The sequence below is a fragment of the Corynebacterium sp. CCUG 69979 genome (assembly GCF_024454095.1).
GTDB classification, from domain to species: domain Bacteria; phylum Actinomycetota; class Actinomycetes; order Mycobacteriales; family Mycobacteriaceae; genus Corynebacterium; species Corynebacterium genitalium.
The window spans coordinates 56,542-114,212 of sequence record NZ_JAGPZA010000005.1; the positions used below are offsets into that span (position 1 = coordinate 56,542).

General features: G+C 62.0%; 49 protein-coding genes (2 of these 49 only partly in view). 20 read left to right on the forward strand and 29 right to left on the reverse strand.

Going from position 1 to position 57,671, the window contains the following annotated elements:
- Positions 1 to 881, forward strand: partial view of a recombinase RecA gene (recA, locus tag KBX18_RS04715; protein ID WP_255995017.1) — the 3' portion only. The gene continues 241 nt to the left of window position 1, outside the view; 881 of the gene's 1,122 nt are visible here — the last part of the coding sequence; the start codon falls outside the window, past its left edge; its stop codon occupies positions 879 to 881.
- A complete protein-coding gene (locus KBX18_RS04720) occupies positions 881 to 1,492 on the forward strand; it encodes a regulatory protein RecX (protein WP_255995018.1) in 612 nt (203 codons plus the stop codon). The genes recA and KBX18_RS04720 overlap by 1 nt, the downstream gene beginning before the upstream one ends.
- Before the next feature lie 21 nt (positions 1,493 to 1,513).
- Here the strand turns inward: KBX18_RS04720 and KBX18_RS04725 are convergent, their stop codons facing one another.
- On the reverse strand, positions 1,514 to 2,368 hold the full coding sequence (locus tag KBX18_RS04725) for a glutamate ABC transporter substrate-binding protein (protein ID WP_255995019.1): 855 nt from the start codon (positions 2,366 to 2,368) through the stop codon (positions 1,514 to 1,516).
- A gap of 32 nt (positions 2,369 to 2,400) precedes the next feature.
- Between KBX18_RS04725 and miaB the strand changes: the two genes are divergently transcribed.
- Both miaB and KBX18_RS04735 read left to right on the forward strand, forming a co-directional pair.
- Positions 2,401 to 3,987 carry a tRNA (N6-isopentenyl adenosine(37)-C2)-methylthiotransferase MiaB gene (miaB, locus tag KBX18_RS04730; RefSeq protein ID WP_370687013.1) on the forward strand — a complete coding sequence of 529 codons (1,587 nt, stop codon included), beginning with the start codon at positions 2,401 to 2,403 and terminating at the stop codon, positions 3,985 to 3,987.
- A gap of 7 nt (positions 3,988 to 3,994) precedes the next feature.
- The gene (locus KBX18_RS04735; RefSeq protein WP_255995021.1) at positions 3,995 to 4,633 is read left to right on the forward strand and encodes a hypothetical protein; all 639 of its coding nucleotides are present in this window, start codon (positions 3,995 to 3,997) and stop codon (positions 4,631 to 4,633) included.
- Between the two features lie 58 nt (positions 4,634 to 4,691).
- On the opposite strand, the gene KBX18_RS04740 is transcribed toward KBX18_RS04735, so the two are convergent.
- From KBX18_RS04740 to KBX18_RS04755, 4 genes are all read right to left on the reverse strand, one after another.
- On the reverse strand, positions 4,692 to 7,379 hold the full coding sequence (locus tag KBX18_RS04740; protein ID WP_255995022.1) for a DEAD/DEAH box helicase: 2,688 nt from the start codon (positions 7,377 to 7,379) through the stop codon (positions 4,692 to 4,694).
- The gene (locus KBX18_RS04745) at positions 7,379 to 9,544 is read right to left on the reverse strand and encodes a site-specific DNA-methyltransferase (protein WP_255995023.1); all 2,166 of its coding nucleotides are present in this window, start codon (positions 9,542 to 9,544) and stop codon (positions 7,379 to 7,381) included. Before KBX18_RS04745 ends, KBX18_RS04740 begins: the two co-directional genes overlap by 1 nt.
- 16 nt (positions 9,545 to 9,560) lie before the next feature.
- A complete protein-coding gene (locus tag KBX18_RS11860) occupies positions 9,561 to 12,767 on the reverse strand; it encodes a Z1 domain-containing protein (RefSeq protein WP_255995024.1) in 3,207 nt (1,068 codons plus the stop codon).
- 64 nt (positions 12,768 to 12,831) lie between these two features.
- On the reverse strand, positions 12,832 to 14,352 hold the full coding sequence (locus KBX18_RS04755; protein WP_255995025.1) for an ATP-binding protein: 1,521 nt from the start codon (positions 14,350 to 14,352) through the stop codon (positions 12,832 to 12,834).
- A 125-nt stretch (positions 14,353 to 14,477) separates the two neighbouring features.
- Between KBX18_RS04755 and KBX18_RS04760 the strand changes: the two genes are divergently transcribed.
- Positions 14,478 to 15,542, forward strand: a complete 1,065-nt coding sequence (locus KBX18_RS04760; protein ID WP_255995026.1) for a DUF3039 domain-containing protein — start codon at positions 14,478 to 14,480, stop codon at positions 15,540 to 15,542.
- 30 nt (positions 15,543 to 15,572) lie between these two features.
- On the opposite strand, the gene KBX18_RS04765 is transcribed toward KBX18_RS04760, so the two are convergent.
- The 4 genes from KBX18_RS04765 to KBX18_RS04780 form a co-directional block, all read right to left on the reverse strand.
- Positions 15,573 to 15,998, reverse strand: coding sequence for a helix-turn-helix domain-containing protein (locus KBX18_RS04765; RefSeq protein ID WP_255995027.1), 426 nt, complete (start codon positions 15,996 to 15,998; stop codon positions 15,573 to 15,575).
- A 163-nt stretch (positions 15,999 to 16,161) separates the two neighbouring features.
- Positions 16,162 to 17,736 carry an FMN-binding glutamate synthase family protein gene (locus KBX18_RS04770; protein WP_255995028.1) on the reverse strand — a complete coding sequence of 525 codons (1,575 nt, stop codon included), beginning with the start codon at positions 17,734 to 17,736 and terminating at the stop codon, positions 16,162 to 16,164.
- Positions 17,737 to 17,923: 187 nt separating this feature from the next.
- Positions 17,924 to 18,997 (reverse strand): GNAT family N-acetyltransferase, encoded by a 1,074-nt coding sequence (locus KBX18_RS04775; protein WP_255995029.1) that lies wholly within the window; start codon positions 18,995 to 18,997, stop codon positions 17,924 to 17,926.
- 1 nt (position 18,998) lies between these two features.
- Entirely contained in the window at positions 18,999 to 20,321 is a 1,323-nt protein-coding gene (locus tag KBX18_RS04780; RefSeq protein ID WP_255995066.1) for a DUF349 domain-containing protein, read from the reverse strand.
- A 183-nt stretch (positions 20,322 to 20,504) separates the two neighbouring features.
- Here KBX18_RS04780 and KBX18_RS04785 point away from each other — a divergent pair, with 183 nt between their 5' ends.
- The 3 genes from KBX18_RS04785 to dapF are packed head-to-tail and all read left to right on the forward strand — an operon-like array spanning position 20,505 to position 22,935.
- Entirely contained in the window at positions 20,505 to 21,080 is a 576-nt protein-coding gene (locus KBX18_RS04785; protein ID WP_255995030.1) for a hypothetical protein, read from the forward strand.
- Positions 21,077 to 21,994 (forward strand): tRNA (adenosine(37)-N6)-dimethylallyltransferase MiaA, encoded by a 918-nt coding sequence (miaA, locus tag KBX18_RS04790; protein ID WP_255995031.1) that lies wholly within the window; start codon positions 21,077 to 21,079, stop codon positions 21,992 to 21,994. The genes KBX18_RS04785 and miaA overlap by 4 nt, the downstream gene beginning before the upstream one ends.
- Complete coding sequence (dapF, locus tag KBX18_RS04795; protein ID WP_255995032.1) at positions 21,991 to 22,935, forward strand: diaminopimelate epimerase; 945 nt, start codon at positions 21,991 to 21,993, stop codon at positions 22,933 to 22,935. The genes miaA and dapF overlap by 4 nt, the downstream gene beginning before the upstream one ends.
- On the opposite strand, the gene KBX18_RS04800 is transcribed toward dapF, so the two are convergent.
- Genes KBX18_RS04800 through KBX18_RS04820 form a run of 5 tightly spaced genes read right to left on the reverse strand, consistent with a single transcriptional unit; the run spans position 22,936 to position 28,045 of the window.
- On the reverse strand, positions 22,936 to 23,988 hold the full coding sequence (locus tag KBX18_RS04800) for an ABC transporter substrate-binding protein (RefSeq protein WP_255995033.1): 1,053 nt from the start codon (positions 23,986 to 23,988) through the stop codon (positions 22,936 to 22,938).
- Complete coding sequence (locus tag KBX18_RS04805) at positions 23,985 to 25,073, reverse strand: ABC transporter ATP-binding protein (RefSeq protein ID WP_255995034.1); 1,089 nt, start codon at positions 25,071 to 25,073, stop codon at positions 23,985 to 23,987. The genes KBX18_RS04800 and KBX18_RS04805 overlap by 4 nt, the downstream gene beginning before the upstream one ends.
- Positions 25,074 to 25,076: 3 nt before the next feature.
- The gene (locus KBX18_RS04810) at positions 25,077 to 26,684 is read right to left on the reverse strand and encodes an iron ABC transporter permease (protein WP_255995035.1); all 1,608 of its coding nucleotides are present in this window, start codon (positions 26,682 to 26,684) and stop codon (positions 25,077 to 25,079) included.
- A gap of 51 nt (positions 26,685 to 26,735) precedes the next feature.
- Positions 26,736 to 27,260 carry a DUF2892 domain-containing protein gene (locus KBX18_RS04815; RefSeq protein ID WP_255995036.1) on the reverse strand — a complete coding sequence of 175 codons (525 nt, stop codon included), beginning with the start codon at positions 27,258 to 27,260 and terminating at the stop codon, positions 26,736 to 26,738.
- A 35-nt stretch (positions 27,261 to 27,295) separates the two neighbouring features.
- On the reverse strand, positions 27,296 to 28,045 hold the full coding sequence (locus tag KBX18_RS04820) for a hypothetical protein (RefSeq protein WP_255995067.1): 750 nt from the start codon (positions 28,043 to 28,045) through the stop codon (positions 27,296 to 27,298).
- A gap of 118 nt (positions 28,046 to 28,163) precedes the next feature.
- On the opposite strand from KBX18_RS04820, the gene hflX reads away from it, so the two are divergent.
- Positions 28,164 to 29,681 carry a GTPase HflX gene (gene hflX, locus KBX18_RS04825; RefSeq protein ID WP_255995037.1) on the forward strand — a complete coding sequence of 506 codons (1,518 nt, stop codon included), beginning with the start codon at positions 28,164 to 28,166 and terminating at the stop codon, positions 29,679 to 29,681.
- A gap of 7 nt (positions 29,682 to 29,688) precedes the next feature.
- On the opposite strand, the gene KBX18_RS04830 is transcribed toward hflX, so the two are convergent.
- Together KBX18_RS04830 and lexA are read right to left on the reverse strand one after the other, a co-directional pair.
- Positions 29,689 to 30,342 carry a DeoR/GlpR family DNA-binding transcription regulator gene (locus tag KBX18_RS04830; protein ID WP_255995038.1) on the reverse strand — a complete coding sequence of 218 codons (654 nt, stop codon included), beginning with the start codon at positions 30,340 to 30,342 and terminating at the stop codon, positions 29,689 to 29,691.
- Positions 30,343 to 30,375: 33 nt separating this feature from the next.
- Positions 30,376 to 31,047: a transcriptional repressor LexA gene (lexA, locus tag KBX18_RS04835; protein WP_255995039.1), complete on the reverse strand. Its 672-nt coding sequence runs from the start codon at positions 31,045 to 31,047 to the stop codon at positions 30,376 to 30,378.
- Between the two features lie 452 nt (positions 31,048 to 31,499).
- Between lexA and KBX18_RS04840 the strand changes: the two genes are divergently transcribed.
- Both KBX18_RS04840 and nrdR read left to right on the forward strand, forming a co-directional pair.
- On the forward strand, positions 31,500 to 31,736 hold the full coding sequence (locus tag KBX18_RS04840) for a hypothetical protein (RefSeq protein ID WP_255995040.1): 237 nt from the start codon (positions 31,500 to 31,502) through the stop codon (positions 31,734 to 31,736).
- A gap of 31 nt (positions 31,737 to 31,767) precedes the next feature.
- Positions 31,768 to 32,232, forward strand: coding sequence for a transcriptional regulator NrdR (nrdR, locus tag KBX18_RS04845; protein WP_255995041.1), 465 nt, complete (start codon positions 31,768 to 31,770; stop codon positions 32,230 to 32,232).
- Here nrdR and hrpA read toward each other — a convergent pair.
- The 4 genes from hrpA to KBX18_RS04865 all read right to left on the reverse strand — a co-directional run bounded on the left by hrpA (position 32,229) and on the right by KBX18_RS04865 (position 40,881).
- Complete coding sequence (gene hrpA / locus KBX18_RS04850; protein ID WP_255995042.1) at positions 32,229 to 36,170, reverse strand: ATP-dependent RNA helicase HrpA; 3,942 nt, start codon at positions 36,168 to 36,170, stop codon at positions 32,229 to 32,231. The genes nrdR and hrpA overlap by 4 nt on opposite strands.
- 75 nt (positions 36,171 to 36,245) lie before the next feature.
- Positions 36,246 to 37,205, reverse strand: coding sequence for a hydrogen peroxide-inducible genes activator (locus KBX18_RS04855; RefSeq protein ID WP_255995043.1), 960 nt, complete (start codon positions 37,203 to 37,205; stop codon positions 36,246 to 36,248).
- A gap of 90 nt (positions 37,206 to 37,295) precedes the next feature.
- Entirely contained in the window at positions 37,296 to 39,851 is a 2,556-nt protein-coding gene (locus KBX18_RS04860; RefSeq protein ID WP_255995044.1) for an RNA helicase, read from the reverse strand.
- Complete coding sequence (locus KBX18_RS04865; RefSeq protein ID WP_255995045.1) at positions 39,844 to 40,881, reverse strand: PAC2 family protein; 1,038 nt, start codon at positions 40,879 to 40,881, stop codon at positions 39,844 to 39,846. The genes KBX18_RS04860 and KBX18_RS04865 overlap by 8 nt, the downstream gene beginning before the upstream one ends.
- Before the next feature lie 244 nt (positions 40,882 to 41,125).
- Between KBX18_RS04865 and KBX18_RS04870 the strand changes: the two genes are divergently transcribed.
- Positions 41,126 to 42,271, forward strand: coding sequence for a DUF4192 domain-containing protein (locus KBX18_RS04870; RefSeq protein WP_255995046.1), 1,146 nt, complete (start codon positions 41,126 to 41,128; stop codon positions 42,269 to 42,271).
- Here KBX18_RS04870 and galE read toward each other — a convergent pair.
- The 6 genes from galE to KBX18_RS04900 all read right to left on the reverse strand — a co-directional run bounded on the left by galE (position 42,268) and on the right by KBX18_RS04900 (position 47,633).
- Positions 42,268 to 43,239 (reverse strand): UDP-glucose 4-epimerase GalE, encoded by a 972-nt coding sequence (gene galE / locus KBX18_RS04875; protein WP_255995047.1) that lies wholly within the window; start codon positions 43,237 to 43,239, stop codon positions 42,268 to 42,270. The two genes, KBX18_RS04870 and galE, sit on opposite strands and share 4 nt — an antisense overlap.
- Before the next feature lie 3 nt (positions 43,240 to 43,242).
- Positions 43,243 to 43,935, reverse strand: coding sequence for a metal-dependent transcriptional regulator (locus tag KBX18_RS04880; RefSeq protein WP_255995049.1), 693 nt, complete (start codon positions 43,933 to 43,935; stop codon positions 43,243 to 43,245).
- Between the two features lie 115 nt (positions 43,936 to 44,050).
- A complete protein-coding gene (locus KBX18_RS04885) occupies positions 44,051 to 45,043 on the reverse strand; it encodes a sigma-70 family RNA polymerase sigma factor (protein WP_005289850.1) in 993 nt (330 codons plus the stop codon).
- A gap of 170 nt (positions 45,044 to 45,213) precedes the next feature.
- Positions 45,214 to 45,648, reverse strand: a complete 435-nt coding sequence (gene dtd, locus KBX18_RS04890) for a D-aminoacyl-tRNA deacylase (protein ID WP_255995050.1) — start codon at positions 45,646 to 45,648, stop codon at positions 45,214 to 45,216.
- Complete coding sequence (locus KBX18_RS04895) at positions 45,645 to 47,162, reverse strand: class I SAM-dependent methyltransferase (RefSeq protein ID WP_255995051.1); 1,518 nt, start codon at positions 47,160 to 47,162, stop codon at positions 45,645 to 45,647. Before KBX18_RS04895 ends, dtd begins: the two co-directional genes overlap by 4 nt.
- 18 nt (positions 47,163 to 47,180) lie before the next feature.
- The gene (locus KBX18_RS04900) at positions 47,181 to 47,633 is read right to left on the reverse strand and encodes a DUF3099 domain-containing protein (protein WP_255995052.1); all 453 of its coding nucleotides are present in this window, start codon (positions 47,631 to 47,633) and stop codon (positions 47,181 to 47,183) included.
- A gap of 50 nt (positions 47,634 to 47,683) precedes the next feature.
- On the opposite strand from KBX18_RS04900, the gene KBX18_RS04905 reads away from it, so the two are divergent.
- The 3 genes from KBX18_RS04905 (at position 47,684) to KBX18_RS04915 (ending at position 50,312) form a co-directional block, all read left to right on the forward strand.
- Positions 47,684 to 47,944, forward strand: a complete 261-nt coding sequence (locus KBX18_RS04905) for a DUF3039 domain-containing protein (RefSeq protein ID WP_370687024.1) — start codon at positions 47,684 to 47,686, stop codon at positions 47,942 to 47,944.
- A complete protein-coding gene (locus KBX18_RS04910; protein ID WP_255995053.1) occupies positions 47,941 to 49,701 on the forward strand; it encodes a DEAD/DEAH box helicase in 1,761 nt (586 codons plus the stop codon). The genes KBX18_RS04905 and KBX18_RS04910 overlap by 4 nt, the downstream gene beginning before the upstream one ends.
- Before the next feature lie 77 nt (positions 49,702 to 49,778).
- Positions 49,779 to 50,312: a DUF4190 domain-containing protein gene (locus KBX18_RS04915; RefSeq protein ID WP_005289860.1), complete on the forward strand. Its 534-nt coding sequence runs from the start codon at positions 49,779 to 49,781 to the stop codon at positions 50,310 to 50,312.
- Between the two features lie 60 nt (positions 50,313 to 50,372).
- Here KBX18_RS04915 and KBX18_RS04920 read toward each other — a convergent pair whose 3' ends face one another.
- Positions 50,373 to 51,965 (reverse strand): RNA polymerase sigma factor, encoded by a 1,593-nt coding sequence (locus KBX18_RS04920; RefSeq protein ID WP_255995054.1) that lies wholly within the window; start codon positions 51,963 to 51,965, stop codon positions 50,373 to 50,375.
- Between the two features lie 253 nt (positions 51,966 to 52,218).
- Positions 52,219 to 52,983 (reverse strand): polyphosphate--glucose phosphotransferase, encoded by a 765-nt coding sequence (ppgK, locus tag KBX18_RS04925; protein WP_255995055.1) that lies wholly within the window; start codon positions 52,981 to 52,983, stop codon positions 52,219 to 52,221.
- Between the two features lie 67 nt (positions 52,984 to 53,050).
- On the opposite strand from ppgK, the gene KBX18_RS04930 reads away from it, so the two are divergent.
- Positions 53,051 to 53,920, forward strand: coding sequence for an inositol monophosphatase family protein (locus tag KBX18_RS04930; protein WP_255995056.1), 870 nt, complete (start codon positions 53,051 to 53,053; stop codon positions 53,918 to 53,920).
- Positions 53,921 to 54,057: 137 nt separating this feature from the next.
- Positions 54,058 to 54,351: a DUF4193 domain-containing protein gene (locus KBX18_RS04935; protein ID WP_005289868.1), complete on the forward strand. Its 294-nt coding sequence runs from the start codon at positions 54,058 to 54,060 to the stop codon at positions 54,349 to 54,351.
- An 18-nt stretch (positions 54,352 to 54,369) separates the two neighbouring features.
- Here KBX18_RS04935 and KBX18_RS04940 read toward each other — a convergent pair whose 3' ends face one another.
- Positions 54,370 to 54,933, reverse strand: a complete 564-nt coding sequence (locus KBX18_RS04940; RefSeq protein WP_255995070.1) for a DUF3093 domain-containing protein — start codon at positions 54,931 to 54,933, stop codon at positions 54,370 to 54,372.
- Positions 54,934 to 55,017: 84 nt separating this feature from the next.
- Between KBX18_RS04940 and dut the strand changes: the two genes are divergently transcribed.
- The 3 genes in view from dut to KBX18_RS04955 are tightly spaced (at most 40 nt apart) and all read left to right on the forward strand, a layout consistent with a single transcriptional unit that may run on beyond the window.
- Positions 55,018 to 55,476 carry a dUTP diphosphatase gene (gene dut / locus KBX18_RS04945; RefSeq protein ID WP_255995057.1) on the forward strand — a complete coding sequence of 153 codons (459 nt, stop codon included), beginning with the start codon at positions 55,018 to 55,020 and terminating at the stop codon, positions 55,474 to 55,476.
- A 40-nt stretch (positions 55,477 to 55,516) separates the two neighbouring features.
- Positions 55,517 to 56,440 carry a DUF3710 domain-containing protein gene (locus tag KBX18_RS04950; protein WP_005289874.1) on the forward strand — a complete coding sequence of 308 codons (924 nt, stop codon included), beginning with the start codon at positions 55,517 to 55,519 and terminating at the stop codon, positions 56,438 to 56,440.
- A gap of 1 nt (position 56,441) precedes the next feature.
- Positions 56,442 to 57,671, forward strand: partial view of a class I SAM-dependent RNA methyltransferase gene (locus KBX18_RS04955; protein ID WP_255995058.1) — the 5' portion only. The gene runs 21 nt beyond the window's last position; the window shows 1,230 of its 1,251 coding nt (coding positions 1-1,230); it begins with the start codon at positions 56,442 to 56,444; the stop codon falls past the right edge of the window.

Consider the following 57,671-nt stretch of genomic DNA (forward strand, 5'->3'; position numbering starts at 1 on the left):
CCACGGTGGCGCTGCACGCGATCGCAGAGGCGCAGCGCGCGGGCGGCATCGCAGCGTTCATCGACGCGGAGCACGCGCTGGACCCGGAGTACGCTAAGAAGCTCGGCGTGGACACCGACAACTTGCTGGTTTCCCAGCCGGACACCGGTGAGCAGGCGCTGGAGATTGCGGACATGCTGGTGCGTTCCGGCGCGATCGACATGATCGTCATCGACTCCGTCGCCGCCCTGACCCCGAAGGCTGAGATCGAAGGCGAAATGGGCGACAGCCACGTCGGCCTTCAGGCCCGCTTGATGTCCCAGGCGCTGCGCAAGATGGCGGGTGCGCTGTACAACTCTGGCACCACCGCCATCTTCATTAACCAGCTGCGTGAGAAGATTGGCGTCATGTTCGGCTCGCCGGAGACCACCACCGGTGGTAAGGCCCTGAAGTTCTACGCGTCCGTGCGGTGCGATGTCCGCCGCATCCAGACGCTCAAGGACGGCCAGGACTCGATCGGTAACCGCACGCGCCTGAAGATCGTGAAGAACAAGGTTTCCCCGCCGTTCAAGGTCGCCGAGTTCGACATCATGTACGGCGAAGGCATCTCGCGCGAGTCGTCGATCATCGACATGGGTGTGGACAACGGGATCATCAAGAAGTCCGGTTCGTGGTTCACCTACGAGGGCGATCAGCTGGGCCAGGGCAAGGAAAAGGCCCGCATTTTCTTGAAGGAGAATCCGGAGCTGGCGAATGAGTTGGAGCGCAAGATCTTCGAGAAGCTCGGGGTGGGCGAGTTCGCTGGTCAGGACCAGCTGTCCGACGACCCGGTGGACATGGTGCCCAACATCGACTTCGACGACAATGAAGCCGACGAGCTCGCCGGCGCCGCTCAAGAGTAGTGCCGGACTATCCCGCGCCTGACCCGGAGAAGCTGCGCAAGCTGCAGGAAGCGCTCGACGAGTATGCGGCGGGCCAACACGCCCCGCTTATCGACGAAGCCCACGAGAAGGAAACCTCGCGCATCCGCGAGAAAGCACTGCGGTTGTTGGACCAGCGCTCCCGGTCGCGCCACGAGCTGCGCGAGCGGCTGGTGGGCACGGGGCCAGAGCCGCAGTTCGAGCCGGACCTCATCGACGAAGTACTCGACGCCTTAGAGTCGAGCGGGCTTATCGACGACGCATCCTTCGCCCACGAATGGGTCCGCCAGCGCGCTACTGCCCGGGGCAAATCCGCCCGCGCCTTAGACCTCGAGCTGCGGAACAAGGGTGTTGCCGAGCCGGTGCGTGCCGAAGCGCTTGCGCAGATCACGGCCGAGGATGAGGAAGCTCAGGCGCGGGTCGTCGCGGAAAAGAAAGTCCGCGAAGTGAAGGTGCCGCCGGAAGACCGCGCCGAGTACGACAAGGTGCTCCGCCGCGTCGTCGGCGTGCTGGCTCGTCGTGGGTATAACTCGGAGCTGACCATGCGCGTTGCGCGGGAAACGCTCGACGCGCGCATCGCTGAGGTGGGCTGAGCCCGGGCGACGTCGGCAGCGCTAGTTCAGGAAGGACATGTCGCCCGGGGTGTCCGCCTGCACGGCGGCGTCGGAGGCGAGGTGCTCGTCGACGAAGCGGTCGAAGGAACCGTCTTCGTGCATTTTCTCCAGCGCCTCATTGACGGCTGAGACGCTGGCATCATTGTCGCGGGGGAGGCCGAGGCCGTAGTGCTCGTCGTTAAGCGGTGCGCCATTGCGCTCCAACGGGACGAGCTGGAACACCCCTGGCTCGTGCGCGGAGAACCCGGAGAGAATCGCCGCGTCTGTGGACAGGGCGTCGACCGTGCCGGCGCGCAGAGCGTCGAGGCACGCGGTGTAGCTGTCGTATTCGGCAAGGACCACGCCCGGAATGTCCTCGCGCAGTGTTTTCGCGGCCGTCGTGCCGGTGACAAAGCACAGGTTCTTGCCGTCGAGCGACTCCAGCCCCGTGATGTCGGACCCGTCCACCGTGAGTAGCGCCTGGTGGGTCAGCAGGTACGGCCCGGCGAAGGAGACCTCCTCAGCGCGCTTGGCGTCGATGGAATAGTTCGAGGCGACCATGTCGACGTACCCGTTGTCCAGCAGTGACGCACGTTGGCCGGGCGGGGTTTCGCGCCATTCGATCTCGGGGTGGCCCCACCCGTTGTCGTCGGCGATCGAGTTGATCACGTAGGTGGCGATGTCGATGTCGAGGCCGGCAGGGGAGCCGTCGTCACGCATCATGCTCAAACCTGGATTTGTGAACGCGGAGCCCACAACGACGCGGCCGGATTCGATCTGGGACAGAAGATCCTGATCATCCGGCGAACCGCACGCACTGAGTCCACTGACTCCGAGAACCGAGACGAGCGCGGCAGCAAGGTGGATCGAGCGCATGAGACCAACGTTACGCGGTTAGGACTCTCTCGGTGCGCGGAATACACTGTGTCACCGTGACACTAGCGACGAGCACCGTAAACGGAACCAGCCAGCACCCCCGCACCTACGAGGTGCGCACGTTCGGCTGCCAGATGAACGTGCACGATTCCGAACGGCTGTCTGGCCTGCTGGAAGACGCTGGATACGTCGCGGCGACTGACGACAACGCCGACCTGATCGTCTTCAACACCTGCGCCGTCCGCGAAAACGCTGACAAGCGCCTTTACGGCACGCTGGGTGCGCTGCGCGACAAGAAGCGGCACCACCCGGGCATGCAAATCGCCGTCGGTGGCTGTCTTGCGCAGAAGGACCGCGACACGGTGGTGGAGAAAGCGCCCTGGGTCGACGCGGTCTTTGGCACGCACAACATGTCGGCCCTGCCGGCACTGCTTGACCGCGCCCGGGTTGAGGAGGAGGCGCAAGTCGAGGTCGTCGAATCCCTCGAAGTCTTCCCCTCGGTGCTGCCCGCAAAGCGAGAGTCCTCCTACGCCGGCTGGGTATCGGTGTCGGTAGGGTGCAACAACACGTGCACGTTCTGCATCGTGCCGTCGTTGCGCGGCAAGGAGCAGGACCGCCGCCCGGGCGACATCCTCGCTGAAGTGCAGGCGCTCGTTGACCAGGGCGTGTCCGAGGTGACTCTCCTGGGCCAGAACGTCAACGCGTACGGCGTGAACTTCGTCGACCCGGACATGCCGCGCGACCGCTCGGCGTTTTCGAAGCTCCTGCGCGCGTGCGGCGAGATCGAGGGCCTGGAGCGGCTGCGGTTCACCTCCCCGCACCCGGCGGAATTCACCTCCGATGTCATCGACGCAATGGCCGAGACGCCGAACATCTGCCCGCAGCTGCACATGCCGCTGCAATCCGGCTCCGACAAGGTGCTCAAGGATATGCGCCGGTCGTACCGTTCTGCGAAATTCCTGCGCATTTTGGACGAAGTTCGCGCGAAGCTGCCGCACGCGTCCATCACCACGGACATCATCGTGGGTTTCCCGGGTGAGACGGAGGAGGATTTCCAAGCGACGCTCGACGTTGTCGAAAAGGCACGGTTCACCTCGGCGTACACCTTCCAGTACTCGCCGCGCCCCGGCACGCCCGCCGCGGAAATGGACGGCCAGGTTCCCAAAGAGGTCGTTCAGGAGCGTTTCGAGCGCCTGCTCGCCCTGCAGGAGCGGATCAGTTACGAAGAGAACCTCAAGCTCATCGGCACATCCCAAGAGTTGCTCGTCCAGGAGACGAACGAGAAGAAGGCGGACCGCGCGCAGAGCACGCGACTGTCCGGGCGCGCACGCGACGGACGGTTGGTGCACTTCGACGCCGGTTCGCTTATCGACGCCGTCCGCCCCGGCGACATCGTCCACACCACCATCACTGACGCCCGTCCCTTCTATCTGATCGCGGACTCCCGCGTGACGGCGCACCGCCGCACGCTGGCCGGCGACAACTCTGAGGCCGGCCAGGTGCCCACGACCGCGCCTGTCGGCGTGGGGTTAGGCATGCCGAAGATCGGTGCGCCGGTGGCTGCGCCCGCTGCAGCTGGCGCGGCCGGCGCGGGCGGGGCATGCGGGAGCTGCGGATAGGAGGATCATGAGCAACCCGACGCAGACCGAACTCGCCCAGCAGGAGAAGCACTCCGCTGACACGCTCGACCTAGGCTGGCACCGCTGGCTGCTGGTCGGTGCGATCGTTGTTTACGTGGTGTCTCTGTTCCTACCCTTCGCTGGCGACACCACGGGCCTGCAGATGCTCACGTTCACCGAGGCGGACGGCATGTCGATCGCGGTCACGGAGCGGCTATTCACCATGTTATCGTTCCTCTGCTTGATCGTCTTCACGCTGCTGACGGTGATCCTGCGGCGCACGTCGTTAGCCTTGCTGGCGTGGATGGCCGGTTGCGTCGCGTTAGTCATGGCGCTGCTGGGCTTGTGGCTGCGCCAGACCAGCTCGGCAGCCGCCGCGGGGGTGACATCTGGGGCCGGTATTTACGTGGCAATCCTCGCGGTCATCGTGGCTATTCCGGTGCTGTCGGTCGCCTGGATGCGCCGCACCCCCGAGCAAAAACGCCTGGAGGAGCAGCGGCGCGAGCAGACGGAGTTCAACCCCGTCGCTGATCTGCAGACGGATGCGGCGACGCAGGCCGTGCGGCGCACAGACGGCGCGGGCTCCATTGTCGACGACCGCCGCCAGCGGGCAGCCCAGCGCCACCCGCAAGCGGGGGAGCGCTAACCTTTCCCGCGCGGACCGCTGGCGAATGGATCAGGGCTTTCGCCTGCGAGCTCGTGCGCTAGAGGTAAGCGTTGGAGACGGCTGAGTTCCGGAACACCTCCTCCGCGTCGTCGGCCTGGCGGATCGCCTCGCGCACTGCGGCGTCGTTAATGTTGAGCACACGGAAGTCCTTGTCGACCTTGGCCACCGCTTCGACCCGGTGGTATTCACCCGGGTAGGCTTCCACGAACCGGCAGAGGCCGACCAGCTTCGGTTTCGCGTCCGCGAGGTGGTAGCTGTGGGGGTCGACGATGGAACCGCGGACCTCGCCGTCGACTTCTTCGAAGAAAATGAAGTCGGGGCGGAGGCGGCCCCATTGGGCGTCGGACTCTGCATCTTCGGGAAGCGGGTAGGCGATGTTGAGCGAGGAGTCCGCCGAACCGGCGTTGCGGAACCACCGCAGGAAGTTTGGGCGATCAAACTCGACGCCGAGCACGTGCTGCTCCCATGCGTTGAGCACCGCGGGGAACTTCTTGTCCACGGGCCAAACCATCATGTGCTTTTCGTAGCGGTCGATGGGTTTGGTCTCGGTGATCTCACCGGCGACGTTTTCCATGCCGATCCTGGTGGGGACCTGCCAGTTGGCCGGCCGCATCATCGGGACTCGGGTCGGGGAGTCAGAGTGTTCGAAGATGGCTCGGTAGACGGCGGCGCGGGCGTCGCCACGCGAGAGTGCCTCAACGCGGTGCTGATCCCGCAGCTCTGTGCTCAGCTGGATAGCCCTGCTGACCACACGATCGACCGCTTGTGGCACGCGGGCGAGCGCCGCGGTGCGTACACGTGCGACGCGCAAGGCCTCGAAGACGACGTGCATCTCGGCATCGGACAAGTCCTGCTTGTCCGCCTGCCAGCGCACGTAACCGCGTGCAAGGCTGGGGCCGAAAGTCCGCTCCGCGTCGCGCATAGCCACCTGAATGGAGCGTTCCGATGCGGCAACGTGAATGCCATCGAGCTCAGTCGTCTGGCCTGAATGCATGTCGGTGCGCAGTTCACGGAGATTGACGTTCTCCACGTCGACGATGGCGGCCTCGAAGTCCTCGCTGTACTCGACGGCTGCTGCGTCCATAGAGCGGAACATGGCCTCGTCAGTCTTGCGGATCGCGTTGGGGTAGATGAGGTCGCGCGAGAGTTCCGCGGCCAAGTCGGCGAGCTGCTTGATGGGGTCCGTCACTCCGGACGGCACTGTTTCATTAGGTAGAGACTCGAAGCACTCCCACAGCTGCTCCTCGATGCTGCCTTCTTCACTCTTGATGGGCAGGACCAGCTCAGGATCGAAGACCACTCGGCGCAGTTCTTTGCCGCCGCCGTCGGTGTCGTCGGTGCCGCCGCGGGAGATACGCTCGGCAACCATCTTGGCCACGTTGCGGTCGAACTTGGGCAGGATGCAGGTCACTGAACTCAACACATCGTTGGCTTGAACGCGCCGTGCCAGGGGAGTGCGAACCATGCGGCCCATTAACTGCGTGACGTGCGTGTGGTCGCGCGCCGCGCGGAAGGACACGAGCACCTCCGCGCGCGGGCAGTCCCATCCCGTAGAGATCGCTTCTTTGGCAAAGAGGACGCGGATGCTGCGCATGTCCTGGACGCGCTCCGCCGGAACCTTGTCGATCACTGTGCCTGCAGCCAGGATCGGTTTGTCGTCGCCGAAGACGTGGGCGAAGGCGTTAATTCCGAGGGAGGGGTCGGTGCTTTGGATGGTGGTCACGTAGTCGCCGATAAGTTCGTCCGATGCTTTGTCCGGAACTTGCACCACCATGAGCGGAACCACCGGCTCCGGGAGCTTTTCTTGGCGCGCGTACTGTGCCCATGCGCCGGTCATTTCGTCGAGCTTTCTTGTGCCTTGAGCGAGCAGCTCGTGGTCGTAATCGCCCTCCTCGTTGGGGATGTACAGGACGATGGTGTCTTTGAGCAGGCCTGATTCCTGTACCTGCTCCGGGTCGACCGTGATTTCTCTTTCGAAATGCAGTCCGCTCGCAGCGGAGACGAAGTCTTTGAAGCGCTCCGGCGTCGCCGAGATTCCCCACACCACAGGCACGGGCGGGACGTCGCCGCTGCCTTGGATGACGCGCTGGATGATGGTGGAGCGGTCCGCCTCCGTGCGTGAGGTGCGGCGTTTCATGCCGCGGTGAGCCTCGTCGATGATGAGGTACAGCGTGATGTTCTCGTCTTCCAGCGTGCGCTTGAGCGTCTGGAAGAAGTCGTAGTCGCCCGCGTCTGGCACAGGAAGGTCGAGCGCTGGCTGTGTGCCGGCGAGCTCGAGATCGAGTTGCTCGTCGTACAGGTAATGGCGCCGCGCGATGGTGGAGGTGCGTGTCAGTTTCTGCACGTTGATGAAGTACAGCGAACCGGGGGAGAGTTTCCGTTCACGGAAGTCGCTTTCCACGGTCACCGTGGGGATGCTCGAACCCGGTCCGAGAGCTGCTTCGATTCGGTGCTTGGACTGCTTGTTCAGGTCGGGGGAGTCAGACACCCAGAGGAAGACGGCGGTGGGGTCTGCGGGGATCGTCGCAGTGCCCTTGAGCACCGTTTCAATTGTCGCTGCGGCCATGACCGTTTTACCCGCGCCCGTGACTGCGGCGAGGGACACGGCGCTGCGTGTGGGGTGGCCGACGCCGCGCGTTGCGCGATAGCGGTCGCCTGCTTTCGACAGCTCCGCCGCAAGCTTATCGACGGCAGTCTCCTGGTAATTCTTCAATATGTAGCGCATTAGTCGAACACCCTCGAAGCGTTGATAGCAAAGTTGGTCAAGTAGGACTCATAGAGCTGAATCGCCTGGATGTGGTCGTCGAGCCCCTTGGCGACGCGCTGGTACACGCTCGCACTGTTGGTGATGATGTAGACGTGGGTGATTCCCGGGCGTGCATCCACCTCAGCCGTGAATGCACCCGAGTCATCGCAGTTCTCGATGACAGCGTAGTGGTCGGTGAGCTCCCAACCGCGCTCCGGAATCGACGTGATTACCTCGCCGACCTGGCCCGCCCGCAGCCACAGCATCGGCGCGATGCGGGAGAAGGCGTAGCCGTATTCCACCATCGTCGGGTTCAAGTACTCCAAGGAAAAATACCGAGCGTTCGCCTTGAACCCGTCAGCCATAGGGAACTCATCGGTGAACTTGTAGTCCCCCTTGATGGGGTCGCCCGCCGGCGTCTTTCCCGTGATCGCCGCCGTCACACGCGGCTTGGTCACGTAATCCGCGATGCCGAGCGCTTCCCATTCCGGATCACCCGGCCGCAAGCCCTTCTCCTGCAGTTCCTTCTGCTCGTCCGCGCTGACCTCGTTGTTAGTTACCATGATCGAGCGACGGCGCCCACCGTCCTGTTTGTTCAACCGCATCACCGCATGCGCAGTGGTGCCAGAGCCTGCGAAGAAGTCGAGTACGACGGCATCAGGCTTGTCCTTCACGAAGAAGCGGATTGCGTCTTCGACTGCGTAGAGGGATTTGGGGAAGTCGAAAACCTTCGCACCGAGAAGAGATGCAATTAGCGTTGTGCCACCCGTACCGGCATTGTGAGCTTGCACGTTCCATTGGGTTGTGGGCAGATAGCTAGGGATGTACGACGACGAATCGATAATCATTGTGCCGTTCTCGTCGTAACCGGCAACTGAGTAGATCCCTTCCGTGACTTTAGAAAGCTCACCCTCCTTCAAGTAGGAGAATGAAGTTTTACTTCCTTTGAAGGGACCGACCTTGAAAGCTCCGAGTTCGAGCAATTTTCTTGCGCGGTCAGCAGACACACGCCAGCGCGCTTCTTCCCCCCTCGATGAAAGCGGAAATACGGCAATGGATCCTGGCGGGCTCACATAACTGCTCCGGTCTTCCTGTGGGCCCAGTGGTGCCCCGAAACCGACCAGTTTTCCGCTAATTTCATCCAGCAATATGGGATAAAACATGTTTGGGCGATCCATACGTCGACTGTTATTGCCTGAACGTAGTAACGATTCCCAGCGAACCGAGGTTTGGCGCTTCATACCGTTTGCCGACCAGTGATCCCCTAACGTGATCGGCTTGGGGACTCCAGTACCGAAAGTTACAAAGTAATAGTATTCATCGCTTCGGCTGAAGGCGCTACGGGCAACTCCATTCGAAATGTTTACGCTCACCATTTGGATTCCGGCATCGGGAAAAATTTGCTCAAGAAGCAACCCCAGCCGCAGGTACTCTTTCTCATCGATGGTGACAATTAAGACAGAGTCTTGAGGATCCAAAAGCTCTTTACAGAGCTTCAAGCGCTTCTCCATGAAGCTAAGCCACTTCGAGTGACGGTAGTCGTCATCGGCTTCGACGTAGTCATTGTTGTACTTCCAATCCCTCGCGCCGGTGTTGTACGGCGGGTCGATGTAGATGCAGTCGACGGAGTGTCGGTGGGTGTACGTCAATGCTTGGAGAGCATGGTAATTCTCAGCATTGATGACTGTGTGCGCGGGCGCATCCTCGGGGCCGTTGTCGACCCGCCCAGTCTCAGTCAGTCCGGGGTAGATCGTGTCAGTGTGCTCGGCGACCACGACGAGATCATCGACGAGTGCCGTTGTTGCGCGGGGTTCACGGCCGACTGTGTCCGCGTTCCATTCTTGGTCACCGGGGAGGGTTTCCTGGAGGGATACAGTGGCGCCAGTGCTATCTTGCAGGATGTCTAGCACTCGCCAGAGGGTTTGGTCGGCTTTGGAGGCGTCGCCACGCGCGTTGAGGATGTGTACTTTGTCGCCTCGCGTAACTGGGCGGTTGTAAAGCTCGGTGGCTTCGGGGGCGTGGCGTTCGAAAACGAGACCGAAGGTCGGTTGGTTTTCAAGATGAGCCACTTCCTCGGCAAGAGCGTTGCCGAGGACAGGGTTAGAGCGCTTGGCTTCTTCGATGAGATCGTGCAAACGGGACATATATATCGGCCTAGAGTTAGTTGATGTGCTGGGCGGTGTCCGGGACCTCGGTGGAATCCACGGTGACGGGGACGGAACCGTCTTTCTCTGGGATCAAGACTCCCCATTCGATCACGTTCTTGCCTGCGGAAGTGGGAGCGTGAGGGGAATTGATTGTCAACGCGACGCCGACCTCACCGTCTTCCCAGCGCGGGGGTGTCCAGGTATTGGTTTGCTTCATTTTGCGGACCACGTCCCGCTCACGGTCGTCGAAGATGGTGACCAGCACTGCGCCACGAGCGCGCTCGTTACCTTCGAGGAGGATTTCCGGTTCCTCCAAGTGACCGAACTTCTTCTCCTCGACGTCGCGCAGGTTGAATTTGATTACGTCCTCCGGCTTCAAAGCGGAGGCAAGATTTCCGTCCGCTGTGTTTTCGATGACGTATCGGAAGCGGTGCGGAGTACCGGAAACATCGTGACGGCCAGGGCGGCGGGAGCGTTCAACCAGAGGAACACGGACATTCAACCCGTCGATATCCAAAGCGTACGGATACGCCTCCAAATCGGCTGCGGCTTGCTTCACCGTGGGGACGTACACCGCGACTTCAGAAAAATCGCTCGTTGCTGGGTCGACGTGCTTACCTGTACCGAGCAGATCCTTCATGTACGCGATGCGTGGATTGACCACGTTCTCTTTGAACGCTGCGCCGTCGTACCAGCGCATCTTGTCCAAGAGGTCTACAAATTCTTCGGCGCTCACTTTGCCCACCAGAAGATCTGTTGTACCCATGCTGTGGATGCGCTCTTCCTCAAGGCCAGCATCGACAATCTTCAACCAAGGAAGTTCGCGTGGACCGCCAGACACTGTTTGCAGAAGCGGAATGGCAACATCGCGGAAGTTCGCTGTCAGATCTTCTGGTCGGTCCCTGTCTGGAATGGTGACAAGGTCGACCACCTCCGGCGCCGAGGCCGACTTGAGCATCACGGCATTGAACATCTTGTTCTTGCTCGTGGGCTTGAGATCGGACAGAGACTGACGCACCAGCGGAGCCAGTTGCATCGGGGTGAGCTTCGGACGATCAGTGTCATCAAGCTCCTTGTACGACTTGATGTTTCGGCGGAATACATCCTCGTCGTTCATCGCCGCCTCGAACATCTCCACCAAGCTCGGCGGTGCGTAGAGGCGAACGAGGTCCTGGTAGCCCTTGCGGAAACCGAACCAGCGACCAGTCTGCATGAGGGTATCCGCGCCGCCAGCACGACGGCGGAAGTAGCTGATGGTGAGCCCTTCGACGGTGTAGCCGCGGGACAACTTGGCTCCGCCGACGAGTACCTTCCACACCTTGCCAGTCTCAAAATCAGGCGTGTCTCCACCCTGTGTGTCGACTTGGAGGAACGGTGTTTTGTCCTTGCTCAGGTTCCGGGTGATCGCCTCGTACGCCTCGTTGATGTAAGGATGCAGCTCTGCGTAAGTTTTCGGGTAGGGGGTTCCAGCGTTGTAGTAGTCGATCTCCATCACTGGGAGGAGGTCGTGTTCGAACAGACGCTGCAGCTCAAGGATTGGGCGGCCGAGGTTGTATTTCCTGCTGTTCCAAAGGTCATCGAGGGTGTCTTTCGCGTCGGCGTGCGCGTCCGTTCCCACACGCTCATGGACCAGCATGGTGTGGTGCTTGAACTTCAAGCCCGGGGCGTGAGCCTCGCGGTACTTCTTGATGGCACCGGTGAGCACGAACATGTCGAGTGCTTGCTGCAGCTCGTCGCGGCGGACATCACGGAATGCGTCGGGGTCCGTCTCAGCCTCCTCGGCAATGTCGCGGATGAACGCCTTACTGTTGGAGTTCTCGATGGTCGCTTCGCTCGGGTTGTCCTGATAGTCCGCACGGTCATGGAACCACCGTGCGCCACGGTAAGCCGGCGGCTGGTTGAGCATGAGGACGTAGTGGCGGGGGTAGAGGTCTTCAGGATCCGACGGGTCCACGAAAACATTCGCAAACGGGGTTGCGGTATAGCCGACGTACTGCGCCCGTGGACAGTTCTTCATCAGATTGGTGATCTCAGCGTTGACAGCGGTGCGCTCGCGCTCTTCGTTTGCATCCTTCTTGCTGTTGTTCTTCGTGTTGATGGATGCCTGGTCGGACTCATCGTCGATGATCAGTGCCGGCAGATCAGCGATGGCTCCGTTGATACCGTTGGCGCGCTTGAGATCCGAGTTGAGCTGCTTGAGCACGGTCGCATTCTTCTTCACCACAGCGACCATGCACGGCATGTTGTCGAGGTTGTCTGGGTGGTGGACCGGCTTGTTCTGATCGGGAACGGTCACCTCGAGGGGGTTCGTGCCGCGTCCGCGATAATCGTCGACGGAAGTGGTGAGGCGTTTGATGCGCGGGAAGCCGGTGAGGCCGTAGCGGGTGCCGTGGTGCACGAATGCGCCGCCATCCTCGTGCCAGGCTCGGTCCCATTCCTCGTCACCGTTGAAGTACGCCTCGGCGCGGCGCTCGCGCTCCGTCATCTCGTCTTCAGTGCGGCCAGCCAGAACGGCTTCACGGCCGAACAGCTCCTTGTCCAGGCGGCGCTGGGTTTGATTGCGCAGGTTGTCCAGGGTGCCGGCGAGAACAATAATGAGTCGGTATCCAGCATCGATAGCCTTGGCTGCGACTGCAGTGAAGTTCGCAGTCTTACCACTTTGGACGTAGCCGACGACCAAACCGCGGGTGGAAACGTAGTGTTCAGCCGTTGGGTCCTCGATGCGCTTCATCACCTCACGGGCTTGATCCTGGACGGTCGCGATGGATTCGGCGTTCCACCCGTTACGCTCGAGGACGCGGCGGTAGTCGTTCCAGTAGTGGTTAACGGCGTGTTCCCGTTCTGGGGTGTACCACGGCTCAAAGCGTTCATCGACGATGACGGCAGGTTCGGGGTCAGGGAGGCGGGACTTGACCTGCTCCGCAACGTCGATAAGCCCAAGCTGTGCAATGATCCACTCGAGCCGCTCCGGAGTGTCCGCGGTGGTTTCTGTGCGCGGGCGCAGAGCTTGGGGCTCGGCTTGCTGTGCTTCAAGGATGAAGTTGATGAGCGGCTGGACGTGGCTACCGCTGCCCTCGACAAGGAACTGAGCAAGTTCGGCAGTGGTCAGCTCGAGCCCCTCGGTGGACAACCGGTCCTGGAGGGAGCGGTTCAGGCGCAGCTCAGAAGGGTTTAGTGCGTATGCGATTTCGTCGCGGATCTGATCAAATTTTTCATTCACAAGGATGAGGTTACCGCCCCCAGCGGCCACTCGTGACGCAGTTGTCGAACATAATTGCGTCTGCCTACTCCTCGTGCCCGAAAGTTTCCGCCTGGTTGAACATCTCCTTGGCAGCCGCGTTGATGATGCTCACCCACAGCTCAATATTCGCCTGGCTCGACTGGGAAATGCGCCCAGCAGACACAGTCTCGTTGAACAGCAGGTAGAGCAAAGTTTTAAGAAGCGGAGCATCATTGAGACGGCCACGGCCCGGGTTGAAGTGCTGGCGGTAAAGCTCGTTGATGTAGATCGTCTTTTTCACGGGCTCGACGTTGACAAAGTCGCTTGGAGCCATGGTCGTCCACACCACATCAATGGGGTCTGATGCCTTGCTCTTCGCGTTTTGCTCAACGGTGCGCTTGATCGAACGGGCGATGCCCTTTCCTGGGTCAGCAAGAGGTTTCGCGTTTCCCGAGCGCTTATTTGCAAGCTTGACGACACCTTTTGCATCCTCATAAACCCGATTCAAATCCACCTTTGGATCGTTTAGGTCATAGAGTTCCTTAGCGAACCTGTGGAAGGACTCTTTGAACAGGACCGATCCTTTTTGGGGGCTGATCGTGATGTATTCCTCGATGAGGCGTGGGTCCGAAATCTCGATGCGGAGCAGCTGCAGGTCCTTTACCTCAGAGCGGAACTTTCCCCACCCGCCGGCGGTAATCAGACGGTCAGCGTCGTAGATGTAGAAACCCTGGTGGCCAGTGGGACTCTTTTTGTCCAGATGGAATTCTTCCTTCTGTGAACGCGGAGTCCAGATGTGGGCAGTGATGCCGGGTGCGCCCGGGATGCCCTTGTAGGTCAGCTCGCGCGGGTACTTGGCGCTGCCGGACTTGGTGTAACCGAGAGGATTGATGGGCTTCGGGGACGGCGTTTTCATCGGTGAAACACCAAGCCAAGAGGTGTACAGCTCGATAGCAATCCGGCCGTCTTCCAGGAAGCGGTGGTAGCGGATGCTCACATGCTTCCGCACGGCCTCTAGCTCGGAAGAAAGGTTCTCTTCCGCCTTCTCCAGGTCATCGCCCTTGTACACATTGATCAGGTCGCTCCACACGATTGTGGTGCCGTGGTCCGCAAGGCCAAGCGCTTCCCGCGAGTTCCAGTACTTCTCCGCGGACTCAGCGCTTAACCGCCCAGCATCGAATGTCTCTTTCAGGAGCTGGATGCCGTGCCCTTGTGCCCCCTCCGGCTTAGAAACGATGACGGTCTGGTTAGCGTTCGCGAAAGAGCCTTCCTTCAAACCCATGCCGTAGCGACCGATGTTTTTCTCCGAGTGGGCTTCATGCCCGCCGAGGCGGAGAACCCCTTCCATTTTTTCGGGGCTCATGCCGGAGCCATCATCGTGAATCGCAATATGTTCCAGCCTGGTATTGCCGTTGTGGAACACGATGGTAACGCGGGTCGCGCCAGCATCGATGGCGTTATCGATCAGCTCATCGATGCCCGTCTCTAGGCCGTGGTTCGCGCCGAGGGCGTGGTTGATATTCGCCAGCGGCGGAAGGGTGACGGTGGATTCAATGTCTGGCATGAGCAGCTCGTCGGTGGGCATGATGGTAATGATGCCTTGTCCGCGAGAAGAATCGTTGAATGCAGACGGAGTGGCTGGGGTTTTGTGACTGAACCCCGGCAAAGAAACTAAAAGTCAGTGTTCGGTGCGAGATGTACATTGAACCTATGGTTTTGGTTCGCCCGACTGTAAAAGTACTCAAGCAACTCGCTGATGCGAGGAATCTTCCGAGTGAAGTTGCTGAACCGTTCAAGATCGCCCAAGGTTCGGACGATCCTGATACAAAATTGAGATACCTATTAATGGCAATCGAACGGTCGATGGAGGGGGTGGAACTGGTCAGAGATGCCCAACGACAATTCGATAGGGGCTTGTTTGAGAAACACAAGCAGTCCTCGGCCCTTGCAGGATTGCCTGTTTTCGAATGTCGGGAGCGGGGCGTAGGAGCAGCTTGGCGTGGAGCTGTTGTGATCTCCGAGCGTGACGACATTGCCTGGTTGTTGCACGTTGACCGGCACGACCGATTTCATTCCACTGCTGCCAAGGTCCTATCGGATATGAAGGCTCAGGAAAAGATCGGCCCCAGCAAACTCGATCTCGTGCTTCTGAGCAAAGAACTGGAGCTTACACAGCTTGAAGAGCAAGAAAAAGCGATGCTCCATTCGACGCTGTCGGCAATTAAGAATGCCACCCTAAGAGAACGTGTCGTCGATTTCGACATTGAGGGAGAGTCGCCTCGAGGTGGACTCCAGATTGAATTGGGCGTGCAATCAACAAATTTCGAGGAATGGGAGCTCGGGCAGGCAGCTGAGGACATCGATATGGTCATGGTCAGTGTGAGGAAAGGGGATGACTGGGAGCTCTTCCAGCGCTACATTTCAATCTTCGGCCGCTACCTGCAACCAGTTGGGTCGATGGTTGAGTCACTTGGTGGTAACCCCTACGTCATTCATTGCGCGGTGACTCGGGCTCACTTGCTGAGTTTGTTGGACGTACCAAACCAGGAATTGCTGACAAAGCGGTACGAACCTGAGGAGCCTAAGGTTTTTCATTACCTAGATAAGGTGTCGATGGTCGAGTCCATGGTCACGGGGAAAGCCGCCCAAGCTGTGTGCGGGGTGTGGTGGATCCCGACTGGGGATGAAGCGACCCATGCTGGATTGCCTGTATGTCCTGACTGTCAAAGAGAAGAGCCGTTCGCCCAAGCCTTCAGGGATTTTCTGAGGGGCTAGAGCAAACGGCTCGTGGTAAGAACGAGCGATCTAGAGATCGTTCAGTTCGTCGAGCGCAGCATCGTCGAGATCCGTAGCGTGAACTTTCGGAGAAGAATTGTGGAGCGCATTGACCATGATCTCTGCGCCCTCCTCGCGTGATTTCATAAACGCTTTGAGATCCGACATCTTAATGCGCTTGTGAGTACCGACCATGTGGTAGGGAAGGTGACCCGTGTCCATGAATGATGTCAGGTGTGGGCGGCTCATCTTGAGTAGTTTGGCTGCTTCGTTGGGGCTGAGTTCGGCGTCGTCCGCGAACACATTGATGTTCTTGCCGTCTTCAGTCGCAGTGAGGATGCGACGAAGAAGAATGGCTATCGTTGAGTCTTCGTTGGCTTTGATGAAGTCGCGAACTTGCTGAACCTCATATTTTGTGAGCTCGTCAGCTTCGATTCGATCGAGAATTGCAGCCATTATCACTCAACCTCCTAATTCAGTACTTGTACGTAACTGTAGTATCTGTAACTGAAGTACACGATAACAGTGTAAGTGTAATAACTGCAAGCGGTGTCGAGTGTGTCGAAGAGGTCGAAGAAATGGAAGCGATTGAAGCCGCCGAAGGTGCCGTTGGATAGTTTTACCGGTGCTGCGTCTTCACTGGCAGGCGGAACTCGTCGGGGGAGGCGTGGCGCCAGGCTTCGGACCATTGGTCGGGGGCGTCGTCAAGCAATTGCCCGGGCTCGAGCCAGTCGAACAGTGCCTCGTAGGAAAGCGTGACTCCGGGCTCGATGACTTTGCGCAGCATCGCTGGGGTGAGGTCGTCCGGGTGGGATGCGCCGCACGCCGCCATCATGGTGGTGGCTTGGCGTACGGTGGCCTGCTGGAAACGCTGCACGCGTTGGGCTTTGAGGTCGACGTCGATGGCGCGCTGGCGCCAGTTGCTCTGGGTGGCCACGCCGGAAGGGCACTTGCCGGTCTGGCACTTCTGGGCTTGGATGCAGCCGACGGCCATCATCATTGCGCGGGCTGAGTTGGTGTAGTCCGCACCCTGGATAAGTCGTTTGACGATGTCGTTCGACGCCGCCACCTTGCCCGACGCGCCGAGCTTGACCTTGTCGCGCAGATTCGTGCCGACGAGCGCATTGTGCATCATCTGCAAGCCCTCGGTCAGCGGGAGCCCCATGTGGTCCTCAAACTCGAGCGGGGCGGCGGCGGTACCGCCTTCCGCGCCATCGATAGTGATGAAGTCTGGCGCGGTCCCCACCTGCTCAATTGCTTTGCAGATTGACAGCACGTCGATCATGGAGCCGACGCACATCTTGAAGCCGATCGGCTTGCCGCCGGAGACCTCCCGGATGTGGGCGATGAACTCGATCAGCTCGACCGGGGTAGAAAAGACACGGTGGCGGCTGGGGGAGAGGCAGTCCTCGCCGACGGGGATGTCGCGCACGCGGGCGATCTCCTCGGTCACTTTCGGGCCGGGCAGCATGCCGCCGAGGCCGGGTTTGGCACCCTGCGACAGCTTCAGCTCGATCATCTTCACCTGGTCGATCTGCGCGATGTCCTTGAACTTCGCCTCGTCGAAGCCGCCGTCTTCGGTGCGGCAGCCGAAGTAGCCGGTGCCCAGCTGCCACACGATGTCACCGTTGTTCTCCAGGTGGTATTCGCTCAGGCCACCTTCGCCGGTGTTATGGGCGAATCCGCCGAGCTCAGCACCCTTGTTCAGCGCGCGGATGGCATTGGCGGACAGTGCGCCGAAGGACATGCCAGAGATGTTCATCAGCGCCATGTCGTATGGTTGCGAGCACTCCGCACCACCGATGTTCACCCGCGGCGGGTCCTCCGGCACCTCCGCCGGGACCACCGAGTGCACAAGGTACTCATAACCCGCCTGCGACACTTCCCTCTCGGTGCCGAAGGACCGTTCCCCATCGGTGCCGTCGGCGCGCTGGTTGATCACTTCACGGGTTTGCGCGTCGAACGGTTTGCCGTCGGCTTCGCCCTCGATGAAGTACTGATGGATCTCCGGGCGGATCTCCTTTGCCAGGTAGCGCGCGTGCCCCAGCACAGGGTAATTGCGCAGAATATTGTTTTTCGGCTGGATCAAATCGTTCGCAGCCAGGCCCGCGGTCGCGGCTGCCACAGCACCAGCCACTGTTTTGACCGGGTTGCTGCCTACAAGTTTGCTTATCGACGAAAATCGCTTACCCACTAGCCATCACCTTCAATGATCACGGGATTGTTCCGCTCACCAACGTACCTATTCGCCGCTGCGCTGTCTGAGGAGCAATTCCCTCGCCTAGGAAAGAGGTCTGCGGAAAAGTTGACAGACCCGATCCGCGCTTTGAAAGTTCGTACAGGTCAGAGGGCTGAGGGTGGGTAAACAAGAATCCAGTTTGTCAACTTTTCCGCACGTGCTTCTGCCACGCGGTCGCATACGAGATGATGTCGGGAGACAACGGCCCGAGAAGCCGTGCAGCAGGTTCGCTGTCGGCAGGGTAGGAGGCATACGCTGTCTCGACCTTCGGCCATTCAGTCTTCGCGGCGGCGAGGAGATTTTCAAGCATCCGCTTTGCGGCGCCCTGGCCCCGATACTCGGGAAGCACGTAGATGAGCCCGAGCTCCATGAGTCGGTCGTCGTCGACATCGTAGTGGACGGCTTCTGCCATCCCGATCACTTTGCCATCAGGGGCGTGGGCGACCGCGGTGAGTTGGGTCCCGCCCCGGTCCATCAAGCGGGCGCTCGCGTCACGGAGACGCTGCTCAGTCCAATTGATCGAGTCGAGGATGAGGTCACCGCGCGGATAATCCCGCGAAGAACCGGACAACAATGCCCGCAGCGATGGTAGGTCATCAGGGTTGAAGCCCATGTTGCGGACAACGGAGATGCCCGGGCCTGCTGCCTCCGCCGCAACCGCGCCCAGCGAGAACGTCGCCTGCGCCTCGTGGTACGCAGCTGAATATCCGTGACTGGTGAGACTCAGTTCGGGTTCAACTAGAGGCTCGCCCGAGTGCGTGACCCACACTTGCCGGATGGGGCGGTCGAAGGAGGCGGAAAGGGCGTCGATAAGCGAAAGGGCGGCGACCCACGGCTCACGCGGAACGGGCTCTCCGGACCCGGGGACGGGCGCGACGGCGGCGTCGAGAGTGACGGTCGCTTCGATCACGCGTGTGTCCTCGAGTAGGGGCAGGGAGATGAAGACCCACGCGGCGATGTCGGCGAGGTCGTCGACATGCACCTCCGGATATCCGAGCGGGCCGAGCGGACGCGGTGCCTGCAGGTCAGTTAGCGCGAACAAAAAAGCCTCGGACTCCGCGGAGCCCTCGAGGCGCTTCGCCATGTGGGCGGCGCTCACGCCGGAGTAGGGGCTGCCGGTGATGTCCTGGATGGCGAGGGTCGCTGAGAACACATACGCGCCCACGACGTCGCCGGAGTCGCGGCCGCCGTGGGCGTAGATGAGGGGAGTGAGCAAGCTAGTCGTTCAACGCCTTCGCGGCGACATCAGCGAACTCCTGCCACTGCTCCGCCTGCGCGCGCAGCTCCGCGGCCTGCTTTGCATTGCCCTTGGCTTCGGCGGCGTCGGCCTTGGCGCGGAAATCGTCCGCCTTGACCTGGAACTGGTTGGCCTTGTCCTGCTGGACCGGGTTGGACTTGCGCCACTGGGCTTCCTCGGCGTCGGACACGCGCTGCTCGATGTCGCCGATCTTGTCCTCGTATTCGCGCATCTTATTGCGCGGGACGTAACCGATCGCGTCCCATTTCTCCTGCAGCTCACGCAGTTTGGACTTGGCGGCACCGAGGCCCTTCTCCGGGTCAATCAGTGAGTCGTACTCAGCGATGAGTGCATCCTTGGCCTGCGCGTTGGCTTCGTACTCGCGGTCGCGCTCGTCGTTGACAGCGTTGCGGGCCGCGAAGAAGTGGTCCTGAGCGGCGCGGAAGCGGTTCCACAGCTTGTCGTCGACGTCGCGCGGGGCGCGGCCGGCGGCTTTCCATTCCGTCATTAAGTCGCGGTAGGCGCGGGCGGTGTCGTTCCAGTCGGTGGAGTCCTTGAGCTTCTCGGCGCGCGCGATGAGCTCCTCCTTCTTCGCCTTCGCGGCGGCGCGGCCGCGGTCAAGTTCGGCGAAGTGGGCCCCGCGGCGGCGGTTGAAGGAATCGCGGGCCTTGGAGTAGCGCTTCCACAGCCCGTCATCGGTTTTGCGGTCGATGCCGCGGACGGTCTTCCATTCCTCGAGGATGTCGCGGATACGGTCGCCGGCTGCCTTCCACTCAGTGGAGTTCTCGGCCAAGTCTTCGGCCTCCGCGGCGAGGGCTTCCTTGCGCTGAATAGCCTCGGCGCGGCGAGCCTCTTTGGCTTCTTTAGCCTTCTCGCCGGCGGTGTCGGCCTCCTCCAGGAGGGTTTTCAAACGTGTTTCAATCGCGTCCAAGTCACCGACGACAGCCTGCTCATCGAGGGAGCCGATGAGCTGCTGCGCCTGGGTGCGCACCGAGTTCGCGTCTTCCGGGCGGGTGCGCAGGCGGTTTTCCAGCACGCCGACCTCCGTGGACAGATCAGCGAAGCGCTGGGCAAAGTGCTTTAGGCCCTCCTCGGGGCTGCCAGCCTGCCAAGAACCGACGGCGCGTTCAGCACCGCCGCGGATGACGTAGACAGTGCCGTCTTCATCCACGCGACCGAACTCAGCGGCCTTCGCGGTGTCAGCGGCAGAAGCGGGCACAGGGCTCGGCGTGGACGGGGCACCAGCGGGAGCAGCGGGACGTGCACCAGGGCGCGGGCCGGGCTTCGGTGCCCGAGAAGGCATTGCGCCGGGGGAGGGAACCGGCGAGGGCCGGTTGTTCTCAGGGGTGGGGGGCTGCGTCATAGTGGGCCGTCCTTTCATCCTGTGCCGCGCGTCGCGGCTGCCGTTATGCCCCAAAACAATACCGCGACGGGGAGCGCAATGTAACGGTTCGGCGCACACGCACTCTTCTATAGGGTGAGGTTCATGCGCGGTTTCAATCTGCTTGTCGTTCCGGGGTCCCCAGCAGTAGTCGCTGAGCTGTCTCCGCAGGATGCGGCGGGGCGCGCGATCGTAGCCAAAGCTCGCGAGCTGACCGAGGGAGATACCCGCCCGATCGAGATCGTCGGTTCGCGCGATCCGCGGTGGCGCACCGAGCACGCCGGCAGCTTCCGTGCGTGGGGCGCTGATGTGCACGTCGGAGGCGGCAACTACCTGCCGGAACTCATCGCACGCTACATCCTGCCGGGCCGCACCATTGGGGATTCCCGCGAGCACATCCAGCCGCTCAACCCCGACGCGCTCACCGTGGTGGTCGTCGATGGCTCCGCCGGACTCACTCCCCGCGCACCCCTTGCGCTTATCGACGGCGCCACCGACACCCACGACGCCATGACCGCCTTCCTTGACGGCACCGGTGAACTCCCCACCGATCTGCCCGGAGTGATAGAGCCGGGGTTGTGGGAAGAGTTGGGGGAACTGGAAGCGTCGAAAAGCGTGCTTCTAAGCGATGACACACTCGGCGTCGGGCGCTTCCTTGCGGCGTGGGAGGTTTACGCATGATCAGGCCTATCTCTGTCGTCGGCCCCACCGCGTCCGGGAAATCTGATCTCGGGCTGGCGCTCGCGCATGAGCTCGGTGGGGAAGTGGTCAACGTCGATTCCATGCAGCTCTACCGTGGCATGGACATCGGCACGGCGAAGCTGCCACTGGCTGAACGTGAAGGGATCCCGCACCACTTGCTGGACATCTGGGATGTCACGCAGACCGCATCCGTTGCCGAGTATCAGGCACGCGCGATTGAGGTTGTCGACGCCATCGCTGCGCGGGGCAGGGTTCCCATCCTCGTCGGCGGTTCGATGATGTACGTCCAATCGCTGATCGACGACTGGCAGTTCCCGCCGACCGATCCCGCCGTCCGCAATAAATACGAGCAACGGCTGGAAGACGTTGGTGTGCACGCGCTCCACGCAGAATTGGCTGAAGTTGATCCAGAGGCCGCGGCCATCATTGAGGACAACGATCCGCGCCGAACGGTGCGTGCGCTGGAGGTCATTGAACTGACGGGCAAACCGTTCCAAGCCTCGCAGCCGCCAAAGGATGCGGCGCCACGGTGGGCCACGCGGATTCTGGGGTTGCGGACGGACGCGGAGTGGCTCAACCCGCGCATCGATAAGCGCACCGAGTTGATGTTCGCTGCCGGGTTCGTCGACGAGGTGCGAGGGTTGATCGCCGAGGGACTGGTCGCGGAGTCCACCGCCGGCCGCGCGATTGGCTACTCGCAGGTTCTCGGCTACCTTGCCGGCGCGATCACCCTCGAGGAAGCTCAGGAGCGGACCGTCACGGGGACCCGCCGCTACGTGCGCCGGCAACGTTCCTGGCTCAATCGCGACAAGCGCATCACCTGGCTCGACGCCTCCACAGCCGACAAGGGCCGCGAGGCGATCCTCACCGCCGCGCTAGACTCGCTGGCGTGAACGAGAACACCCCGCAGCCGCAGACGACCCAGGCACCGGAGAACCTGTCCACCCTGCCGTTCATCAAGGCGCACGGAACAGAGAACGACTTCGTGGTGCTTATCGACGTCGACGACCAACTAGAACAACTCGGCATCCTCGATGATGACCTTGTCGCCTCGCTGTGCGACCGGCGTGCCGGCGTAGGAGGCGACGGATTCCTGCGCATAGTGAGCTCGGACGCTCACGATGCGCAGGGTGCGAACGGCAACCGCTGGTTCATGGATTACCGTAACGCCGACGGCTCCATCGCGGAAATGTGCGGAAACGGCATCCGCGTGTTCGCCCACGTCCTCGTCGCCCAGGGCTTGGAGCAGGCTCGCCAGTTCGACGTGGACACCCGCGCCGGGGTCAAGCACATCACCATCCACTCCCTGACGGGGGAGGACCCGAACGGCTCGACGCACGCAGTCGTGGACGTGGGCATGGGCCCCGTCGGCGTGACCGGGGTATCCACAGGCCGCATGGGGGACTTCGAATTCGCTGGACTAGGCGTGGATGTGGGCAACCCGCACCTCGCTGCCGTCATCCCGGGTTTGACACCTGTGCAGCTGGCGGAGCTGGCCTTTGAGCAGCCGGCCTTCGACCACGAGTTCTTCCCCGAGGGCGTGAACGTGGAGATCGTCACCGACCCTGAAACCGCCGGCGGTGAAATGCGCGTCGGGATGCGTGTGTGGGAGCGCGGCGTCGGCGAGACCCGGTCGTGCGGCACGGGCACGGTCGCTGCGGCGCGGGCAGCGCTTGCCGATGCCGGCGTGGAGAACGGCACCATTACCGTTGACGTTCCGGGCGGCACACTCACCATCGCGATCAATGACGGCGAGGCGACGATGACGGGGCCGTCTGTCATTGTCGCGCGCGGCGAGGTCTCGCTGAAATCGCTGCGCAAGGACTTCACGTAATTAGCGCATTGCGCGCTGGAAGAACGCGACAGCGTCCGTCTTCTCCTGCGTGATGTTGGTTAAGTCGGCTTCGAGCAGCGCGATGTCCTCCAGCGTGGGCGCGCCTGGCGGACTGTCGACGTCGGTGCGCACCGGCAGGTAGTTCAGCTCCGCGGCGGTGGTCTGCCCTTGGCGGGAGACAAGATAAGACACGAGCCGCTGGGCAGCCTCGCGTGACGGCGATGCCGCAAAGACCGCCGCGGGCTGGGTGATGTACGGGGCGCCGTCGGCGGGATAAACGGCCTTGATGGGGGAGCCCTCGTCGGCCAAGTCGCGCACACGGTAATCAGTGACGATGCCGATAGGGTGGCCGCCAGCAGCGACCTCTTCTGCGACAGGGCCAGCGGACTGCGCAATCATCGGGCGGTTTTCGCCCAGCTTGTTCACCCAGTCTTCGCCGAGCTCGGGAGTCTGCAGCCACACCGCCGCATTGAACGCGGTGGCGCCGGACACTGCTGGGTCGCCGAGCACGATCTCGCCCTTGTACTTCGGGTTGGTCAGGTCGCCCCAGGATGTGGGAGCCTCGTTCTCCGGGATCCGGTTGGAGTTGTAGGCGATGATGGTGGGCATCATGCGGGTTCCTACGTAATAGCCGTCGTCGTCGATCGCCTCCGGCAGGATCGCGGTGAGGTCGATATTGGTCAACTCCGCCAGGTCGCCCTCCTGCTTGTACACCTCGAAGGTGGGGGCGTCGGCGCACCACAGCACGTCGCCCTCGATCCCGCCGGTGGCTTTCTCGGAGGCGACGCGGGCGACAAGCTCGCCGGTGCCGGCACGGTACATCTTCACCTTGATGTCGGGGTTGAGTTCCTCGAACTCGCGGATGGCGATGTCCGCCTTCGCTTCCGGCTCGGAGGTGTACAGGGTGATGGTGGTGACGCCGTTGCGCATGTTTGGCGAGCGTTCGCCCTCCGCGGGCGGTTCGGCGCAGGAGGACAGGAACGCCAGTGACGTTGCGAGAACGGCTGACACGAGCGAGGTGCGGCTGCGGGCGAGGTTTGCAGAAAAGGTCACGGTGCGGTCCTCTCGTCGGCGGCGGTCCTGTCATCCACCGGGTAGGCGAGTACACGTTCTGTGCGCACACCGACGGTCTCGCCAATGCGCGGGCGTCGGCCGCGGACCTTGGCACGGAAGGTTGTGCCGTCGACATCGAGGGTGACGGAGTGCCCGTCGAGCTCGAACAGAGCGGATTCGATCGTGCCGCGCGCGGCATACGGGTCGGAGGAGTCGACGACGCGCACGGCAGCTGGCAGGACCGCGATGTCGATGACCTCGCCGAGATCCTCCATTCGGCCGCCGACGGTTACCAGATTGGATTTATGGAAGCTCATAGCCGGGTCCTGGCTGACGTATTCGAATCCGTTGCGGCGGGCGCGCAGCACGGTCGCGTCGGAGAAGAACTGTGCGACCCAGGCCGTGGCGGGTGCGGAGTAGAGCTCATCGGGGGTGGCGACCTGTTGAAGTTGCGCATCGGCAAGCACTGCGATGCGATCGGCCATGGCCAGGGCTTCGCCGCGGTCGTGCGTGACATGCAGCGTGGTCAGTCCGTGGGTGCGAGTCAGAGCCACAAGTTCACGCCGCAGCACGTCGCGTAAGGGTTCGTCGAGGGCGGAGAGGGCTTCGTCGAGAAGCAAAACGCGCGGATCGCCCACAATGGCGCGAGCGAGCGAGACGCGCTGACGCTGGCCGCCGGACAGGGCGTCCGGTTTGCGTTCCTGGAGGCCGTCGAGTCCCACCAGTTCAAGTGCTTCGTTGACGCGGCTTGCGCGCTCACGCTTATCGACGCCCGCCCGCACCAGCGGGTACTCCACATTCTGGGCGACAGTCATATGGGGCCACACCGCGTGCTGCTGGAAGACCATGCCCATGTGGCGGTCCTCCGGCGGAATGCCGGTCATGTCCTTGCCGCCCACGTAGATGGAACCGGAGCTCGGCTCGACGAACCCTGCGAGGGCCCGCAATAGCGTTGTCTTGCCCGAGCCGGACGGGCCGACGAGCGCGAGGAATTCGCCGGCTTCGATGTCGAGGGTCACATCGCGCAGGCCCTGCGTGCCACCCGGGAACGTGACGCTGACGGTGTCGAAACGGATGTCTTCCACGGTCTACCTCCTAGCGGATGCCGAGCCACGGGAAATGCCCGCGCTGGCGAGGACGAGAACGATAAGCCCGGCGAGCGTGAACATGAACGCCAGCGCGGAGGCTTGGTTGTAATTTCCGGCTTGCTGCAGGTTGAACAGTTGCACACCGAGCGTGGTGGTGCCGGGAGCGATGAGCAGGACCGAGACCGTCAACTCGCGGATCGCGGTAACGGCGACAAGGACGGCACCCGAGACCGCGGCGGGGATCGCCATGGCACCCGAGGTGTTGAAGATGGCGCGCAGTGGCCCCGCCCCGGAGATACGCGCGGCCTCTTCCATGGCGAGTGGAGTGCTTTTCAACGGCGCGCGGACTGCCTGGAGCACCGTGGCGGTGTAGGCGCACAGGTAGGCGGCGAGAATGATCCATGGGGTGTTGTAGGTGCCGGTGTAGCGGCTGATGATGAGCCAGCCGACACCGATGATCAGGCCCGGAAGTGCCGTCGGCAGCAGCGTGACCAAGGTCAGCAGGGTGTTGTCGCGGCTAACGGTACGGGTGACGAGGATGCCGATGAGCCAGCCGAGCACGCCGCACAGCACCGCCGCGGTGAGCGACATCCACAGGGAGTTAGTGAAGCCGTCGATGACGCGCGGGTTCTGTAGGGTGCGTTCGAAGTTGCGCCATGTCAGCGTTTCCCACGTCAGCGGCACGCCCGGAGCGGGCAGGAGAGCGCGGTAGATCAACCCGCCGACGGGTAGCAGGGTCACGGCGAGGCCAGTGGCCCAGGTGGCCGCAGTCACCGGCCACGTGGCGGCGCCGAGATCGAAACGCAGTGGCGCCCCCGCGTTCGTGCCGGAGCTGGCGGCGCGCTCGGCGACGATGTAGTCCGCGATGACTGCCAAAATGCCCATCACTAGCAGCACGACGCCGATGGTGGAGACCACCTGTAACGGGTTAGGCACTGTTCCTGATTCGGCGAAGCGGTACACCATCGTGGCCAACGTTTCGAAGCGTGCGGGCGAGCCGACCAGGGCCGGAATGCCGAAGTCCCCCAGGTTGGACACGAACGTCAAGGTGAACGCGCTGAGCAAGGCTGGGCGGACCAGCGGCAAGGTGATGGTGCGCAGGGTGGTCCAGGTATCAGAACCTGACAGGCGCGCAGCGAGCTCTAGATCGCGCGGGATTTTGCGCAGCGCAGCGGCCATGATGACGTAGACGATCGGGTAGGCGTGCAGCGTGAGCAGAAAAATGACGCCGTCAGCACCGTAGATGTTCCAGATCGGTCGATCGAAGATGGCGTTGAAGCCCTGGTTGCGGCCGAAGAGCTGCAGCCACGCGATCGCGCCGACAAACGGCGGCACAAGCAGCGGGGACAGCAGCAGCAACCGCGCCACGTGGGCACCGGCGATGGTGGTGCGCTCCACGATGACGGCGGCCAGGGTTCCCACGACCACCGCGAACAAAGCCGACAGCAGCGTCGAGTAGAAGGAGTTCCAGGCCGCCCGGCCAAGACCTGATTCAATGAGGACGGGGATCTGGTTTCCGCCCAGAGCAAGGCCCACCACGAGGTACAGCGGCGCGATGAAGAATCCGGCGGCAATGAGCCACATTCCGGCCCGGAATAGCTTGGGCATTGCTCAAAGATACAACATGCCCGCCTGCCACAGCAGCGCTGTGCAGGAGTTCTATGCAGGGCCGTGGTTGCGCGCGGCGCGGCGGGCATCCGTCCACGACTCGGCTAAGTCCGCTGCCCGCTGGTCGGCGATGGAGAGCATGCGTTCGAGGGCGGTGCGGTCGAGATCGTCGCTCAGCAAATGCGCGTCGACGCGCGCGAGGAAACGCTTCGCAGAGCTGCGCCGCAAGTGGAAATCTTGCACCTCCGCGAGCCGCGAATGCGGGTTGGCCAGCTCGGGGTAGTGCAGGGTGCGGTCGGCGAGAGCGTCTGTGGAGGGGCCTTGGAGCAGGTCGTCGTACTCGCCCAGGACCTGCTCGATGTCGTCGCGCGCGACCCGCAGCGATGCCCGGAGGGATTCAATCTCCGGGTCGGTGGTGCTGTTGCAGAAACCGATGAACGCGACGGCCGCGACGACACCACCGAGGATCAGCCCTAGCCAGCCGAAGCGTGCTCCGAGCAGGATCGCCACAACCAGCGCGAGGGTGAGCCATATGGCTGCCTCGACGCTGCGTCGCGGTTTGTGGTTCTGCGCCATCACAATGTCACTGGCCGGGTTCTTTTTTAGGGGGACTAGTGGCCGCCGCAGCCTCCAGAGCCGCATGCGCAAGCGCCGCCACCGCAGCCGCCGCCGGTGGCCATCATGACGGAGCCGGATAGGACACCGGTGCCGGCGATGACGGTGTTGCGCTCGGGCAGCGTGTCCGCGTTGGGGAGGACCACATCGAAGGGGAACGCGCCGTCGACAGAGACGTGGATGAACTGCTCTCCGGTGAGCATGTTGGTGCGGTACTCGGATTCCAGCACGCGGGCAGAGAACTGGGCACCTGCATCCGGGCTGGCCGGGACTCCCGTGGAGACGATCTCTGCGCCCTTCGAGGTGATGGTTCCCATCACCCCGCCGGTCTCGGACAGGTAGTGATCAACACTGTCGTACCGTGCCACGTCCATCCCGAGGATGGTGAAGCCCATTTCCTGCCAGGTGAGGGTGGATTCGTCGACAAGCAGCGGGCCCTGGGCGATGTTGGCCGTGACGGAGGTGAGCACCGTGCCGGTGGGATCGATGATCTCGCAGAACCCGACGACATCCGTGACCATGGTGACGTTCGCGTACGTGCGGGCGGTGGAGTCGAAGCCGGCGAATGTTGCGAACGGCTCGACTGCCAGGATGTTCAGCTGCGCTCCGGAGATGTCGGCGAACTGGATGAGCTGGCCCCCGCGGACCTCGCCGGTAACGGCAAGCTGATTCGAGGCGATCGCCGCCTCCACCGCGTCCTGCCATCGCGCATAGTTCATGCCGATGCTGGAAAGATCCGTGCTGATCGCTTGAGTCATGTCTCCAGATCCTACAACTGCCGTCAAAGAATCCCGCATACGGAGGGAACAAGCTGGATGGCTGGGTTGTTGAGGTAGAAAACTACTGTGCAACAATAAGGACTCAATGACCACTTCTTCGCACGCAAGTTCTCAACCCAGCCATGACGAGCTGCTCGCCCAGGCTTTCCGCCACAATGCGCCGCAACCGACCGATCGGGGCCGCGACGAGGCCCATGAGCCGTCTGTCGGCACGCTGGACTTGGCCGAACGCAATGCTTTTCGGCGTGTCACCCGCGAGACCGAAATCCGCTCCGAAGAGCACAAGGATGTCTACGAGGTTGAGTACCGAAAGCTCCAGCTGGAGCAGGTCATCCTCGTCGGCGTGTGGACGGAAGGGACGACGGCCGAAGTCGAGGCAAGCATGACCGAGCTCGCGGCTCTGGCTGAAACCGCCGGCGCTGAAGTGGTGGAGATGATCTACCAAAAGCGCGACAAGCCGGACCCGGGCACCTACGTCGGTTCCGGAAAGGTGAGCGAACTACGTGACATTGTGCACGCCACCGGCGCCGACACCGTCGTGTGCGATGGTGGTCTCTCGCCGGGCCAGTTGGTGGCGCTTGAGGAAGCCCTGAAGATCAAAGTCATCGACCGCACCATGCTCATTCTGGATATCTTCGCCCAGCACGCGAAGTCCAAAGAGGGTAAAGCGCAAGTGTCCTTGGCGCAGATGGAATACCTCTACACCCGTACCCGTGGTTGGGGTGGCAACCTGTCGCGTCAGGCTGGCGGCCGGGCAGGCTCCAACGGTGGTGTGGGTCTGCGTGGTCCTGGTGAGACGCGTATTGAGGCCGACCGTCGCCGTCTGCGCACTGACATGGCTAAGCTACGCCGCGACCTTTCCGGGATGAAGACCGCCCGCGACATCAAGCGCGCTCAGCGCCAGCGCTCGACGCTGCCGAAGATCGCCATCGCCGGGTATACGAACGCCGGCAAGTCCTCGCTAATCAACGCGATGACCGACGCTGGGGTGCTCGTCGAAGACGCACTGTTTGCCACCCTGGATCCCTCCACGCGACGCGCCGAGCTTGCCGACGGCCGCACCGTCGTCCTGACCGACACTGTCGGCTTCGTCCGCCACCTGCCCACGCAGCTTGTCGAGGCGTTCAAGTCCACCCTGGAAGAGGTGGTCGGCGCTGACCTCATGCTCCACGTTGTCGACGGCTCCGACCCGTTCCCGTTGAAGCAGATCAAGGCTGTCAACGATGTCCTGGCGGAGATCACCCGGGACACGGGCGAGGAGATTCCGCCGGAGATCATCGTGGTGAACAAGATCGACGAAGCAAACCCCGTCGTGCTTGCCGAGCTACGCCACGCGTTCGCGGATTCGAAGCACAATGTCGTCTTCGTCTCCGCCGTGACCGGCGAGGGGATTGACGAGCTTGAGGGCCGGATCGAGATGTTCTTGAACACTCTCGATGCCCACGTGAAGCTGCTCGTCCCGTTCACCCGCGGCGATGTTGTCTCACGCGTCCATGAGGAGGGCACTGTGCGCAGCGAGGCGTACAACGAAGAGGGCACGCTTATCGACGTCCGCCTGCCCCGCGTCCTCGCCGAGCAGTACGCAGAATTCGTCGTAGCGTAGAACCGAGTTAGTGGTCTGGGTCGGTTCGGACTACGTCGATGCCGTGTTCAGACAGCTTCTGCACCACCTCATCCGAAGCGTCCGCGTCAGTGATGAGCACGTCGATGCTGTCGAGCGGGGCGTAACTGACTACCGCTTCCTGGCCGAACCGTGCGGAGTTGCAAAGAACCACGACCTTCTCAGCGTTGGTCACCATTGCCGACTTCACTGCGGCTTGTTGGGCATCATCCGTAGACAGGCCGTGGTTGACGGTGAGAGCGCCGGCATCGATTACGGCGGCGTTTGCCTGCATCAACGCAAGCGTACGCAAGGTCGTGTCACCAGCGGTGGACTGTGCCGCGTAGCTCACCGAGCCGCCCAGGAGCTGAACATTTGTACCGGCTGTGCTGGATAATTCCAGAGCGACAGGAATGGAGTGCGTGACAAAAGACAACGCCGCTGCGCTACCGGTGCCGCCTGCTGTCACTGCCGCTGCGAACGATTGGGCCATATGCACGGCCATTGCACCGGAATCAACGAACACGACGCCATCGTTTGGCAGGTGCGCCAAAGCTGCTCGAGCGATAGAGGAGCTCGCCCGAGAGGCCGATTGCGAGCGCGGGTCAGCAGACTCCACATGCCCGTGGGAGGCGGTGAGCTGGCATCGCGCTTCGGCGTTCATGGGTCTTCCTTACCTGCTCAAAGGGAACATCGTCTAGAGCTTACGGAACACGGAGACAACGAGTCCCATGATTTCAGCATCATCCCCCTTGATCGGGGCGAAGGCTTCGTTGTGGGGGAGAAGCCACACACCGGAGGAATCCCTGTGGAACTCCTTCACCGTTGCTTCCCCCTCAATAAGCGCCGCGACGAACTGACCTTCCTCCGCTACCGGCTGGGTACGCACGGCAACCCAATCGCCGTCGAGGATGCCCGCGTCGCGCATGGACTCACCCACGACTTGGAGCAGGTAGAGATCACCGTCGCCGACGAGTTCTTCCGGCAGAGGGAAGTAGCTGTCAACGTTCTCTTCAGCGAGAATCGGGTTGCCTGCAGCAATCTGCCCGACGACGGGGATGTAGCGCGGCGGTGCCGCATCGTCTGGTTTCGGATCAGCCTTGCGCTTCTTCCGGCCATTCTCCGGCAGGTGACGCAGATCAACGGCGCGGGGCTTGTTCGGGTCGCGGCGAAGAAAGCCCTTCTTCTCCAATTCCTTGAGCTGGTAGGCCACAGACGACGTCGACTGAAGGCCGGCGGCATCGCCGATCTCCCGAATGCTCGGCGGGTAGCCGCGGAGCACCACCGCATCCTGAATGACTTCAAGAATGCGGCGCTGCCTCTCTGTCAGGGTCTTAATGTCCGGTTTCTTGTCTGCGCTCTGGGGCATGTTCCTGTTCTCCTCTGATCGGTTGTCCTCGGTGCCTTGTTCCTATCGGTGTGGCGAGAAACTCGGCGCTGGAATTCCTCACCAATGTTCGACGACACGCGGCACCGTTCGGTTCCCTTGTGTCCACTTTTACCATGCGTAGGCAAATTTGTTCGATATTTCTTGACCACGTCTAGACAAACTCTACGGCCCTTGCTATAAATCGAACACAGGAACTATCGAACATTTTAGCGATCATTGCAATCGAACATGTCCGGTGCGGTTCGTAGAATCAAATCCGAACCAAGAAAGGAAGAATGATGACTATCTCTCTCGCCCGCCCTAACAGTGCTAATACTACCGATAACCTCCGTTCTGCTGAGGTTGAGCCAGCGGATGTTTGGGACCTTGACCGTGCACCGGTGATTCGTTCCTCGCACCGTCATGTTCGAACACTCGATGAGCATAATCGAATGAATGAATCACCCCTGCGAGCGCGCCCAGAGGATCCGGACAGCCCGAACACCCCTCTCGAAACTCGCCGCGAGAAGCGCGCGGCCACGCTTATGGGTGCACTGCTCGGCCTCGGTCTCGTTGCGGGTTCTATCTTCGGCGGCGCGTTCTCTTTCGAGGACGACGGTTTCGCCCCGGAGCAGGTGAACGAGTCTGCGAATCTCCAGAACGCCGTTGCAACAGTGAACTACCGCTAAGGATTTCTCTGGGGGGAGTAGAGTTTGAGGGGTGCACTGCCCCTTTTGCCAGAACGATAGCTCTCGGGTTTCTGACTCGCGCCTAGTCGATGCAGGATCGGCCATTCGGCGCCGACGCGAATGCACCGTGTGCGGTGGTCGTTTCACTACGGTCGAGAAAGCTGTCCTGACCGTGGTCAAGCGCAACGGAGTCAGCGAACCCTTCGACCGTGACAAGCTCATTGTCGGCGTACGCCGCGCGTGCCAGGGACGCGATGTCTCCGATGACGCTTTGAAGCGCCTCGCCCAAGAGGTGGAAGAGATCGTCCGCGCGCAGGGAAGCTCGCAGATTCCGTCGAACGAAATCGGCCTTGCCATCCTCGAGCCGCTGCGCGCACTCGACGAGGTCGCCTACCTGCGCTTCGCGTCCGTGTACAAGTCCTTCGAAAGCGCCGACGACTTCGAATCCGAGATCAGGCTCATGCGCCGCAAAGACCGCGGCATGGAAGGCATTTAGAGCTTATCCACCATCTTCTCGATCCGCCTCGGGCTTACCGGTTTCGCCGTACCGAGCCGTTGAGCGAATAAGCTCACACGCAGCTCTTGGATCCGCCACAGAATGTCCTTGACTGCCCGGGATTTACGGGCCGCCTGCGGTAGCCGGGCCAGTTTGGCATCGAGGTACTTCTTCACGTCGTCGACTACCGATTGGCGGTCTGCATCGCGGTCGGGGTCGCGGTTCATCTCCTCGAGCCGAATCTGGATCGCCGACATGTACCGCGGAAGGTGTTGAAGATTCTCCATCCCGTGCACTGTGATGGCGTTCTTCGGTAGAAGGAAGTTCATCTGCTGGCGGATGTCATCGATAGCTGGGCCGTCCCAGTTCTGAAGTTCCGCCGCAGTGTTGATGTATTCGACCACACCACCGGCGACGCCGACGACCGTGCGCCGAACCATGCCGGCCACCTCGGGCTTGACCTTGTTCAGTAGCGCATCGAATTCTGCAGGTGTACGCACGGGTCCACCGTGGGCGAACATGAGATCGCGGATCGCGGCGACGCGCGCATCTTCGACCAGCCCAGCGGCACCACCGTGCGGATACTTATCGACGGCCACACGCTGCCGCAACGGCAGGCCTTTCACCATCTGGGAGACCGAGACGTCGATTTGGCGCATGAGCATTGCCAACGTCGCCGTCACCATGGATTGATCAGCAGCGGCCTTTGTCGGGAACACCTTCACACGTACGCCGTCATTGGTCGCCTCCAAGGCGGGGAAAGCATCGACGTTGTTGCCTTCGATCTTTGTTGTCACAGTTTCCGGCACATCACCAAGGGTGTCTTCCGTCCACTTCGTAACTGAGTCGGATTCAGCCTTCTTGGTCGCCTTTGCTACAGACGAGGTGATTTGGCCGGCGCGGCGCTTCTTCAGCGCGGCCAGCGACGTGTCGTGGTCGGTGATCTTCCCTTTACGGTCGATGGAGGCAAAGGTGATCTTCAGGTGAGGCGGCAACGCTTCGGGCCGGAAATCGGATGCGTTAATGCCGTGCCCTCCGAGGGAGCGCAACACCTCGGCGAGCTGCTCGTTCAACGGAGATTCGTAAGGAACGAGCTTGTCTAGGGCGCGCGCGGCAAACTCTGGTGCAGGAACGACTGTCTTGCGCAACGCCTTTGGTAGGGAGCGGATGAGCTCTGTGACTAGTTCTTCGCGCAAACCGGGCACGAGCCAGTCGAATTCGCGCTCCTCCAGACCCGCTAACAGGGGAACAGGGACAAGGACGGTGACGCCGTCAAAGGGGTCGCCCGGTTCGAACTTGTATTGCAGGTCGTAGTCAATGCTTCCCTGGCGGATCTTGTCGGGGAAGGCGTCTTCGCTGGTGTCAGCGTCGGAATCGTCGATAAGTGCGCTCGGGTCGAAGTCGAGGAATGCGGCGTCCTCACGCTTTTTCTTCTTCCACCATGCGTCGAAGTGGCGGCCGGTCCCAATGTTGTCCGGCAGGCGCTCGTCGTAAAAGTCGAACAACGCCTCCTCGTCGACAACGAGACCGCGGCGGCGCACCTTCTCCTCGACTTCGGCGGCCTCTTCGAGGAGCTTGGCGTTGCGTTTGAGAAAGGCGTGGTGGGCGTTCCATTCGCCGTCGATAAGCGCGTGCCTGATGAACATGGTGCGCGCAGCATCCATGTCCACGCGGTGGTACGGCACCAGGCGATCAGCGACAACCATGACTCCGTAGAGCATGGACTTCTGGTGCACCATCGGTGCGGCCCGCTTGATGGACCAGATCGGCTCGGAATAGTTGTGCTTGAGCAGGCCGCCGGCGACTTTCTCCACCCAAGCGGGATCGATAGAGGCGACGTCACGCGCCCACAGACGAGACGTTTCGACGAGTTCGGCAGCCATCACGAACTCCGGCGGCTTCTTCGCCAGCACCGAACCGGGGAAGATCATGAAGCGTGTGCCGCGTGCTCCCTTGAACTCCTTCGAATTGCCGTCGCGGGCACCGATATTGGACAACAGGCCGGTGAGCAAGGCCTGGTGGATGGACTTGGGGTCGCGGTCCCGCGAGTCATCGTGATCGTCCGTTGCGGTGGCGGTGCGGGCCCAGCCGAGCTGCCTCTCCGCCTCACGGAGCTGGCGCACAAGGTCGAACCACTCGCGGATGCGCATGTAGTGGAGGTACTCCTTCTTCATGCGCTTGCGGAAGGCGTTGCCGGACAGTTCATTCCGGGAGTCTTTGAGGTAATCCCACAAATTCAGCGCAGCGAGAAAGTCGGAGGTCTTGTCCTTGAAACGCGCGTGGGCCTGGTCGGCTTGCGCCTGGAACTCCAACGGACGTTCGCGGACATCCTGGATGGTCATGCTGGCGACAATGACAGTGACATCGTCCAGTACACCGAGGCGGTGTGCCTCCACCAGCATGCGGGCCATCCGCGGGTCGACAGGAATGCGCGCGATGTCGCGGCCGATGCCTGTGAGCACCGGCATGTCACGGTCTTCCTTATCGGTGATGGCGCCGAGCTCGTGGAGGAGCATCAGCCCGTCGCGCACAGCCTTCTTGTCCGGTGGCTGGACGAACGGGAACTCCGCGATGTCGCCCAAGCGCAGGTTCGTCATCTGGAGGATGACGCTGGCCAGGTTGGTGCGCAGAATCTCCGGGTCGGTGAATTCAGGGCGGGCGTTGAAATTGTCCTCCGAATAAAGGCGAATCGCGATACCGTCTGCGATGCGGCCGGAGCGGCCCGAGCGCTGGTTGGCGCTGGCTTGCGAGATCTCTTCGATGGGGAGGCGCTGCACCTTGGTGCGCGTAGAGTAGCGGGAGATGCGCGCGAGACCGGTGTCCACCACGTAGTGGATGCCGGGGACAGTCAGCGACGTCTCCGCGATGTTGGTGGCTAGCACAATGCGGCGCCCGGAGTGCGGGGAGAATACCCGGTGCTGTTCGGCGTTGGAGAGTCGACCGAACAGGGGAGTGACTTCCACACCGCGCCAGGGCTGCTTCTCAATGAGCTCCATTGCGTCACGGATGTCACGCTCGGAGGCGAAGAAGCAGAGGATATCGCCGTCACCTTCCGCCATGAGCTCCTTCAAGGCTTCAATCAGCCCGTCGAGCATATCTGTATCGACGACCTTCGTGCCGCCGTCTTTCGTGGGCACCTCCGTCTCAAGCGGACGGTAGCGGATCTCCACTGGGTAGGTGCGCCCCGAGACTTCAATGATGGGCGCCGGGTTACCGTCACTGTCGGCGAAGTGCTCCGCGAACGACTCTGGGTCGATGGTGGCGGAGGTAATGATGATCTTCAGGTCCGGCCGGTACGGCAAAAGCCGCTTGAGGTAGCCCAACAAGAAGTCGATGTTGAGGGAGCGCTCGTGGGCCTCATCGATGATGATCGTGTCGTAGGCATTCAGGTAGCGGTCCCGCTGCATCTCGGCGAGCAGGATGCCGTCCGTCATGAGCTTGACCGCGGTCGTGGCAGACACACGGTCATCGAAGCGGATGGCGTAGCCGACGGAGCGCCCAATGTCCTGGCCGAGTTCGTCTGCGATGCGCTCAGCGACAGTGCGCGCAGCGATTCGCCGCGGTTGGGTGTGGCCGATCAGCCCACGCCGGCCACGGCCCAGTTCAAGCAGCATCTTCGGGATCTGGGTAGTTTTACCAGATCCTGTTTCGCCCGCAATGACGACGACTTGGTTGTCCCGGATGAGGTTTTTGATGTCCTCGCGTCGGGCGGAGACAGGAAGCTGCTCCGGGTAGGTGATTCGCGGGACCAGAGCGTCAATCGCGGCGACCTTTGCAACTTCTTCTTCTAAGTCGGTGTGGATCGCGGCTAAAGCGTTCGGAGCCTTCGCCTTCTTCAGGCGCCTGTCAAAGCGGCGGACTTGGGCAATCGGCAGCTCGTCGAGACGCGCTTTGAGGGCGTCGCGGGTGATGGGCGGGGAAGACTCGGGGGTGCTCATAATCAACGGCTGATCTTACCCGCGCAGCAGGTAAAGGTAGAAGCTACTGAGAGTGAACAACCTGAGCGAACGGGACTAGACAGTGAGACCCAGCGGTTCGCCTTCGGCGACAGTGTTCTCGTAGGCCTTTGTAATCGCAGCGCCCAGCGCGGTGAACTCTGCGGCGCGGGTGGAGGAGGAACGGTAGACCAACCCCACGTTACGTTCTGCCGCCACGGCGGTATCGAACTCAGCCACTGTCACGCCGGGGCGGGAGCATTCGGCGGAGACTGCTGACACCGGCAGCAGTGTGGAACCGAAGCCGGCTGCGACGAGCTGAATGATCGTGGTTAGTGACGATGCCCGGGTGACGGACTCGGTGACCTCGGTCAGGCTGATCTTGGCCAGTCGGCAGAGGTCCATGATTTGGTCACGGAGACAGTGGCCGTCATCAAGCAGCAGCAGATCAAGGTCGTCGAGCACGCTGAGCTCGAGGTCGTGCTTGCCCGCCAACGGGTGGTCGTCTTTGACCGCTACCGCGAAGTTCTCGGTGTACAAAGGGATTTCGCTCAATCCGGCCACGTTGGAGGGGAACGCGATAAGAGCGACGTCGAGGCGCCCGTCGCGCAGCTGGTCCAGCAGCGTAGGGGTCGTTTCCTCCACGATCTTCGGGTTCAGTGCCGGGAAGCGTTCGTGAATAGTGCGCAGCAGCTCCGGCAGAATGTACGGCGCGATGGTGGGAATGATGCCGATTGCTAGCGACCCCGTCAGCATGCCCTGTGCACCGCGTGCCCGATGCACAAACGCATCGGCAGCCTCCAAGGTGGCTTTGGCGTAGGGGAGCAGCTCTTCGCCGCTGGGGGTGACAATGACTTTACGTGTGGAGCGCTCAATCAACTGGATCTCCAATCCCGACTCCAAGGCGACGAGCGCCTGGGACAGTGACGGCTGGGAGATATTCAGCTTGGCCGCGGCAGAGCCAAAGTGGCGGTTCTCCGCGATCGTGACAAACGTGCGCAGCTGCGCAAGCGTCGGACGATACTCCTTATTGTTCATACCTATTAGGCTACAACCGGCAATAGGTAGAAATGGCCTATTTGGGATTCTTGTTTTCCAGCCCTAAGGATGAAGGTCTCGGTAGGCGGCTTATACCTGCTTCATTTCCAGCGAACTCAAACGCACTTCACCGGCGGCGTCTGATGCGTCGAGGCCCACCGTGCCATGCAGCTGGAAAGCATTGTCGCCTTCTGGGTCTTTGAGAATCTGCACGACTTCCCACATTCGGGTGTCGTCGCCGGAGACGCTGAAGTATGACGGGCCGCGGGCATCGTTGTCCAGTTCCACGTCCTCGTACTCGTCAAAGTAATCGTCCATGAGTGCCGGCCAGTCAGGCTGGTCCGCAAAGTCCATATAATCGAGCATCTCCTCGAGCTGTTTCTCCTTCTCGTAGGCGAAGAGCTCAACCAAGCGGAAGAAATAATTGCGCACCATGATGGTGAACGCGCGGCGGTTCGCCGTCAGCGCTGTCGGGTCCTCCACGCCGAAGGCCAGCTCTCGTTCCAGGTCGGATTGAGAGATCGGGGTGGTCTCGTCGGTCATGTGGGCCCATTCGTCGATCAGCGAGGAGTCGACCTGGCGGATGAGCTCACCGAGCCACACGATGATGTCGTCCAGCCGCTGTGTCATGTACGCCTCTGGAATGGAGTGTGACAGCGTGCGCCACGCGTCGGTGAGGTAGCGCAGCACCACGCCTTCGCTGCGGGCGAGACCGTAAGTCGCGATGACATCGGAGAAGGTCATCGCATGCTCAATCATGTCGCGCACGACCGACTTGGGGCGCAGCTCGAACTCCTTGGCCCACGGGTTTCCCTGAACGAAGGTCTCGTAGGCGTCTTCCAGCTCCTCGCGCAGCGGCTGCGGGTAGGTGACGTCTTCGATGAGCGCCATGCGTTCTGTGTAGTCCACACCGTCAGCCTTGAGCGCCGCGATCTCTTCACCACGAGCCGCCGACTGCTGGGCCTGGAGAAGCTGACGCGGATCATCCAGGATCGCCTCGAACGCGGAGATGACATCCAGGTCGTACGTCTCGCTCTCCGGGTCAAGCAGGGTGAGAAAAGCCAGAGCGAAGGGGGACAGCGGCTGGTTGAGCGCGAAATCGCGGTCAAGCTCCGCCGTCAACGTGTACGGGCGGAACGCGGGCGAGTCCGGGGTACGTTCCACCACACCGGCGTTGATCAAGCCACGGAACAGGTCAAGGGCGGTGAGAATATCGCGGTTCTGCTTTGCACGGGTGTCGTGGTTGGTGCGCAGCAGATGCTTCATGTGCTCATACCCGTCGCCTGGGCGGGCGACCACGTTGAGCAACATCGAATTGGACACCGTGAACTGGCTCTGCAGCTCTTCCGGCTCTGCCTCGGTCAGCCGCAAATACGTTTTTTCTGACCACGACACTTCACCGTCGCGCGCGGACTTTTTGCGGATCTTCTTCAGCTTCTTCGGATCGTCGCCGGCCTTGCGGCGCAGCTTGACGTTCTCGATCTCGTGCTCGGGCGCTTCGACGATCACCGTTCCTTCTGTGTCGTAGCCAGCGCGTCCCGCACGTCCCGCAATCTGGTGGAATTCGCGGGATTTCACGATGCGCTGCCGGGTGCCGTCATACTTCGCCAGCCCCGTCATGAGCACCGTGCGGATCGGGACGTTGATGCCCACCCCGAGCGTGTCCGTGCCGCAGATGACCTTCAGCAGACCAGTCTGCGACAGTCGCTCGACCAGACGCCGGTACTTCGGCAGCATCCCAGCGTGGTGGATGCCGATGCCGCGGCGCAGCAGCTTTGACAGCGTCTTGCCGAAGGTCGTCGTGAAGCGGAAGTCTCCGATCGCTTCAGCGATCGCGTCCTTCTCGTCGCGCGTGAGCATGTCGCTTATCGACGTCAGAGCCTGCGCCCGTTCTGTCGCCTCCCGCTGCGAGAAATGCACCACGTAGATCGGCGCTTTCCCGTCTTCGAGCAACTCCTCAATCGTCTCGTGAACGGGGGTGAACACGTAGTGGAAATCCAGCGGGACCGGGCGCTGCGAACCACCAACGAAGGTCGTCTCACGGCCGGTGCGGCGAGTGAGGTCCTCCTCCAGCCAGGCCGTGTCGCCGAGGGTGGCGGACATGAGCAGAAATTGTGCTTTCGGAAGCTCCAACAGCGGCACCTGCCACGCCCAGCCGCGCTCTGGGTCCGAGTAGTAGTGGAACTCGTCCATAACCACCTGGCGGATGTCGGAGTTCTTTCCCTCGCGCAAGGCGATGTTGGCGACGATTTCCGCAGTGGCCGCAATGATGGGTGCATTGCCGTTCACGGTGGCATCGCCTGTCATCATGCCGACGTTCTCCGGGCCGAAGATCTCGCACAGCGCGAAGAACTTCTCACTCACCAGCGCTTTGATCGGAGCGGTGTAGAAGCTACGCTGGCCGCGGGCCATGGCGATGAAATGGGCGGCGTTGGCCACCATGGATTTTCCTGACCCGGTGGGGGTAGCCAGAATGACATTGTCTCCGGCCAGAATGGCCACAGAGGCCTCCTCCTGCGCCGGATAAAGGGAGATGCCACGGTCGGTGGTCCAGCGGATGAAGGTGTCCCAGACGGCGTCGTCGAAAAGCGACTGCGGGACGTCACTCAGATCCGCAAGGCTGTCACCGAGCGTGGCGTCACTCATCGTCGTCGGTGAGATCGATCTGGTCGTTGTCCTGCCACATGCCGGACTCACCCGACTGGCCGGTCTGGTCTGACTGGCCAGAGCCAATGCCCTTGTTCAGGCCGCGATCCCTGTCGTCGATAGCGGCGAGGAAGTTCTCAAACGCCTCACCGATCTCGTCGCCGGACGGCATCTGAGCTTCACCCGGCATCATCTTCTGCGGGTTCTTGTCGCGGTAGGACGCCATCTCAGAGTCGTAATGCTGCTCGAGCTGGGAGACCACTTGCGCGATTTCCTCCGACTCGTTCGTCTGCTCCGCCAGCTGCTGCTGGACGCGCGCGATGTCCTGCTCGATGGAGCGCAGCGGGAACTGCAGCTTGGACGTGTCAGACACCGACTGCAGGAGCTGGTAGACAGCCTGTGGGTACGGGGAGGCTGCGACATAGTGCGGCACGTGGGCGGTGTAGCCAGCGACCCGGCGACCGCGGTTGTGCAGCTCACGCTCAATCATCACAGCGGCAGCACCCGGCATGGAGACCATCCCGTCGTAGGTGAACATCGGGCCGACCAAATCGCGGTCATTGCCGTGCGCCGAGACAACCAGGGGACGCGTGTGCGGCGCACCCATCGGAGCGGCGTACAGGCAGATTGTCTTGTCCACGTTGAACCGGTCTGCGAGATCTGCAACCGCCTTGGAGAATGCCTCCCATCGCAGGTCCGGCTCTGGGCCGGAGAGCAGCAGGAAGGATTCTCCCTTGGCATCGCGCATGACGCGGATGTCCAAGTCGATTTCTTCGATGTCGGTGATTTCGTGCTCGCTCATCGTGATCATGGGGCGACGGGAGCGGTAATCGATGAGCTCGTCGTTATTGAATGTCGCCACCGTGCGGGAATCCAGTGCCGCCTTGAGGTGCCCGGCGGCACCTTCGACTGCGTGCCCCGCGTCAGCGTAACCCTGCATGGCCACAATGAGAGTCGGGCCAGAGGAGGTGCCGTCGACAGCTGGAGCGGGGTACTCCAATTCGTACATTTTCCTCTCGTTCGAGGTCATGTCGCATCCTCCTTTACCTATGCGCACTTTCGTGTGAGCTTGTTAGCGTTCGACAATAATCACAACAATGTCGGTTCAGTTAAATTCCCACTCTAGATCCGATTGCCTCTCGGGTGTGGACTGCGTCGGCGATTGTCAGTGAATTGCAGAAACTGTCAGGCCGCAGCCAGCCTCACACGGTTGCGCACTGCAGTGCGCGACGGGCAGGGAACCGTATTGGGGGTTTGGGAAGACTAACAAGGGCATGACGCATTCTTCAGATCACCACCATCAAGCGACAGTAGACAACCCTTCAACCATCATTGCGACGGTGCCCGGCACCCTGGGCTACTACCCGCACGAATCAGTCGTCGTCATCGGGCTCATCGCCAGCGAGGACACCGACAGTGTGTATCTCGGCCCCGTTCTGCGCGCAGACCTTGGCCGCGTGCGCGAACTGACTGCCTATCTGGGCAGCGCGCCCGTGGACACGTGCATTGCGTTCCTGGGCATTTTGGTCACGCGCGTGCCGGGGTCCGGTGTGGCGCTTAACGCCGTCGAAGAATTGGAGAAGTTGGAGCGCACCAACGGCGAGCCGCTTATCGACGTGTTGTGGCACGTCTCCGAAATCGCCCACGGCACCCCGTACTCTATGGTTTTCGGGCCCGAGCCTGCCGAGTTGGGCATGTTCTGGTCCGAGCTGGCCTGGGAGCATGGGGTCGTGGGCTCTGTCATGGCATCGCCCGCAATGGAAGCAATGCGTGCCAACGGCACACTGCCCGCCTTAGATCGCAACGACACTTTTTCCTACTTCGAGCCTGTCGTCCCGTCCGGCGCGGAAGAGCACCGCATCACCTCGCTGACCCAGCAGGCGCTTGCGCGTTCTGCTCAACTCCGGGTGGAACTTGCCCGGGGCAGCTCCCGCCCAGCGAGCGTTGTGCATCAGGCGTGCACAGCTTTGATCAATTCCCCAGCGCAGCCCATCATCGGGGCCGACGAGCCGCTCAGCATCGCCGAAGCTGTTCCGGATCAGAACTGTCTTGCTGCTCTCGCTACCGTTCTCGCGCGTCCCACGCTGCGCGATTGCGTCATCGGGGAGGCGGTCCGCCACCCACAGGAATCCGCCAGTGCGCTCCTCGCCGTCGCGCGGTCCTTCCGGGGCGTCATCCGAGCAAACGCATTGAGCATCTGGGCGCTCGTGGCCATCTCCCGGGGTGTGTCGTCGTGGGCATCAGCGGCACTGCATTGCGCTCAAGAGGAAATGCCCGAGCACTCCATGTCCGCGATTTGCCTGGAAGTGTTGGCGCTGGGGGAGCAGAAGAAGCTGGTCACTACCATCCTCGAAGGGTGCGAGCTCGCCTGCGAGAAGCTGCTCGGCCCAGCGGATCCGCCAATGAGGAAAAGCGCTTAACCCCTTGCCTGGGTGAATTCCCACGCGTCGGTGACAATGCGGTCCAGTTGTGTGCGGGTGGGGTTCCAACCGAGTTCGTCTTTCGCGCGCTGCGAGGAGGCGATCAGGGTGGCTGGGTCGCCTGCGCGACGCGGAGCTACTTCGGCGGGGATGTCGTGCCCGGTCACGCTGCGGCAAGTCTCAATGACCTCTTTCACGGAGTAGCCGTCGCCAGAACCGAGGTTGAAGATCTTGTGGGTGCCCGGTGTGTTCGCCTCCAAGGCGAGCATGTGCGCGTCCGCCAAATCGCGGATGTGGATGTAGTCGCGCACGCACGTGCCGTCCGCAGTAGGCCAATCGTCACCGAAAATGAGAATCTTCTCGCGCTTTCCTTGAGCCACCTGCAGCACCAACGGAATCAAGTGAGTCTCCGTGGCGTGGCGTTCACCGTAGCCCGCGTAGGCTCCAGCGACATTGAAGTAGCGCAGGCTGGTCGCACCGAGCCCGAACGCCGCAGCGTAGGAACTCATTGCGTAGTCGATGGCCAGCTTCGACGCGCCGTACGGGTTTGTCGGTGCCGTGGGCATGTCCTCGGTGATCGGCACGTGCTCCGGTTCACCGTAGGTCGCCGCGGTGGAGGAGAATACCAGCGAGTTCACATTGTGGTCGCGCATCGCGTTGAGCAGCGCCAGAGAGGTGACAAAGTTGTCGCGCCAGTACTCATCCGGTTTTTCCACGGACTCACCCACCAGGGACCGTGCCGCGAAGTGGAGCACACCATCGACGGGGCCGCCGCTGCGGTCGCTCAGCACATCGTCGATCACATCGGTGATGGTGCCTTCCACCAAGGTGGCTTCCGGGACGACTGCGTCGCGGTTACCCGTGGAGAAATCGTCGATGATGGTCACATCATGGCCAGCTTCTACAAGCACCTTCGAACAGACGCTGCCGACGTATCCAGCGCCGCCGGTGACTACGAGACGAGCCATTGATTAACCTTCCAGCGGCTTCACGCGCAGCGCGTGAGCCAAGTCGGGGGCAAGATCCACGTGGCCATTGTTACTGGTGATCACCGTGATGATTCCGTTGCTCTTTTTCTCCAGAGTGACCACTGACCCGCGATCGACACCATAGCGGCAGATCGAAGAGTACTGCTCCGAGTCGAGCTGCAGAATCTCATTGATCTGCACGACTTCAGCCGTGACCGGTTCACTGAGATCCAGTTCGGTGGCACGGGTTCCCAATGTCTCTCCGACAGCGTCGGAGTATCCCAATTCGTCCAACGCCGGGATCGGGTTTCCGAAGGGGGAGCGGGTTGGGTCGTCGAGCACGTGGATGAGTCGGCGCTCCACCTCTTCACTCATCACGTGCTCCCAACGGCAGGCTTCAGCATGGACTTGGCTGATATCCAAGTCGAGCACGTCAGTCAGCAGACGCTCCGCCAAGCGGTGCTTGCGCATGACCGAGGTCGCCAACTCACGGCCGCGCTTGGTCAGGCTGAGAGAACGGTCGTGCTCGACGACGATGAGGCCGTCGCGCTCCATACGGGCGACGGTTTGGGACACGGTCGGGCCGGACTGGTCGAGGCGTTCCGCAATGCGCGCACGCAGCGGAGTAATGCCTTCTTCCTCCAGCTCATACACCGTGCGCAGGTACATCTCGGTGGTGTCGACGAGGTCTCTCAAAACTGCATTCCTTACCTACTTGACCAACTCAGTCGGCCCGGCCTGCGTGGCCCGATACATGCCCAAAACTCGGGACCATGGTAGCGCACTCACGCGCCCATGGCCGGGACTCGAATTACTGGGCGTAATCGCGGAGGCGATCTGCGCGCTCGCCGACGCGCAGCTTGCTCATCACTTCGCGCTCAATCTGGCGCACACGCTCACGCGAAAGGCCGAACTTGCGGCCGATTTGGTCGAGCGTGCGCGGCACACCGTCATCCAGGCCGTAGCGCAAACGAATAACATCCTGCTCACGCTGCTCAAGACCGTTAATGATGTCGTGAATGTCGTCGTGGCGCAGCACAGAAACAACAGCATCTTCTGCGTCCGCGGCCTCAGCATCTTCAATGAAGTCGCCCAACGGTGCTTCCTCGTCAGCACCGACCGGCATGTCCAAGCTCACCGGGTCGCGGGACTGGCGCAACAGCATCTCGATCTTGGACTCATCAATGCCAGACTCTTCCGCCAACTCCTCGTTGGAAGGCTCGCGGCCAAGAGACTGGTACATCTCGCGACGGATGCGGGAGAGCTTGTTCACCTGCTCCACGAGGTGGACTGGGAGGCGGATGGTGCGCGACTGGTCAGCCATGCCGCGGGTGATCGCTTGGCGGATCCACCAGGTGGCGTAGGTGGAGAACTTGAAGCCCTTGGAGTAGTCGAACTTCTCCATCGCGCGAATCAGGCCCAGGTTGCCCTCCTGGATGAGATCCAGCAGCGGCATGCCGCGGCCGGTGTAGCGCTTGGCCAGGGAGACCACCAGACGCAGGTTCGCCTCCAGCAGGTGAGCGCGTGCTTTGCGGCCCTGCTTGGCCAAGATCTTCAGGTCGCGCGACTTCGCGCGGGTCAACTCGGTGTCAGGATCGTCGAGCAGGTGCTGCGCGTACAGACCGACCTCGATCTGCTGAGCCAGTTCAACCTCTTCCTCAGCGTTGAGGAGTGCGGTCTTGCCGATGCCGTTCAGATACACACGGACAAGGTCAGCAGACGGATTATCGTTCGTCTGGTTCCGGCGGCTTCCGCGGTCGACCTCTTCTTTTTCATCGACATGATCCACATCGGGTTGAGTCATGAGATGGTGCTCCTTCAAATCTCGCGAATCTAACCTACTAACGCCGGACAAAGCGACATTGTTCCCGCTGTGAAACGTCAGCGCGGACTGAAGAGTTTGTGCAGTTCAGAGGCGTTGCTTTACGGGAGCGGATGCACGGTTGCCGTGCATGGAACTCTAGCAGTTTCTGCCTAACATTCAACCAATAGCGTAAAGGGGCCGGAGTTGACCGAGCTGACCTCCATCATCGCTCCGAAGCGGCCTTCTTCGACGTGAATTCCACGCTCGCGCAGCGCCTGAGCGATCGCTGCGATGATTGGTTCTGCTTCATCCCCGGGGGCTGCATCGGACCACGATGGGCGGCGGCCTTTCTTGGTCCTGCCCATGAGGGTGAACTGGCTGACCAGAAGCACCGGCGCTCCGGCTTCTTCGACCGACACTTCGCCGTCGAGCAGGCGCAGTTCGGCAATCTTGCGTGCCATGGTTTCCCAAGCATCGTCGGCATCCTCCCGGCCGACACCGACGAGCGCTAGGACTCCGCCTGTGTCGGGACAGTCGATCGCGCCGACCACCTCTCCGTCAACCGTCACAGATGCTCGGGTTACTCGAGTCAATACTGCTTTCACGGCAGAACCACCTCCTGGGGGAGCACTAGGCCGTGGCGGATCAGGTCCACCACCACACTGGCGGCTTGCTGGGTCAGGGTCTCTTCGGCGGCATCTTCAAGCCCTTGCGACGCGGCGAAGATGGACACGATGTCGAGCAGCGGAAGCCCGTTTGGGTTGAGGCCGGAGACGATGGCCGCGACTGCGTCGTCGATCTCGTGGGTGAAACGTGGGCCGTCGGTACGCGTGAGTCGCTTCACCTGCGTTTCAAAGCCCATGCCTGTTTCGGAGTCAGCCACAGCGACATCTTCGAGCGCGACACCGGGCCGCACGGTGAAGCGGGAGTCCAGGATGTCATCGGTGGTTGCGGTGCGCAGCCAGTCCATGCGTATGAAGTACTCTTCGACCTCCGGGCCAAGAGGATCGGTGAACGGTTGGTCGAGCGTTTCAAATGTGGCTTCGGTCGGGGCATCTCCGATGTCGCGAAGGAAAATCCAGCCAAAGCCCACGGCACGCACTCCGGCCTGACGGAAGTGGTCCAGCCAACGGCGCGTGCGCTCCACGCCCTCCTTCGAGCGTGGATCGATCGACTCGTCCTTGAGCCACGTGGACACATACAGTGCCGGGTCAACGACATCCCGCTGGCATACCCAGGCAGAAACTCCATTGGGAGGCAGCCACGCTGCAACGCGGTGCTCCCACGGCTGGTCATCCGTGTGGACCCAGGCCCCGAGAATGTACGCGGTCCCGTCCGCGGCGAGATGCTCAGGAGCTTGCTTGACGACGAGCTCCGTCGCCCCGTCCAGATCCAACCCCGAATCACGGTAAACGTGGCCGACCTCCGGCGGACCAACCACGAACGGGGGATTGGCGACGATACGGTCGAAGCGTTGCCCTGCCACCGGGTCGAACCACAGTCCTTCCCGCAGCTCAACGTTTGTGATTCCGGCGCCAGCCATGGTGGCAGCGGCGAGGTCGAGCGCTCTTGGATGAACGTCGGTCGCGGTGACGTGTTGTGCCGTGCCCGCCTGCGCCAGCGCCTGCACGCCTGAACCGGTGCCCAGATCCAGGACAGTCCCTACCGGTGTCAGCGGTGTCGCGGAGAGCAGCGATAGGCTCGCCGCGCCCACACCGAGCACGTGGTCTGGCCCAGGGACGTGCTCTGTGACCGATGCGTCCATGTCGGAGAAAATGAATCGGTCTGCGCCAGCGATGATGTGCGGACGGACATCCAGGGCGACTTCGATGTCGCCGGAGGGGGTGCGGGTGGCCACAGAAGCGTCGATAAGCGAAAGCACGAGCCGCGCCGGGAGGAACCTAGCCAGCTCTTCGGCGCTCATGGGCTGGCGCAGGAGGAAGAAGCGAATGAGCCCGGAGAGGACAGAATCGTCGCATGCTTCAAGCACCGCGCCGGGCTCACCGCGGTGGAGGGCTTCCGTCGCATCCGGGCCCAGGTGGGCAGCGATGGTGTCGGCGGTGAAGCCAGTCCGCTCCAACTCGCGGGTCAACTCTCGTGCGATGTCAGCCGGATTCATCCTCTTCCTCCTGCTCGTTTACTCTTCGTGGTCGATTGTGCCCGGCCCCGCCGCGTCTGGGCGAGGCGCAGACTGCAGCTGGGCTTGCTGGTGGTAGGCCAGCGCGGCCTGCCGGGCGGCGGCCGGCTTGTACACGTTGGCGGTGCGTTTGTCCCGGACCTCATTGCTGTCGTTGGCAATGACAACGGAGATCCACGGCAACGGGATGGAGATGCAGAAGAAGATCAACGCCAGCCACCAGTTCTCCCACCACAGCACAGCGGCAATAGATAACAGCACGAACGGGATGCGCATGCCCTGCAAAATCAAGTACTTGATCTCGCGCTCTTTGCGGTTCTGGGCGGGGGAGCGCTGGGCGGAGGTGATCAGTTCAGCCCGCTTGCGGGAGAACTTCCTGCTCGGCCGTGAATCGCGCGCATCTTCGGCCTGGTCCACGGTCTCGTGGTCACCGAAACTGCTCGCTGTGCTCATGATCTTCTAGGGTAGAGCACATTGCATTCCGGTAGGCACCTTGAGGCATGATGGGGAGCGTGACGCACATGAGCCAGACCACCACGAAGACGATCGAACGCCCCGACGTCCGGGAAGACACGTCGCAGGACAACGACACCCCGAAGTTCTTCCACTACGTCAAGAAAGACCAGATCGTGCACTCCGCTGTCAGCGGTGACATGGTGGTTGCCCTGTGCGGCGAGACGTTCCCTGTGCGTAAGCAGGCGAAGCCCGGCTCACCCGTGTGCCCGGATTGCGAGAGGATTTACAAGGGGCTGCGTCGGCGGTGACGTCAGTTCCAGGCACAACGAAAGGGCCTTCGCTCCGCCAGTGGCAGCAGGAGGCCCTCGATCTTTTCCTCCAGCGCAAGCCGAAGGACTTCATGGCCGTGGCTACCCCCGGTGCAGGAAAGACCACCTTCGCGCTGACCCTAGCGTCGACGCTGCACGCAGATAAGACTGTCGAGCGCATCATTGTCGTCGTTCCCACGGAGCACCTGAAGATCCAGTGGGCTCAGGCGGCAGCGCGCTTCGGGCTGTCGCTGGATCACGCCTTCACCAACTCGTCTGCGGTCAATCCTGCCTATGACGGTGTGGTAGTCACCTACGCGCAAGTGGGCATGCACCCGTTCAAGCACCACGCTGTGGCATCAGCACGCAGAACCATGGTCATCCTTGACGAGATCCACCACGCCGGCGACGCGAAGAGCTGGGGTGACGGCGTCCGCGAGGCGTACAACGACGTCGAACACCGTCTCGCGCTGACCGGTACGCCGTTCCGCTCCGATGATTCCGCGATCCCCTTTGTCACCTACGACGATGACGGTGAGGGGCATCTGGTCTCCCGCGCGGATTACACCTACGGGTATGCCGAAGCGCTTCGCGACGGCGTTGTCCGCCCCGTGGTCTTCCTCGCGTATTCCGGTGAGGCCCAGTGGCGCGATTCAGCAGGGGAGGAGTACTCGGCGCGCTTGGGTGAGCCCCTCGACGCCGCGCAGACGACCCGCGCCTGGAAGACCGCATTGGATCCGAAGGGCGACTGGATCGCGGCTGTTCTGCAAGCAGCCCACACCCGCCTGACCAAGATCCGCGCCAACATGCCGGATGCCGGCGGACTGGTCATCGCTACCGACACCACGACCGCACGTGCCTACGCCAAGATCCTGCGCACGATCTCAAACACGCCTGTCACCGTGGTGCTTTCTGACGAGCCCGGTTCCTCCAAGCGCATCGAAGAATTCTCCGCCTCCCAGGACGAATGGATGGTGGCGGTGCGCATGGTCTCTGAGGGCGTGGACGTGCCGCGTCTCGCGGTCGGCGTGTACGCCACCTCTGCCTCCACGCCACTGTTCTTTGCCCAGGCAATCGGCCGCTTTGTCCGCTCACGCATGCCAGGAGAGTCAGCATCGATCTTCTTGCCGTCTGTTCCTGTGCTGCTGCGTCTGGCCGAGGAGATGGAGGTCTCCCGTGACCATGTGCTCGGCAAAGCCCACCGTGAATCCGGCTGGTCCGATGAACTGCTCGAGCAGGCGAACCGGAAGGAAACCGAGCCTGATGAAGCAGCGGCGTATCAGTCCATCGGTGCGTCTGCAGAGCTCGATTCGCTCATTTTCGACGGATCGACCTACGGAACGCCGACCCTCACCGGCTCCGATGAGGAACAGGACTTTCTGGGCCTGCCGGGGCTCCTCGACGCCGATCAGGTGAAGCTGCTGCTGAGCAAGCGCCAGTCTGACCAGCTCGACGCGCGGGAAGCCGAGGCGAAGGCCGAAAAGGCTAAAGCCGAACAGGAAAAGGTGCGGAAGGAGAAGATGGGTGTGTCGATAAGCGATGCTCCCTCCGCAGGTGCCGGCACTGGCGTGGCTTCCGAAGACATCCCGGCACTGCGCCAGGAGCTCAACGCCCGCGTGGCAATTGTTGCGTCGCGCACGGGCCGGCCCCACGGGGCAATCCATACGGAGGTCCGCAATGCCTGCGGCGGCCCGCCGACGGCGCTGTGCTCTGCGGAGCAACTTCGGGCGCGTATCGACTATCTGCGTGACTGGTAAACGCTGCTAGGCTAGCGGGCATTATGGTGCATCCCAATCCTTACGGCCCGCAGTACCCCCGCAGCCCCAGGGACCCGATGAACGAACCATACGGCGGTTACAGCCACGAGCAACGGGGACAGCTAGACGGCTACGGTCAACCATTTGAAGCTGGTCCTGTCGACCAGTGGGGGCGCTACAACCCGCACGGGCCGAACGCGTACGCGACCGGGTTCGTGCCCCACGCCTACGCGCCGGTACCTGCAGAGAAGAACCAAACAGCCGTCGCCGCTTTGGTGGTCGGCCTTTGTTCGTTCGCGATGGTGTTCATCGCTGGGCCGTTCGCCCTGCTGCTCGGCATTTGCGGCATCATTTGCGGCATTATGGGGATCACCAACAGCCGTCGCTTCCCCGGCTCCAACGGTATGGGAATGGCTATCACCGGCCTGATAGCGAGCATCATCAGCACCCTCATGGCCATTGCTTTTCTCGCATTCATGGCACTTGCCATTTATGAGCTGGAGCAGGAGGTGGACTCTGGCACTGGCAGTAATAAAGGGCCGGAAAGCAGCAGCGAGAGTGTGCTCGAGCGCACAGCGGACCGCGACCGGGCGTATAAAGAAAACACCTAGCCAGACACTCCCGGTTGAGCCGGGCTGTCTGGCTAGGTGGTGACGAGGGGTCTCGCTGCTTTAGTCCAAGTAGTCGCGCAGCACCTGCGAACGCGACGGGTGGCGCAGCTTCGACATCGTCTTCGATTCGATTTGCCGAATGCGCTCGCGCGTGACGCCGTAGACTTGTCCGATCTCGTCGAGGGTGCGCGGCATGCCGTCGGTCAATCCGAAGCGCAGGCGCACAACGCCCGCCTCACGCTCGGACAGCGTGTGCAGCACGTCCTGGAGCTGGTCCTGCAGAAGCGTGAAGGACACAGCGTCGACGGCCACTACAGCCTCAGAGTCTTCGATGAAGTCACCGAGTTGGCTGTCGCCCTCATCGCCGATGGTCTGGTCCAGGGAGATCGGCTCGCGCGCGTACTGCTGGATCTCAAGGACCTTCTCCTCAGTGATGTCCATTTCCTTCGCCAGCTCCTGCGGAGTCGGCTCGCGACCGAGGTCCTGCAGCAGCTCGCGCTGGATGCGGCCGAGCTTGTTAATCACCTCGACCATGTGCACCGGGATACGGATGGTGCGGGCCTGGTCTGCCATCGCACGGGTAATCGCCTGACGGATCCACCATGTGGCGTAAGTGGAGAACTTGTACCCCTTGGAGTAGTCGAACTTCTCCACTGCACGAATCAGGCCCAAGTTGCCTTCCTGGATCAAGTCCAAGAAAGCCATGCCACGGCCGGTGTAGCGCTTTGCCAGGGACACCACGAGACGCAGGTTCGCCTCAAGCAAGTGGTTCTTCGCCTTGCGGCCGTCGCGGGCGACGGCGCGCAGATCACGCTTCACAGCCGGGGTGAGCTTCGCGTCCTTGTCACCTTCGTCGGCGGCGCGCTGCATCTCATCCAGGCGGTGCTGGGCGTAGAGACCGGCCTCGATGCGCTTGGCCAGAGAGACTTCCTGCTCAGCGTCAAGCAGCGCGACCTTACCGATCTGCTTGAGGTAAGCACGCACCGAGTCCGCAGAGGCGGTGAGCTGGGCGTCTTTGCGTGCTTGGCGCAGAGCAGCAGACTCTTCGATGTCCCACACTGACGGGGGAGCGGCATCATCTTCGTCATCATCGTCGCTTGCAGGAGCCGAGGCCGCGGCCTCACCCTCTTCACCGAGTTCCGGCACGAACTCGTCAGAGTCCTCCTCGCCATCCTCCTCATCGGTGGCAGTGGCAGCATCGACGACAGCTTCGCTGTCGAGCTCCTCGTCTTCTTCGAGCTCCGGATCGAAGTCGTCGCCGTCCATGTCCTCGTCGGCCAGATCCTCATCCAGGTCGCCGTCGAGCATGTCGTCGTCGCCGAGACCGTCCACGTCGTCGACATCGTCTACGTCATCGGTGTCGTCGGCGTCAGCGGACTCGTCCTCGTTCTCAGCTGCGTCGGCCGCAGAGGCTGCCTGTGCGGACTTGCGCACGGTCTTCTTCGCGGCCGTCTTCTTCACCGTCTTCTTGGCGGCTTTCTTCGTGGTCTTCTTCGCAGCCTTCTTGGTGGTCTTCTTAGCCGCAGTCTTCTTGGCGGCCTTCTTAGCCGTCTTCTTCACGGCCTTTTTCCGCGCAGGCTGAGACGCCTGACCCGCGTCTTCCTCGACAGCGGCATCAGGGCTGTTATTGGTGGATGGGGTGCTAGCTGCCACGTACGACCTTTCGTGCACTCATCGCTTGACTACGTTGGTGTCCCACCACGATACGCAAACCTGCATAATCAAGTCGGTAGCGGGGTGAGCCGGTTGATTTCCGATGACGTTAACCGCGGAAAGCGGAAGGCTATTCCTCCCACCATGACGTAGACCGCTCCTACGCGGCCTTTGCGGTAACCCTACAGCATAGGCACGGCTCCCCGGTTCCCGCCACCCCCTCCGGCGAATTATTTTCGCGAATGCGGGGGTTTTAGGGCGCGACGTGCTTCCACACAGCCATCGCGGCACCGACGATTCCCGCGCGATTGCGCAGTTTGGCCGGGATAACGGGCGTGTCCACGGTAAGCAGCGGCACCCACTTATCTGCCTTGCGCGAGATGCCGCCACCGACGACGAAGGCGATGGGATTGAACAGCCGCGCGTACTCTGTCAGGACTTTGTCGACGCGCTTCGCCCACTGTGAGTAACTCAGTTCTTCGCGGTCGCGGACAGCCGAAGACGCCTGGTGCTCGGCCTCCTTCTTGCCCACAAACATGTGGCCAAGTTCCGTATTGGGGAACAGATCGCCGTCCATGAGCAGCGCCGAGCCGATTCCGGTGCCGAAGGTCAAGAACATCACAGCCCCGGTGCGACAGATCTCGTCACCGAACGCGACTTCGGCCAGGCCGGCTGCGTCAGCGTCATTCAGCACCGCGATGTCGCGGCCAGGCACATGCTCGCTGAACAGCTCATGAACGTCGGTACCGATCCACGCGTCATCGATGTTCGCGGCGGTCATTGCTACCTGCTCCTTGACCACGGAGGGTAGGCAGATGCCCACGGGTCCGTCCCATTCGAGCTGGCGGACAATCTCAGTAACGGTTTCTGCCACAGCCTCTGGGGTCGCGGGTTGGGGAGTGGCGATCTTGATGCGGTCGGTGGCGAACTCGCCGGTGTCCATGTCGACGATCGCGCCTTTAACGCCAGAGCCTCCGATGTCGATGCCGCAGCAGTAGTTGCCCGAGGTGTGATCCATACCCGCCGATTCTACGCACTTCCGCACCCCGCGCGGACGCTGGCTACTTTGAGGCACGATGGCAAGCATGAGTACCGCAGATTTGCTTGTCGACGAGCTTCTCGACGTCGCCCTTTCCACCTGCTTGCTGGCCGCAGGTCACGTCCGCGATAGGCGGGCCGAACTGATCGGGGAAAGCGCATTGACTGCGGCGGAGACAAAATCCTCGGCAGTGGACCCGGTCACTGTCGTAGATAAAGAGTCGGAGCAGTTGATCATGTCCACTCTTCTCGAGCGTCGACCAGACGACGGCATTCTGGGGGAAGAAGGCGCCGACGTTCCGTCTCGTTCCGGAGTGCGGTGGATCGTCGACCCGATTGATGGCACGGTGAACTTTCTCTATGGGGTCCCGCAGTATGCGGTGTCGATCGCAGCCGCGCGCGGGGAGGAACTGCTTGCTGGAGCGGTAGTCAATGTTGCTACTGGCCGCGCCTATCAGGCAGGTAGAGGTCGCGGGGCCTTCACGCGTGGGGGAGGGGAAGAGGAATGGCGGCGGTTAGGTGTGTCGTCGATAAGCGATGTGCCTCTCGCGCTTGTGGCCACCGGTTTCTCCTACACGCCACAGTGGCGCGCCCAGCAAGCGGACATTCTGCGCGCGGTATTGCCGCGTGTGCGCGACATCCGCCGCGCCGGCAGTGCTGCTTTAGACTTGTGCATGCTTGCAGACGGCGTAGTGGATGCCTACTACGAGCACGCCACCCACCCGTGGGACTACGCCGCCGGAGCCGTGATTGCCACCGAGGCTGGCGCACAGGTTGAGCATCCTGGCCTGGGTGCCAGCGGCCATGACGGGGCGGTGACAATGGCATCCGCTCCGGGGATTTGGAATAACTTCCGCGCCCTCCTTGCGGAAGCGGGGGCAGATCAGCCCCTGAAACCATTCTCTGACCAGGTCTGATTTAGAAAGGGGAAGTCGAGGTGCGACACGCCGAAACGTCTGTGCGCGGGGCAAACATGACATAAAGAAATTCTTGTTTTAATATCACGCTGACAGTAAGCATTTTGAAAGCATTCTCAGGCTCAGAAGGAGACCTCGTGGCCACCGATTACGACGCCCCTCGCCGCCGCCTCGATGATGAGATCGAGACGGATTCCCTTGAAGGTCTCAAGGCTGAAGAGGTCGCCGGCAGCAGCATGGACGACGATGGGGAAGTTGTTGACGCATTCGATCCGCCGACCGTCGACCTGTCCGGCGAAGAACTCAATGTCTCTGTCGTGCCGAAACAGGAGAACGAGTTCACCTGCGCATCCTGCTTCTTAGTGCAGAAGCACAACCGCCTGGGCCACGTTGAGCCAGACGGTTCGAAGATTTGCCTCGACTGCGAGTAACCGACGTCCCGCGTTGGCCTACTGGCCAGTGCGGTGGAGGGGCTCGGCGGCCGTATCAGCCTGCTCCGGAACGTAGGCCCGAAGCAGTTCCTCTGGATTCTTAGAGGACACGAGCCAGTAAGGGGTGGGGTCCTCCGGGTCGTCGAGAACGAACAAGGCCATTTCTTTCACCCATGCGCGGTGGACGAGATACGCCGCGGGATCGAGCTGCCGGCCAAGCGCGTTCTGCTTCGCCGAACGGGGGACAGCCAGAGAGCGCGACACCACTGACGACGGCAAGTTCGCGTCACCCACGACGAGCCAGCGCGTTCCGTCACCGTCGCGCTCCACGCGCACCACAGTCGACGACAAGTGAATAAGGAACCATGCGATCAGGGCGCCGATGACAATGAACGTCGCGACGAACCACCACATCCCGCGGTTGACACCCATTTGAGCACCCAACAGCGCCGCGAATGCAGTCCCCGCGATCCACCACCACAACGGCACCCACTGGCGTTCGGAGTACAGCACTTCTGGCGCCGCGGAAGGGGTAGTAGGCGGTGTTGGCGGGGTGTTCGCGCTTTCAGTCACACCGTCCATGGTAGGCAAGTGCCCCATGATTCCTTAAATGGTTTGGCGAATGGCGGAGATACGTGCCCCGTCAACCTCACGTAGTGTGGGGACGTGACCAAAGAGACGAACTCGATCGGACCGATCCCCCTCAAGCGGCTCGATCCGGACCTACCCATTCCGCAACGCGCCCACCGCGGCGATGCCGGTGTGGACCTGTATTCCGCTCACGACCTCACGGTCGGCCCCGGTGAGCGTGTGTTGGTGAGTACCGGCGTCGCTATCGCGTTGCCGCTTGGCACTGTGGGCCTGATCCACCCGCGTTCGGGCCTGGCGGCCAAGCACGGCCTGACCATCGTGAACACTCCCGGCACGATCGATGCGGATTACCGGGGGGAACTCAAGGTGTGCCTGCTCAACACGGACAAAGACACTCCCTTTGAGGTCACCCGCGGGATGCGCATCGCCCAACTGGTGGTGCAACGAGTGGAACTGCCGGACTTCATCGAAGTTGACGACCTCGATGAGACTGTCCGCGGTTCGGGCGGATACGGCTCCACCGGCGTGAATTAGCAGCAACTTAGCACTTAAGGAACGAGCGAAAGAGACAATCATGGCACTGTGGCCCTTCGGCAAGAAAAAGAACAGCGACTCCGCTGAATATGGCAATTACCGCAGGCGGGAATGGGAAGACCCGTTTGTTTCTCGTCCCGCGGAGGCCCCCGCCACCCCCACGCGGCCCCGTGCATCTAGCGGGGACTTTCACGACGTGCAATACATGAACCCGGTGAAAGACAAGGGCAGCACAATCGTCCAGACCACGCCTGATCCCGAGCAGGTCAAAGAGGCCGAAGAGGCTGCCGTTGTCCAGCGTGAGCACGACGCCGTGAACGGGAAGACCGGCCCCTTTGACGGTGACAACGTTGACATCAACGACTTCGACTTCAGCGACTTCTCCGCAGGGTTGCTCAACCTCGGCTCGATCCAGTTAGCGCTTCCGAAGAACTCCCAGGTCCAGGTGGAGATGGGTGAGCAGGGCCCGCGCATGCTCCACGTCATCACCGAATTCGGCCGTGTCACCCCGGTGGCGTTCGCCGCACCGAACTCCGGCGGCATGTGGGAAGAGTCCTCCGATGAGATCGCAGAGGGCATGCGCGCTGAAGGCATGCCGGTCGAATATGAAGAGGGCCCATGGGGCCGCGAAGTGGTCGGCACTGGCGACAACGGCATCATCCGCATCATCGGTGTGCAAGGCCCGCGCTGGCTGTACCGCGTCACCCTCGCAGCGCCGCACGGTAAGGAAGACCGGTTGGCGGATCTCGGCCGCGAAATCATCGCTCGCTCCTTCATCTACCGCGGCAACACGCCCGTGCTGGCAGGCAACTCCCTGCCGGTCGAGTTGCCCGCACAGCTCGCTCTGCAAATCCAGCAAGCTATGCAGCAGCAACAGCTGCGGCAGCAGAACCAGCAGAACCAACAGAACCAACAGGGTCAGGGAGAGCAGACCGGCCAGCCTGACCAGCCCGAACAGCAGTAATATGGAGCTTACTTCTGGCGATCACGTCAGGCTTGAACCCACCGCGATGGCGCACGGGGGCGAGGCAATTGCGCACGCCCCGGACGGTCGCGTGGTGTTCGTGGCAGGAGCACTTCCCGGTGATGTGGTGGAAGCCGAGCTGACCACTGTGAAGAAGCGGTGGGCTCGTGCCGCGCTCACCCAGGTAGTGGAACCGTCGCCGGACCGGACTGAGGTCGCCTGCCCGGCAGCGGCAGCTGGCGCAGGGTGCTGCAACTACTCCCACATCGATCCCGCCGCGCAAACGCGGTTCAAGCGCGAGATCTTGGTCGGGCAGTTGGAAAAGCATGCCCGGCCCAGTGGTGTGCTCGAGGGCTTTGACGCAGCGATCGACCTCGAGGAAGAATCGCTCGAACCGACCCTTGGGTGGCGCACCCGTGTCCGTCTTGGCGTCGATGAACAGGGGCGTGCTGGAATGCGCCGCGCACGCAGCCGCGAGATCGTTGCGGGGCAGCCGTGCTCCCAGGTGGTCCCGGAGGCCCTCGATGGAATCGTCGGCGGTGATGCCAGATTCACCCCCGGTGCTGAGCTCGTGGTGGTCGTTGACGGGGCAGGGCAGCGTCACGTCGTCGAAACGCGGCGGGCGCAACGCGGTAAACGTGTGGAGCACATTGATACGCGCATCGAGGGTGGCGATGCCGCGACCGAGATCGTTCCGGTCGCCGGGGAGGAATTCCACTTCAGCTTTCCCCCGACAGCGTTTTGGCAGGCACATCTCGCTGCTCCTGCGGCCTATTCGGCCTACATCCTTGATTGGGCTGCGGACGACTACGGTGAGCGCGCAGGGTGGGATTTGTATGGCGGGGTGGGGTTGTTTGTGCCGTCGATAAGCGCTGCCATGGAGGGGGACAAGGCACCGGGCATCGCCAGCGTCGACTACTCTCCCGCCGCGACGCGCACGCCGCAGCCCGCACTGAGCGCGTTCAACGTGGACATGCGCAACCAGAAAGTGGAAGCGGCGCTGGATGAGCTGCCGGACCCAGGGCTCGTGGTGCTCGATCCTCCGCGCACAGGGGCCGGGGAAAACGTCGTCGCCGGCATCGCTGCGCGCCGCCCGCAACGCGTCATCCACATCGGGTGCGATCCGGCGACATTCACGCGCGATCTGGCCACATGGGGCGCGGCAGGATACGTCGTCGAACGCATGGCGCTTATCGACGCTTTTCCCGCCACCCACCACTTCGAAGTCCTC

Bases quoted from the DNA above. Each gene is read 5' to 3' on its own strand.
- KBX18_RS04725 (WP_255995019.1), bottom strand. From the start codon at position 2,368: ATGCGCTCGATCCACCTTGCTGCCGCGCTCGTCTCGGTTCTCGGAGTC.
- KBX18_RS04735 (WP_255995021.1), top strand. From the start codon at position 3,995: ATGAGCAACCCGACGCAGACCGAACTCGCCCAGCAGGAGAAGCACTCC.
- KBX18_RS04740 (WP_255995022.1), bottom strand. From the start codon at position 7,379: ATGCGCTACATATTGAAGAATTACCAGGAGACTGCCGTCGATAAGCTT.
- KBX18_RS04745 (WP_255995023.1), bottom strand. From the start codon at position 9,544: ATGTCCCGTTTGCACGATCTCATCGAAGAAGCCAAGCGCTCTAACCCT.
- KBX18_RS04755 (WP_255995025.1), bottom strand. From the start codon at position 14,352: ATGCCCACCGACGAGCTGCTCATGCCAGACATTGAATCCACCGTCACC.
- KBX18_RS04760 (WP_255995026.1), top strand. From the start codon at position 14,478: ATGGTTTTGGTTCGCCCGACTGTAAAAGTACTCAAGCAACTCGCTGAT.
- KBX18_RS04765 (WP_255995027.1), bottom strand. From the start codon at position 15,998: ATGGCTGCAATTCTCGATCGAATCGAAGCTGACGAGCTCACAAAATAT.
- KBX18_RS04780 (WP_255995066.1), bottom strand. From the start codon at position 20,321: ATGCCTTCTCGGGCACCGAAGCCCGGCCCGCGCCCTGGTGCACGTCCC.
- KBX18_RS04785 (WP_255995030.1), top strand. From the start codon at position 20,505: ATGCGCGGTTTCAATCTGCTTGTCGTTCCGGGGTCCCCAGCAGTAGTC.
- miaA (WP_255995031.1), top strand. From the start codon at position 21,077: ATGATCAGGCCTATCTCTGTCGTCGGCCCCACCGCGTCCGGGAAATCT.
- KBX18_RS04810 (WP_255995035.1), bottom strand. From the start codon at position 26,684: ATGCCCAAGCTATTCCGGGCCGGAATGTGGCTCATTGCCGCCGGATTC.
- KBX18_RS04815 (WP_255995036.1), bottom strand. From the start codon at position 27,260: ATGGCGCAGAACCACAAACCGCGACGCAGCGTCGAGGCAGCCATATGG.
- hflX (WP_255995037.1), top strand. From the start codon at position 28,164: ATGACCACTTCTTCGCACGCAAGTTCTCAACCCAGCCATGACGAGCTG.
- KBX18_RS04830 (WP_255995038.1), bottom strand. From the start codon at position 30,342: ATGAACGCCGAAGCGCGATGCCAGCTCACCGCCTCCCACGGGCATGTG.
- lexA (WP_255995039.1), bottom strand. From the start codon at position 31,047: ATGCCCCAGAGCGCAGACAAGAAACCGGACATTAAGACCCTGACAGAG.
- KBX18_RS04840 (WP_255995040.1), top strand. From the start codon at position 31,500: ATGAATGAATCACCCCTGCGAGCGCGCCCAGAGGATCCGGACAGCCCG.
- hrpA (WP_255995042.1), bottom strand. From the start codon at position 36,170: ATGAGCACCCCCGAGTCTTCCCCGCCCATCACCCGCGACGCCCTCAAA.
- KBX18_RS04855 (WP_255995043.1), bottom strand. From the start codon at position 37,205: ATGAACAATAAGGAGTATCGTCCGACGCTTGCGCAGCTGCGCACGTTT.
- KBX18_RS04860 (WP_255995044.1), bottom strand. From the start codon at position 39,851: ATGAGTGACGCCACGCTCGGTGACAGCCTTGCGGATCTGAGTGACGTC.
- KBX18_RS04865 (WP_255995045.1), bottom strand. From the start codon at position 40,881: ATGACCTCGAACGAGAGGAAAATGTACGAATTGGAGTACCCCGCTCCA.
- KBX18_RS04870 (WP_255995046.1), top strand. From the start codon at position 41,126: ATGACGCATTCTTCAGATCACCACCATCAAGCGACAGTAGACAACCCT.
- galE (WP_255995047.1), bottom strand. From the start codon at position 43,239: ATGGCTCGTCTCGTAGTCACCGGCGGCGCTGGATACGTCGGCAGCGTC.
- KBX18_RS04885 (WP_005289850.1), bottom strand. From the start codon at position 45,043: ATGACTCAACCCGATGTGGATCATGTCGATGAAAAAGAAGAGGTCGAC.
- KBX18_RS04895 (WP_255995051.1), bottom strand. From the start codon at position 47,162: ATGAATCCGGCTGACATCGCACGAGAGTTGACCCGCGAGTTGGAGCGG.
- KBX18_RS04900 (WP_255995052.1), bottom strand. From the start codon at position 47,633: ATGAGCACAGCGAGCAGTTTCGGTGACCACGAGACCGTGGACCAGGCC.
- KBX18_RS04905 (WP_370687024.1), top strand. From the start codon at position 47,684: ATGGGGAGCGTGACGCACATGAGCCAGACCACCACGAAGACGATCGAA.
- KBX18_RS04915 (WP_005289860.1), top strand. From the start codon at position 49,779: ATGAACGAACCATACGGCGGTTACAGCCACGAGCAACGGGGACAGCTA.
- ppgK (WP_255995055.1), bottom strand. From the start codon at position 52,983: ATGGATCACACCTCGGGCAACTACTGCTGCGGCATCGACATCGGAGGC.
- KBX18_RS04930 (WP_255995056.1), top strand. From the start codon at position 53,051: ATGAGTACCGCAGATTTGCTTGTCGACGAGCTTCTCGACGTCGCCCTT.
- KBX18_RS04940 (WP_255995070.1), bottom strand. From the start codon at position 54,933: ATGGACGGTGTGACTGAAAGCGCGAACACCCCGCCAACACCGCCTACT.
- KBX18_RS04950 (WP_005289874.1), top strand. From the start codon at position 55,517: ATGGCACTGTGGCCCTTCGGCAAGAAAAAGAACAGCGACTCCGCTGAA.